The sequence below is a fragment of the Pedobacter sp. SG908 genome (assembly GCF_011759615.1).
Lineage (GTDB): Bacteria > Bacteroidota > Bacteroidia > Sphingobacteriales > Sphingobacteriaceae > Pedobacter > Pedobacter riviphilus.
In genome coordinates, this window is the sequence record NZ_JAAOYY010000001.1 from 749,729 (window position 1) to 807,399 (window position 57,671).

Consider the following 57,671-nt stretch of genomic DNA (forward strand, 5'->3'; position numbering starts at 1 on the left):
TTACTTTTCCATTCGTATAATTTCCGGTCGATAAATTTATAATACCGAGGAAAGCGAAGAAAAATTAAATCATGAATGGTAACGATCGATTTAATCCTTGTATGCTGTATGGCCAATGGAATTTCATGACTGAGCCCATGAAAAATCTGACAGTCATCCTGACTTAAATCTTTTAAGATGTTTAAGGTCCTCCATAAAAACGGTCCGTTTTTAGGAAGCTTCAGTTCAATGTTTTCATTTTCAAAAAAAGCATCAATCTGTCTGGAGGATTTTACTTTTGGGGAATACACCAAGTATTGGTGTTGAGGAAACTGATGCGCCAAATGCTCAATTAAAGAACGGCTATAATTACCCAGTCCTGTTAAATTATTGGCGGCACGCTTGCCATCGTATCCTATACGCATACTTCCCCCCAGCCCCCTAAAGGGGGAGTAGTATGTGTAAATATTTTATTCGAGCTAAGCATTTTTGGTCTGCTAAAAGCCCCTTTAGGGGTTTGGGGTTATACCGCTACATTATTTTCTCTCAACGCATCGTTAAGCGAAGTCTTCTTATCTGTACTTTCTTTACGTTTACCAATAATTAAAGCACAAGGAACCTGAAATTCGCCAGCAGGGAATTTTTTAGTATAGCTGCCTGGTATTACAACCGAACGTGCAGGAACAATTCCTTTATATTCTACCGGAGTAGGGCCGGTTACATCAATAATTTTAGTTGATGCTGTTAACACTACGTTAGCACCTAAAACAGCTTCTCTTTCTACTTTAACACCTTCAACAACAATTGCTCTAGAACCTAAGAATGCATCATCTTCGATAATAACCGGAGCAGCTTGTACAGGCTCTAAAACACCACCAATACCTACACCACCACTTAAGTGAACACGTTTACCAATTTGTGCACAAGAACCAACAGTAGCCCAAGTATCAACCATGGTACCTTCATCAACATAAGCGCCAATGTTTACGTACGAGGGCATCATGATTACACCTTTTGCTAAAAACGCACCATAACGTGCACTTGCCATAGGCACAACACGTACACCAGTTGTTTTATAGTCGGTTTTTAAATCCATTTTATCATGGTAAACAAAAGGTCCGCTTTTAATTTCTTTCATCTCGCGAATCGGGAAATATAAAATTACAGCTTTCTTTACCCATTCATTAATGCCCCAAGAGTTTAAAACTGGTTCAGCAACACGGATTTCACCCTTATCAAGCCCCATAATAACGGCTTCAATGGCTTCGCAATAGTTGCTGTATTTTAAAAGGGTTCTATCCTCCCAAGCGGCTTCAATTAATTTCTTTAAATCTGAATACATGATGTTTTTAAATTTTACGCAAAATAAATCAATTTTTGTTTATTAAATGGTTAATTGTTTAAATTGTTTTGCAGTTGGATTAACTGGTTAATCGTTTAAACCGGTTAACTGTTTGAAGTGGCATATGCAATTAACCGATTAACCAATTTAAACAGTTAACCAAAATATGTATTTTTGAACCTTTATGACAGAGACTGAAAAACTTAGGATAGATAAGTATTTGTGGGCAATCAGGTTATTTAAAACCCGAAGCCTGGCTACCGATGCCTGTAAAGCAGGTAGGGTGAAACTCAAGGGGCAGAATATTAAACCTTCAGCAATTGTGAAAGTTGGCGATGTTTACCAGGTATCAAAAGGAATTGAAAAGAAAATTATAGAAGTTGTGGCGCTCTCTTACAATAGAACAGATTCGCCAACAGCCTTAACAAAATATAAAGACTTAACGCCAGTTGAAGAAACACACGCTTTTAAATCGATGTTTCATGCGCCTAGTTTAAAACGCGATAGGGGAACAGGCCGACCTACGAAGAAAGATCGCCGTGAAACGGATGATCTGATTGGTGGAATGTTTGAAGAAGAGGATTAGTTAGTTTTCAGTTTCTAGTTTACGGTTTTCAGTTTCCTGCGAACTGTTAATTGCGTACTGCAAATTGAAATACCTCATCCGGTAGCTCATCATGGCTGTTTTACCCAGTTTTTCGATCAGTTTATAATTGGCAACTGCACCAATTGCTGCGCCTACAAAAGGAAGCATCTGCGCAAGTTTAGCTAAATCAATATAATCGCGGTACTGCTGTTGGAAGGTAAGCCAGTCAAATTCATCAATATTAGTAGGTAATTGATGTGCTTTATCATCCCAATCCTGCATTTTTATGAAAACATTCTGACTTTCTTCTTTACTTGAAAAGGCCAGTTGAAAGATGTGTAAAATAAATAAACGTTCGCGGTAATCCTTAACATCATATCCGTAAACTGCGGCTATATCAAAAAGCATTTTCATTTTTATGCCCAGTAACAACGGAAAATCTGCCAGGCTCATTAAAAAACCACCTGCGCCTGTAATTCCACCTTCAGCAGCGCCTGTTTTTTTATAATTTTCTATCTTTTGCTTAATTAATGCTTCGCGGTGCATTAAAGTTAAATTGGTAATGGGTTTTGATGTGGTGAATGTTGAACCAAAAAGAACTGCCTTAACCATTTGTTTAATCGCAGTAGTAATGGCATTGTGAACTTTGTCTGGAATATAGCTGTTTATTTTTTTCTGCACTTTATCCGTCACCTTACTCAAAAGCGAAGGTTTCTGCAAGATTTTAAACTTCCAGAAACCCAATTCACTCTTTATTTTTTGGTCGTATGTCATGTTTGATTACTACAATAACTATTCCTTAAAATTTAACAGAAAATAACTTTGAAGAATAAGGAATAAACTATATATTTAGTTTACCTAATAAGAACTTAATCCTTTCATTATGAAAACCTTAAAATTGTTGTGCTTGCTCATATTTGCTGCTGGAGTAGTGAATGCACAAGGAGTGAAATTTTCTGCTAATAAGCCTGCGGCAGGAAGTACAGTTAAATTTACTTACGAACCCAAGGGAACTAATCTCGAAAATCTGGCAGATGTAAAATGTACCGCTTATACCTTTTTCTCAAAATCCAACCCTAAAAATACCAAGATAGAACTGGTTAAGGAAGGTTCAGTTTATAAAGGAGAAATCTCTAGTCCGGATAGTGTTACGGTGGTTGGACTTGCTTTTTCGGTTGGCGATCAAAAAGATGAAGCGCCTGCCGGTTATGTTTTAGCATTCACTAAAGCCGGGAAAGTGCCAGCTGAAGCTTATCTTAACGAAGCTTTCTTGTATGGATTGGCAGGGAATTACTATTTAGGGCTTACCATCGACCCTGAAAAGGCCGCTTCGCTATATAAACAAGCATTTGCTTTAAAACCTGAATTGAAAAAGAAAAACTTACAACAATATTTGTCTGTTGAATACAAAGCAGATAAAGACAATGGAACCAAGCTGATCAATGAAAATATTTCTGCGCTATCAACATTAAAAGAACCAAAAGAAGAAGATTTGAGCACTGAAATAAGTCTTTACTCTCTATTAAAGAAAAAAACTCAGGCAGATTCTGTTAAAGCCATCATAATTAAAAAATATCCTACAGGAAATTACGCCTGGAATGATGGGATGAATTCACTTTATAGCACAAAAGATTTCGCTGTACAAACGCAAAAGGCCGATGAAATGATTGCCAAGTTTAAACTTGATCCAGATAAAAAAGTAGATGTAAGTAGATTGAATTCAATTTATAGCATGCTGGCTAACAGCGCTGTAAAAGCTAAGGATCTGGGGAAATTTCAGGATTACGCTAAAAAGGTCACCGATAAAATGACCAGGGCAAGTTTGTATAACAATAGTTTTGCCTGGCCTTCTGCTGAGAAAAAAGAGAATATCGAACTTGCTGCTCAGCTTTCAAAACAGTCGCTCGAATTGATAGAAGCATCAAGAAATGATGAGATACCAAAATATTACAGCACTAAAGAAGAATACCTCAAATATTTAGACGGTGCTTATGGTATGTATGCTGACACTTATGGACTGTTGTTATATCATCAAGGAAAATTTAAAGAAGCTTTGGCTATGCAAGAGAAGGCCATTTCTTTATATGCAACAGTTCCGCCCGATGTATCATCTCGTTATGTAACTTATTTAATTAAGGATGGTCAAGATGATAAAGCTTATAACGAGGCCGAAAAATTGATTAAAGAGGGTAAAGGCAATGATTCCTTAAAAAACGAATTTAAAATGCTTTATACCAAACTAAAGAAAGATGGAACTTATGAAACGTACTTGGCCAATTTAGAAAAAGCAGCATTAGAAAAAGAGCGGGCAGAATGGATAAAAAAAATGATTAATATTCCAGCTCCTTCGTTTTCGTTAACCAACCTTAAAGGCGAAACTGTAAGTCTGGTCAGTTTGAAAGGAAAGATCGTAATTTTAGATTATTGGGCAACCTGGTGTGGACCTTGCGTGTCTTCTTTCCCAGGGATGCAAAAAGCCCTAAACAAATACGCTAGTAATCCAAATATAGTATTCCTATTTGTAAATACCTGGCAAACAGAAGAAAACAGAGAAAAATTGGTGACTGATTTTATTACTGCAAAGAAATACAATTTTAATGTGCTTTACGATACCAAAAACGTAAAAGACCCTTCCAAATTTGATGTGGTAAGCGCCTACAAAGTTGATGGAATTCCAACCAAATTTGTGATAGATGGGGATGGTAATATCAGGTTTAAAGCAGTAGGTTTCTCTGGCTCTGATGATGGGGTGGTGAAAGAAATAGATTCGATGATCGGCTTGCTGGCTGGAAAAGAATCGAGCAAATAAACAATGATTTTCAAATAGAAAAGGTGCTGATTATTAATCGGCACCTTTTCTATCTATTAGTATTCTATCCTCATTGGCGATGTTTCCCATAGTTTAAAGGCTGCTAAGGCTTCATCGCGCATCAGCTGGATAACTGGCAAGCTTCTGTTTTCCATGGGCTTGTCTAACTCTTCATAGATGAACTTATCACTAAAACCAATATGTTCTGCATCAGCCTTGGTATTAGCATAATAAATCGTATCAATTCTTGCCCAATAAATTGCACCTAAACACATAGGGCAAGGCTCACAGCTGGTGTAAATTACACAGCCACTTAAATCGAAAGTATTTAATTCGGTACAGGCCAGTCTAATGGCCGAAACTTCTGCATGCGCGGTTGGGTCGTTGGTAGAAGTTACTTTATTTGCTGATTTGGCAATCAACTTCCCATCTTTTACCACTACAGCCCCAAAAGGTCCGCCAATGTTCTCGCTCACATTTTGCACAGATAACTCAATTGCCATCTTCATATACTCTTTATGTTGACTTTTATTTTCCATCATTATCTAACGTTAACTTAATTTATAAGTGCTTCCAGGTTTTTAATTAAATTTAATACCTTTTATCAGTTCGTTTATTAAATTTTCAGCATTCTTTTTATCCTCATTTACACCATTTGGGTATTCCATTTCAATAGTAACAAGTTTTTTATTTGTTTTATTGCTTACTTCAATCTTATAAAAAGCTTTCGGTTTTATACTATAATTTAAAATTAAGCAATCTTTGTTATCGATATGTTTTATCTCTAATTTATCATACTTGGGCATTTTTTCCTTTATATAATCATTGGGCCATTCACTTTTTCCTGCGAAAAACCTCACAATTACATTGTCTTTTTTATAAGCAAAATCAACTACCAATAACTTATAAGGTTCTGGTAAAACGCTGCCATTGAGTATCTTGTTTATTAATTCTTTATTCTCTTTATCGTCAAATGCATTTAGTCCTTTGGGTAGGACGATCGCAATTTTATGATTTAGCTTTATTTGTTTTTGTGCTAAAAGCGTTAGGGGTAAAATAAGTGCTATTATTGTTAATCTAATTTTCATAATGCAGTTAATGATTCAATATTTTTATCGTTCTGCTCCTTTACATAAAATCACGATCAAAAAAAATGCCCCGATTTATACGGGGCATCTATATTGTAACAGCTATTTGCTTATTTTTTGCTGTATTCTGCGTTTAAGCCTTTAATTACTTCTGATGTTACATCTAAGCTTTCATCAGCAAATAAAATAGCACTATTACCTTTTGAGTAAGTTAAAACCATTTTATAACCTTTTTCTTTAGCGTAACCTTTTAAATATTCAGCTACTTTATCGTAAAGTTTTTCATTCTCAGCAGCTTGCTCATTCTGTAAAGCTCCACCAGCATTTTGTTGGTAAGTTTGTAGTTCTTGTTGTTTACGTGCTAAACGCTCTTCTGTGCTTTTACGTTGATCGGCCGATAAAGTTTGTGCCGATTGCTGGTATTGTGCAACTTCTCTTTGAAAAGCCTGACCTTTAGCCTGCATATCTGCCTGAGCATTTTTGGTCTTACCTTCAAATTTCACTTTAAGATCTTTGAAGTATTCATATTTTGTAAGTAACGAGTCGGAGTTTACATACACAATTTTCTCAGTTGGAGAAACCGCTGCAGTAGTACCCTCTGTTTTTTTAGTTTCAGTAGTTTTAGTGTCTTTGTTCTGGCATGCAGAGAAAGCAGTTATCAAAGTTGCTGTTGCAAGTAAACCAAAGGTTTTAAAGGTTCTTCTTTCCATTCTTGTTTAATAAATTTTAGCAAACTTATATAAATTAGTTTTGATATGCAATTTAAAGAAAAGCCTATCGCAATACAAGTTGCTGTAAAACAGATTTTGCCTTAGGCGGCAGTATGCTAAACGTTTAATGTAATCAGCGCTAAACCACTAACGTTAACTGCTCAATCTGGTAGCAGTGATTTTGAAAAGCTAAGTCGGTATTTTAAACATTTGTTCGTCCCGCTGTCCGCTTTATTGCATGCCCGCTGCCATCGGGTTTAGATGGCAGCGTTGGTGTTACTATTTAGGGTTGCAGGGTGGCCATGGCAAATTTCAGAACATAACTCAACCACAGATATAAAAACCGTGTTAATCAGTTGTTAAAAACCTTAACTTCATGAAATTGCTAGCGGGATGGTTTGGAAATTAAATAATCTTCTCTAGGCCCATCAATACGGCCCGTTGGTTGCCAATTGCATAATTGGCGTTTTCGTTCCATAGGAACGTTTGGTAAGTGACCAAAAAGATAGGGTTTTTATATCTCTGTTTGTAGTGCTTTGTTTGCTTTTCAAAAGCCTGTTTAAGCAGCCTTAACTAGGTTTATGCCTAATGTTTTAGTACAGAGCGTTTATCGTTTTTTAATGCCCTAAAACTTATCCACATATTGGGTTAAATGCCAAAATTTCCGTATTTTTGATACTTATTGTTTTTAATTAAAATATGAGCGAAGAACAGGATTTAAAGTCAAATTATTCGGCAGATAATATACAGGTTTTAGAAGGTTTGGAAGCGGTGCGTAAGCGCCCTTCAATGTATATAGGTGATACTGGTGTAAAAGGTTTGCACCACTTGGTTTACGAGGTTGTAGATAACTCCATTGATGAGGCTTTAGCCGGTCATGCAGATACAATCGATGTTAGAATTTTAGAAGGTAACTCCATCAGGGTTGAAGATAATGGTCGTGGTATTCCGACCGGTATTAATACAAAAGAAAATAAATCGGCGCTTGAAATCGTAATGACGGTTTTACACGCGGGTGGTAAATTCGATAAAGATACCTACAAAGTATCAGGAGGTTTGCACGGTGTGGGGGTAAGTTGCGTTAACGCCCTGTCTACACATTTAAAAGCCGAGGTTCACCGTGAGGGTAAAATCTGGATGCAGGAATATAACATCGGTAAACCTTTATACGATGTTAAAGAAGTGGGCGAAACCGATAAACGCGGTACCATTGTAACTTTTAGTCCTGATGCAACCATTTTCACCCAAACTACTGAGTATAAATATGATACTTTGGCTGGCCGTTTGCGTGAGCTGTCTTTCTTGAATAAAGGGATTAAATTAACGCTAACCGATGAGCGTGAAAAACTTGATGATGGCACTTTCTTTTCAGAAACTTTCCATTCAGAAGGTGGTTTAAAAGAGTTTGTTGCCTTTTTGGATGATACCCGTACTTCAATTTTAGCAGAGCCGATTTATATCGAGGGGATCAAAAACGGTATTCCGGTTGAGCTAGCTTTCCAGTATAATGACAGTTATGCGGAAAATGTTCACTCTTATGTAAATAACATTAATACCCACGAGGGGGGTACACATATAGCTGGTTTCCGTAGGGGATTAACCCGTACTTTAAAAAATTATGCCGATAAGGAAGGTTTATTAAAGAACGTAAAAATGGAAATCACCGGTGATGACTTCAGAGAAGGTTTAACTGCGGTTGTTTCGGTAAAAGTGCAAGAGCCACAATTTGAAGGACAAACCAAAACCAAACTTGGAAACAGTGAGGTTATGGGTTCTGTTGATGTTGCGGTTGGAGAGGCTTTGGGTAATTACCTTGAAGAAAACCCTAAAGAAGCCAAAATGATTATCAATAAGGTAATCTTAGCGGCAACTGCACGTGCTGCGGCGCGTAAAGCACGCGAAATGGTGCAGCGTAAAAGCGTGATGGGTGGTTCGGGTTTACCAGGTAAATTAGCCGATTGCTCAGATAGTGACCCAGAAAGATGTGAGATTTTCCTGGTTGAGGGTGATTCTGCGGGTGGTACCGCTAAACAGGGCCGCGATCGTAACATCCAGGCAATTTTACCACTAAAAGGTAAAATTTTGAACGTTGAGAAAGCGATGGAGCATAAGATCTATGAAAACGATGAGATCAAAAATATGTTTACCGCAATCGGAGTTAGTATTGGTACGCCAGAAGACAATAAAGCGTTAAATTTAACTAAACTCCGTTACCATAAAATTGTAATCATGACGGATGCCGATATCGACGGGTCGCACATTACCACGTTGATTTTAACATTCTTCTACCGTTATATGAGGGCTTTGATCGAAGCTGGATATGTTTACATTGCATCTCCACCACTTTATCAGGTTAAAAAAGGTAAAGAATTCGAATACTGCTGGAATGATGTACAACGCGATGCGGCTGTACAACGATTAAAAGGTGCAGGTAAAGAAGATAGCGTACACATCCAACGTTACAAAGGTTTGGGTGAGATGAACGCTGAGCAACTTTGGGATACTACATTGAATCCTGCTACACGTACCTTAATGCAGGCTACAATCGAAAGTGCAGCAGAATGTGATCATACTTTCTCGATGTTAATGGGCGATGAAGTTGCTCCACGCAGAGAATTTATTGAGCGTAACGCAAAATATGCAAAAATTGATGCTTAAGTTGAGCCGAAAGCTTAAAAATTAAAGCTAAAAGCGAAATAGGTAAACCCTCTTTAAGTTAAAATCTTGAAGAGGGTTTTTTGTTTTTAGGTTATTAACTTTAAATTTTATATACATAGTTTTCTTATGTATATTGTTTTTTATATATTTGGAGTATGGCAGTTAATAATGAATTATTTAAAGGTACTTTGCAGACCATCATTTTAAATCTTTTATCAGAAAATGAGAAGATGTATGGTTATGAGATTACTCAAAAAGTAAAATCTATTACCCAGGGCGAGCTAATGTTAAAGGAGGGGGCATTATATCCTGCCTTACATAAATTAGAAGCCGAAGGTTTATTGGAAACAACAACAGAAGTGGTAGAAAACAGGGTGAGGAAATATTATTCCTTATCAAAAGATGGAGAGAAAGAAGTCGTAAATAAATTGCAGGAAGCGAAAGATTTTATTGCCCAGCTACAGTTATTATTAAACTTAAAACCTGCAATTTAATGAGACTAACAGCCCAACAGCACCAGGAAATTAAGGGTTATATTTTTGATGCACCAAAATACATAGAAACCTATAATGAGGTTTATGATCATGTTGTAAATGCCCTCGAAGATAAAGATGAGGCTTACAGTACCGAATTGGTTGCTAAAATTATCAATGATGATTTTGGAAGTTTTAATGAGATTAAACAGCAGGAAGAACTTTACCAAAAACAGATCAATAAAAAACAGGCAAAACTTTTTCTAAACGAACTTATAAATTCGTTTAAATGGCCCGGCTTACTAAGTAGTATCGCGAATCTAATACTTTGCGTTTTTATTTATTGGGGTGGTACACGCTTAACCTTTAATACTAAACCAATAATGGGAGCGATTTTTATTTGTTTTATTCTTGTAACCCTTTTTATGTATACCAAAATATGGATCAGTAAAAGAAAAAATAAGAAATATTCGATTTTCGATAATGCTTTAGGTAGCTTATCTAGCTTTGGTTTGTTTGTTAGTGTTTTTACTTTCTATTGGTTCGTTAGCAAGGATAGTTTAATTTCCTTAGGCGAGCACAATAAAGTTATCATACTCCTCATATTATATTTTTTCTGTAGTCTTTATGTAAGGTCATTTAGGAAATTTTATAACCAAAAAATTAAAATACTTATTGCATACAGATGAATTTAACAAAAGAACAACTTGACTACATCAGGTCTTTTATTCTGCAAAAAGGCTATAATTACATTGATGTTCAATTGGAGATTTTAGATCACGTAGCATCATCGGTTGAAGAAAAAATGGAAGAAAATCCATTGCTTGGTATTGATGCTGCAATAAATGATACGCAAGAAGCTTTTGGACCTGATGGTTTTGCTGTTATTCAAAAATCTGTGGTTAATGGATTGAAGAAAAAATACAGTAAATTTTTCTGGCAAAACTTTCTGGACTATTTTGGTTATAAATACATCCTGTTGGTTTTATTTCTAGGTTTTGTTGTTTACAAACTTCAGGAGATAGTAAGCAATGATGATTTTTATATGATATACATCGTTGGGATGTTTGGTGTTATTGGGCTTTTGCTCCTCTATAATATCAAAGATTCTATTTATAAAAAATACATGTCATATAAATCATCTGTTTCCTTTTTAATGTTTTTAGGTCCATTTTTAGCTATTACGAATATAGCTATTGATAAAAGCGTTACAATAGTAAAAATTTTCTCATTAAACAGAAGTTTTCTTATTGTATCAGTACTGATAACTTTATTTGTAATTTATTTTATTGCTGCACTTAAAACGGCCAAGGTTGGAATGAGAGCGAGTAAGCATATAATGGATAAGTACAAACTTGTGTTGTAAGAATTAAGAATGGTGATGTGCCACTAGGCTTTAGCGTGCACATTAAGATAGTTTTGTACCTATCAATGACGATCATTTTATAAAAAAACAAAGCCATTCAAAAAAAATGAATGGCTTTTGTGTTATACACTATTGCAAATGGCCACTCTTTATCCAAAGAGAAAGCCACCGCCCTTAACTAACCATCTCACAAGGAGATTTATTTTTAGGCTTTGGAGGTTATTACAGGATGTAATATGATCCTACCGGAGCCAATTCTGTCTGAGGTTTGTCCTCATATATTTTATTATCGTCTAACATCTGGCAAAGATCGCGTTCAATAGTTCGGCAAATTGTGGTAGTTGGAGTATCTGTAGGTTTGTTTTCGAAGGGATCCTGAAGATGAACAGCCATTTTTTCTACCAATAAAAAGAATGCGGCAATAGCAACCACTAAAGGGACCTCCATGTAACCAAAGTATTCAATTAAACCAAAAGGCAGTAACACAATGAACAAATGGATAGACATGTTAATATATTTGCTATAAGTAACCGGAAAAACGGTGTTTTTAATTCTTTCCGATCCCCCCATGTGGTTACATAAACCTGTTATTGTTTTGTCTATTTCTATCTGCTGGTATTTATTGATCCAACCTTCCTGTAGTGCCCTTTTTAAATCCATGGCATGTAATTCCAATATAGTGGCGGTTACATTTTTGCGTTTCTTGATGAAGGCCACTTCTTCTGCAGAAAGGTATTCTTCCAAACCTTTTCTTGGATTAAAACCACGCAATGATTGACTTAAGGCATAACACCAGGCAATCTGCCTTTTAACAAACCTGGCCTTAAATTCCTCAATTTCGTCTAAACCATAAGGATTCTCAACGAATGATAATATCTGGCGGGAGAGGGTTCTCGAATCGTTAACTATGGCACCCCAAAGAATTCTGGCTTCCCACCATCTATCGTAGGCCTGGTTAGACCGAAATGCCAATAGAAGCGAAATGATTGTTCCTAGTAAAGCTGGTACAGCAACAGGAATGGAAATGCGTGTAACATGAAAGTTTTCATACAGTACCACAATGCCTATGGAGTAACCAATCACAAACAGGAGTTCTTTTTTGATCTTTCCGAATATATAAGTGAGCGGAATATTATTTCGTAACAGCATGATATAAAGTTTAAAATGTGATAATTAAGCGTTAGTTTCTTGTAACTGTGTTTCGTGTATTTTGGTGTCAATTAAATTTTCGCTGGTATGAAGGGTCAAAGTGTTTAATTGAATTACTTCACAACCTGCACGTTCTGTCAATATCTTAGGGTCGATGCTATATTTATTGATTGGCGTAAAATTGTACTCTTTTAAGTAGGCAATGCGTTCTATATCAAAAGCTTCGATAAAATTTTTGAAAGCCGCTACTGTACTTCCATAAAAATATTCGATCCCAATAGTGTTGATCTGTGTAGGGTACTTTGCCTTGGCTTGATTTATTTGCTGATAAAATTCATCGCTAACATTTTCGTAATCGCGGCTGCGGCGACTCAACATTAACATATCGGTTATCGAATCTGATAATTTAAAGGCATGTACAAAAATGATGTTTAAGCTTTCATTTTTTTGATGTTGAACAAGCGCATCAATAATTTTAATGCTTTCTAATTTAAAATCGGTTGGTACTAATACTGTTTTCATCGCTATATCTTGTTTAAATGAATTGAAAAATTATTTATACAAGTTTAGCGCGATGTTATTACAGCAAAATAAGAGCAAGATTAGAATAAGATTAGAACGTACTCTTTTTTGGAGTGACCGATTTACTGGTTCATTCGTTATTAGTTCATTTGTGCGATAACCAATGAACTAATGCACTAACTTTTCGTAGGCAATAAAACCTTTATCTCTGAACCAATTCCTTCTTGCGATTTAATGGCAATACTACCTCGGTGCAAACGGATGATATTTAGTGAAAGTGGTAAGCCAACACCATAACCTTTAAAATCATTGGTGTTAGATGCACGATAAAAGGGCTCAAATATATGCTGTATATCTGTTTGCGGTATTCCAATTCCTTTATCCGTTACCGCAATCGAAAGCATATTGGCATTGCTTTCGATACTAATGTTTACCAAATTCTCATTTGAGTATTTACAGGCATTATTTACAATATTACTGATGGCAAGTTTCATTAAGTTTTTGTTTGCCCTCAGTGTTAGTAATTCTTCATCATCAGGAAGTTTGGTAAAGTCGATTTCTATTTTACTGTTAGGGTGTACCTGGTTAACTGATTCTTTAATTTCCCATAACAGTTCGTCCATCCGTACCTCTTCCCAGGGTTGGTTTTTTCCATTAAAGCCAGATTGTGCCAGGCCCAGTAAACTGGTTAAGATATGTTCTAATCTTTCTGCCTCATCTTTAATTTTCGCTAAAGCTTTTTCCTGTTTTGCTGTATCCTCGATGCTTTTCATCGCCAGTTCAACCTCAGCACTAATAATGGTTAATGGTGTTCTCAATTCGTGGGAAGCATTACTGATGAAGTTATTCTGTGTTTCGAAAGCTGTTTCTAAGCGGTTAAGCATGTTATTAAAGGTTTGGGCCAATTGCGACATCTCATCGTTACCTTTTTTTACATCCAACCTTAAATGTAAATTTTCTGCTTTTATTTTTTTTACGCTTTTAATTATATTTCTTAATGGCATTAACATGTAATTGGAGAATTTCCAGCCAACAACAAAAGATAAAATAACTGAAAGGAAAAAACCGATTATCAAGATTCTTTGAAGATCTTTTAACTCCCGAAAACCAAATGGATCATTTGCAGAAACAATTACGATATATCCATTATCGTTATACTTAAAGTATTTTCCGGCGTAGAAATGGTTTTCTACTCTGTAACGGGCCATATAGCCTGCCTTAATCCGGTCATAAAAAGTAGACGGTAATTCGCGGTCAACCTTACCCGGTGTTTTGCCAGCTTCGATAATATATTCCTTCTCAGAAGGCAACCGCTCCAGGTATTGATTTCGCATTTTTGCGTAAACCTTATTGTTACCGTCTTCGTAGAGTTTAATCTGGGCAGCAATATTAACCCTGGCCTCTAGGCGTTTATAAAAATCTTCAAAGGCGAAGTCGTTAGAAAAATACCAAACAAAACCACTTAATAAGGAGATAATAATTGCCGATAAAATTGCAAAAAGTAAAGTGATTTTCTTTGCTATCTCCATTTATTTTTCCTTTAATATATAACCTAAACCTACTGCGGTATGGATGAGCTTTTGATCGGCATTTTTATCTATTTTTTTGCGGAGATAATTAACATAAACATCAACCACGTTGGTGCCAAGGTTAAAATCGATATCCCAAACATTTTCTAAAATATCTATCCGGGATAAAATTTTAGATTTGTTTTTGGCCATGTATTCGATTAGCCGATATTCTGTTGCCGTAAGTATAATTTCCTGTTGATTTCGTTTTACCGTTTTTGCGCTTAAATTAATCTGAAGGTCTGCCACGGAAATAATCTGATCTTGCGAAGCCACTCCACGGTATCGCCTCAATAGCATTCTGATCCTTGCAAAAAGCTCAGCAAATTTGAATGGCTTTATTAAATAATCATCAGCACCATTATCCAGTCCGTTTACCACATTTTCGGTAGTACCCAAAGCCGTAAGCATAATAATGGGGGTATTTGGTTTTTGTTCTTTAATGATTTTGCAAAGCTCCAATCCGTTTATTCCAGGTAGCATGATATCGAGAATAATCAGGTCGAATTGATTTTCTAAAGCCATCTGTTTTCCGATTAAACCATCTGGAGAAATACTCACGGTAAATCCCTCGTCGGTTAAACCCCTCGAAATTACAGATACAACGCTCGGTTCATCTTCTACAAGTAATAAATTCATTTGCTGGCAAGTAATCTAAAAAATAGGGAATTACAAAATATTAATTGATTGTTAGCTGGTTTTAATGCTTTTTTAACGCAAAACCGACACAATTGTTTGGGCTTATTAAAATTGAAGCATAAAAAAACCTCTCCTTTGAGAGGTCTTTATGCCATCGTCAACTTTAAAAGGTTCTGAGCGCAGCGAAGAATGACAATGGTACTCCGTGCTTCAGTATCTTTTGGCAAATCTTTCGACAATGCTCAAACTGACACCGTATTCTAGATCCCTTTTTCTGATTTTTCTTTCAAGAATTTTAGTCCGTCTTCAAAGTCTTTACCGATCATTTTATCCATGCTTACAAATACACACATCCATTTACTGATCAGGTTATTTTCTCCACTCATTGTCCAGGTTACCTTATTGCTACTTCCTTCTGGTTGGATATCGAATTTGGTATCTGCCAAACTTTCAAAAGGTTCGATAAATTTTAATTCAATATCTACCTGTTTGTTCGGTGTTACACTTTTTATTTTCATATAACCACTTCCTGTCTCCTTACCTTTCCATTCGTATATATGACCTGGCTCACCTGCTACGCCACCATAAGTACTTTTTGCTGAAGGTTCCATTTTTGCCCAAGGATTCCATTTGTAGAATTCTTTAAAGTCTACAACGTTTTTGTAAATGGTGCTGTCTGAAGCATTGATTACAGTAGACCTGCTTACGGTATAACTTTTTGGCAAGAAGAAGCCGCCTACAACAATGATTATTGCCAATACGACAATAATGCCAAGTAAGATTTTGAGGAATTTCATGTTTGATTTTAGTTTGGTTAATTAAATTTATAAAGAAAGCAGTTTAAATCAAAGTAAAAAAACTTAAACAATTTTAATCTTCGATTGCGGCAAATTTATTTTAAAGTGCATCAAATCTGCAATAGATTGTGCTTTTTGTTTAATCAAATCTGCATTAGGTCCCACAAAGAAATCGTCTACAGTTTGGAAAAATAGTTTTTTCCAAGTTTCGAAGGCTTCAGTTTGCAGGGCTATCTGTTCGTTCAAGGCAAAATGGCTAAGCATAGGATTTCCTTTATAAATTGCTTTTCCGAAAAGAATACTTTCCCAGAAATCGTACATTTTTGGAAGGTGATGCGACCAGTCTACTTTGGCAACATCGGTAAATATTGGACCTATCTGTTTGTTAAGCACAACATTTTTGTAAAATGAATCCACTAAAAGCATAATATCTTCTCTATTATGAATATCTTTTTTCATGGTACAGCGATTTTAAACTTAAAAAACCCAGTGCAATTAATGACAGGAATTTTATAGTGTCGATAATGATGTATAAAATATGGTGATAACTTTTGATTGGAGCATTGCCTGCCAAAACCTGTTTTGCCCTTTCATCGAGTACTGGCAGTAACCAAAAAGTGTCTACCATTAAAAGGATTGTAACTGAGAAAAGTAAAATACTGCGGCTGTTTTTTAAAGGTGCTGGCAAGGAGCAGGCTAAAATGATGATAACCAATACAATCTCTATTTTATTGAGTGCCTGAAAAACTAGTTGCCCAATGCCTAAGCCAAGTGGGATGGTAATTCCTGGAGCCTGGAATTTTAATGGAGCTTCTAAAAAACTAATTCCACCAATTAAACCCGCCCAGAAAATAACACAAAAGATTGTGATTAACTTTTTCATCAGGTTCAAATATCATTTAAAATACCTTAATAAAAATGATCAAAGTCATAAAACTAAATTACGACTATCTATAAAGCCTAAGGACCATTTTCTTGTAATCAATAACGGCTTTATACTGCATTAAAATATCTCCACCAATAATACTCATAATAGGTGGGTGGCCAAATTGTTGGTAAGTGTCACTCACCGATTGTAGATCGAAAGCCACGGTTTCGTAGTTCTTGATTTTTAACGATCCGATTTTTAGTTCAGGAATAGTTGCTTGGATGGTTGTGGTGGTGGTAAAAAGGGTGGCTGCATTAATTTCGTCAGATACCTGTAAGGTTTCTGAGAGGTGTTGCTCAATCAACGATTTATCGAACACACTTCGCGAGGCACCAGTATCTAAAACAGCAAAATGTTTTTCCTTAAAAACAACAACTTCTACCAAAAGGTGGAAACCGTCATCCTGTAAGTTTATCAGTTTTAGTGGAATTGAAATTGATTTCATTGTGTTTATTGATGTTGTACTGAGGAAGAAAGCAGCTTGTAGTTGTCAATTACTGAATAGTCCTATTAAAATTGCCAACAGGTGGTTAAAAATAGACGGATGTAAAAGAACGGTCGTCATTCTCGCGCAGGCGGGAATCTTAAAGCCAATTGCATTAAGATTCCCAATCGAATTGGGAATGACGAACCGAGGAAACCTATCTTGGTAATTAAATGCTTTCGTTAAAAATTAATCTTCAGAATGGTATTAAACCAATTTCATTTCTGCCAGTACACTATTCATATTTCTTACCGCATCGGCGCTTTTGTTAAATGCGGCCTGTTCATCTTCAGTTAATTTAAAATCGATGATTTTTTCCCAGCCATTTCGGCCAATAATTACGGGTACACCTAAACATATATCTTCTTGTCCGTATTCACCTTCGAGCGAAACACAGCAGGTAAACAGTTTTTTCTCATCACGCAAAATGGCTTCAACCAATGCCGCGCCTGCGGCACCTGGTGCATACCAGGCCGAAGTACCGATTAAGCCTGTTAAAGTAGCGCCACCAACCATAGTATCGGCTGCAACTTTATCTAGCGTAGCTTTATCCAATAAATTAGTAACCGGTAAACTTTGGTATGTAGCTAAACGGGTTAAAGGAATCATGGTGGTATCGCCATGGCCGCCAATTACAAAGCCCTGCAAATCGTTAGGATTGCAATTTAAAGCTTGCGATAAATAAAATTTGAAACGGGAGCTATCTAACGTTCCGCCCATGCCGATAATACGGTTTTTAGGCAGGCCTAACGATTTTAAGGCTAAATAAGTCATCGTATCCATTGGGTTACTGATCACGATGAAGATAGCTTCTGGAGAATATTTTAAAATATTTTCGGCAACACCTTTAACAATACCAGCATTAATACCGATTAGTTCTTCGCGGGTCATCCCCGGTTTGCGGGGCAAGCCTGAAGTAATTACTACTACGTCAGAACCAGCCGTTTTGCTGTAATCGCCCGTAACCCCGGTAATTTTGGTGTCGAAACCTAAAAGGGTTGCGGTTTGCATCATGTCAATCGCTTTACCTTCGGCAAAACCTTCTTTAATATCTAATAATACAAGTTCGTTCGCTAATTCTTTGCGGGCAATATTATCTGCACAAGTGGCACCAACTGCGCCTGCGCCAACAACCGTTACTTTCATATATTTTATTTTAATGGTTTGCGTATCGTTAAATCCTAATCGAAGGTAGAAATAAATATAAGGTTTAAAAATCCTTTTCAAAACTTTATAATTTAATCCGCATTTATTTAGCAAGTACTAAACAATGATTTTTTGCTCTAACAAATTATGGAAAACAAAGCCATTTCTAATATCGGTATTTATTATGGCCGCGAACCTAAAATGGAAGCAGATTTATTGGTACATATTATCGAAAGCTGCAGCGTAGCGAAGAATCTTTTTGTTGCTTTAAGCCTCGCAGTTTTTCAAAGTTGCGAGGTTTAGCCCCCAGATCATGCTACTACTCGTGGTAACTAAACCCGATTACAATGGTAGCTGCCGGCTGGGCCTTGGTATTACAAAATGGAAAGCGGGACTGAAGGCCTGATGAAAGACCAAACTACTTATTTCCGAAAATAATAAACTTTATAATGATTTCGGGATTAATGCTTTAAAAAAGCCTATCAGTTTTAAAACCCGATAGGTTTGACAGCCATATTTTGTTGATAAAATCCTGACAACTTCAACCTTCAAATTCCTTATTTTTGAAGAACCGTTATTATTCTAAAACGGTTAATTCTTTACCGCACAATATGTACTTAATTTTTGATACTGAAACCACTGGTTTGCCACGTAATTATAATGCACCTATTACCGATACGGATAATTGGCCGCGTTGTATACAAATTGCCTGGCAATTGCATGATGAGATGGGGAGATTGGTCGAACATCAGGATTATTTAGTTAAACCAGAGGGTTTTAATATTCCATATGATGCAGAAAGAATCCACGGTATCTCTACCGAACTCGCTACCGAACAAGGTGTCAGTTTCGACGAAATGCTGGCCAAATTTAACGAGGTTTTAAATAAGGCAAAGTTTATCGTAGGGCAAAATGTTGGTTTCGATGTGAACATCATGGGCTGTGAGTTTCACCGTTTTGGGGTGGCCAATCGTTTAGCAGAAATGCCTGTTTTGGATACCTGTACCGAAGTTACCGCCCAGCTTTTACAATTGCCTGGAGGTAGGGGTGGAAGATTTAAACTGCCAACCTTAACCGAGTTACACGCTTATTTGTTTGGTGTTCCTTTTAACGAAGCCCACAACGCAACTGCCGATGTGGAAGCAACTACACGTTGTTTCTTAGAGTTGGTAAAAAGAGAGGTTTTCAAAAAAGAAGAATTACAGGTTGATGTAGAATATTTTCCTCGTTTTAGAGAAGTAAATCCAGCAACGATTGAAGGTGTTGGTTTAAAACACATTAATTTAAAAGCTGCTTCTGATGAAATCCGCAAGCGCCAGCAAAAAACGGAAAGCGGCGGAATTTCTAAACAAACACTTGCAGATAATAAACAAGAGCTTGCAGCAGCCACTTTTGTGCATTTGCATAACCATACCCAATTTTCCGTATTGCAGAGTACCATCAGTATCCCCGATCTGGTAAAAGCTGCGGCGGCGCAAAAAATGCCAGCGGTAGCCATGACCGATCATGCAAACATGATGGGAGCTTTTCACTTTGTAAATCATGTTTTAAACCATAATAAAGCTGCTGAAGCAAAAAATGCTGCAGCAATTGAATCGGGCGAGCGCCCAACCGAGGTGGTAATGACACCTATTGTTGGAGTTGAGTTTTTTGTTTGTGGCAATCACTTAGACCGGACAGCAAAAGATAATGGTTACCAGATGGTACTGTTGGCGAAAAACAAAAAAGGCTATCATAACCTGGCTAAAATGTCGTCTATTGCCTATACTAAAGGTTTTTATTACGTTCCACGTATCGATAGGCAGGTAATTGAACAGTACAAAGAAGATATTATTGTCCTTTCCGGAAACCTTGCGGGAGAGATTTCGAATAAAATATTAAATCTCGGTGAAAATCAGGCAGAAGAAGCTTTACTTTGGTGGAAAGCTCAATTTGGTGATGATTTTTATGTAGAGATAATGCGCCATAACCAGGAAGATGAAGACCGTGTAAACGAAACTTTAATTGCCCTGGCCAATAAACATTCAGTTAAACTGGTGGCCACCAATAATACTTATTACATTAATAAAAAGGATGCCAACGCGCACGATATTTTACTTTGTGTAAAAGACGGTGAAAAACAAGCCACACCGATCGGTCGCGGTCGCGGTTACCGTTATGGATTGCCAAACCAGGAATACTATTTCAAATCGGGCGATGAAATGAAGGCGCTTTTTGCTGATCTGCCTGAGGCAATTTTGAATATTCAGGAAATTCTGGATAAAATTGAAATCTACAAACTTGCCCGCGAGGTACTCTTGCCAAAATTCGATATTCCTGAAGAATTTTTGGTTGCTGAAGATGAAGCCGATGGTGGAAAACGTGGTGAAAACAAGTTTTTAAGGCATTTAACCTACGAAGGTGCTAAGCGCCGATACGGAACATTAACGGATGATGTTATCGAACGTTTGGATTTTGAGCTGGCAACGATCGAAAAAACCGGTTATCCGGGTTATTTCCTGATCGTACAAGATTTTATCGCCGAAGCGAGAAACCTTGATGTATCAGTTGGTCCAGGCAGGGGGTCGGCGGCAGGTTCTGCTGTTGCTTATTGCCTCGGGATTACCAACATCGATCCGATTAAATACGATCTCCTTTTCGAGCGTTTCTTAAATCCGGATCGTGTATCTATGCCCGATATCGATATCGATTTTGATGATGAGGGTCGTGGCAGGGTAATGGACTATGTAATTAATAAATATGGCGCCAACCAGGTAGCACAGATTATTACTTATGGCACCATGGCTGCCAAATCGTCTATCCGCGATACGGCACGTGTGTTAGACCTTCCATTGTTTGAGGCCGATAAAATTGCCAAGCTGATTCCGAATATGAAGCTGGCTAAAATTTTTAACCTTGACGAAAAAAGCTTAAAAGATGCTTTGCGGCCAGATGAATATGAAAAAGTTTTAGAACTTAAAAATCTAGGCAGTCAGAAAGATTTAAGTGCAGAAACCATTCAGCAGGCACAGATTTTAGAGGGATCGTTGCGTAATACGGGTATTCACGCCTGTGGGGTTATTATTACACCGAGTGATATTACCAATTTTGTTCCCGTATCAGTAGCCAAAGATTCTGATTTATATGTTACCCAGTTTGATAACTCCGTTGTAGAAAGCGCGGGTTTATTAAAGATGGACTTTTTGGGTTTAAAAACCCTTACCCTAATAAAGGATACCGTAAAACTGGTTAAAAAACGGTTTGGTATTGATCTCGATCCGGATAATTTCCCTATTGATGATACCTTGACTTATGAACTTTTCCAACGTGGTGAAACCATCGGGATTTTTCAGTACGAGAGTCCGGGTATGCAGAAATATATGAAGGAGCTAAAACCAACGGTTTTTGACGATTTAATTGCGATGAACGCATTATATCGCCCAGGGCCAATGGAGTACATCCCAAGTTTCGTTCGCCGTAAAAATGGCGAAGAAGAAATTAAGTACGATTTAGATGCCTGCGAAGAGTATTTGAAAGAAACTTACGGAATTACCGTTTACCAGGAGCAGGTAATGCTTTTATCGCAGAAACTAGCCGGATTTACCAAAGGTGAGGCCGACGTGCTGCGTAAGGCAATGGGTAAGAAGCAGAAAGACGTTCTAGATAAAATGAAGCCAAAATTTGTGAAACAAGCGGCCGAAAAAGGTCACGATGCTGCAACTTTGGAAAAAATATGGAAAGATTGGGAAGCATTTGCATCCTATGCCTTCAATAAATCGCACTCTACCTGTTATGCATGGATTGCCTATCAAACCGCATACTTAAAAGCACATTATCCTGCTGAATATATGGCTGCGGTACTATCCAATAACATGAGTGATATTAAACAGGTAGCTTTCTTCATGGAAGAGTGCCGGCAGATGAGTGTTACCGTATTAGGTCCCGATGTTAACGAATCCGATCTTAAATTTTCGGTAAATGCCAAAGGTGAAGTTCGTTTCGGTATGTCGGCAGTAAAAGGTGTTGGTGAAAAGGCAGTAGAAAGTATTATTGAAGAAAGATCGGCAAATGGCCCTTATATTAATGTGTACGATTTCGCCAAGCGATCCAACACACGCATTGTAAATAAAAAAGCTTACGAAAGTTTTGTGTATAGTGGTGCTTTCGATGCATTTGGAGGTCATAGGGCACAGTATTTTTATATCGGCCCGAACGATAAAATGAACGGCATCGAAAAGATTATTAAATATGCCAACGATTTTCAAAACAACGAAAGTACCTCACAGGCTTCTTTGTTTGGCGGCTCTAAAGCTGACCTCATTTTAGAACCAAGTTTGCCAGTTTCGCCAGAATGGGCATTAATGGATAGGTTAAAATACGAAAAAGATGCTATTGGGATTTTCCTATCTGGCCACCCCTTAGATAATTATAAACTGGAGCTCGATAAATTCTGTACACATGGTGTTAAACAGCTGAGTATCATTAATAAGGTGCGTATGGGCGATAGTAACGAAGATATATTAGCCGAATTCGAAAAACTAAAAAACCGGGAACTTTGTGTAGGCGGACTCGTAGTTACGGCATCGCAAAGGATTACCAAAACAGGTAAGCCATTTGGTACTTTTGTTTTCGAAGATTATGAAGATGCAAGTGAAATGGCCTTGTTTGGTGAAGATTTTCTAAAATTTAAATCGTTTTTAACCGAAGGATATTTCTTACAGATTAGAGGCAGGGTTGGTGAGCGTTTCGGTAAAGCTGGCGATTGGGAATTTAAAATCACCGCCATTAATTTAATGTCTGAACTGAGGGATAAATTAGCGAAAAGTTTAACTATCCAAGTGCCAATTGAACGGGTTAACGATCAACTCATGCGGGAGATTGAAGCTATATTAGCAGACAATAAGGCAAACTCTGAACAGCAGAACTGCCAACTTAACTTCGCTGTTTTTGATCGGGAAAAAGAGATTATGTTGGATATGCCATCCAAAAATCTTAAAATAAATCCAAGTAATAAGTTTTTGGAACAATTACTAGGGCTTAATGTTGTTAATTACAAGTTAAACTAGTGTTTGGCGTTCCTGATGCATCATGCTGAATTTATTTCAGCATCTTAATCGTGATAGATCCTGAAACAGGATCAGGTTGATGTGGGTATAAAAGAGTTTACGTAATGTCAAATTGACATTACAGATGGGTTGGCATTACAATTGAATACATATATTTGAACATAAAAAAAATAATTATGGCATTAGAAATCACAGATGCAAACTTCGAGGAGCTTGTATTAAAATCAGATAAACCCGTATTAGTAGATTTTTGGGCAGAATGGTGTGGCCCTTGTCGCATGGTTGGTCCGGTAGTAGAAGAAATCGCAAAAGAATATGATGGCAAAGCGGTAGTTGGAAAAGTAAACGTTGATAACAACCCTCAAATTTCAATGCAGTTTGGTATCCGTAACATCCCTGCTTTATTATACTTTAAAGGCGGTGAGGTTGTTGACAAACAAGTTGGTGCTGTTCCAAAATCAGTATTGGCAGAAAAATTAAACAAGCAATTGGCTTAGTTTAAGCTTAAAACAAAAATAACAAAGCCCAAGGGCTTGTAACATATTTAAAACCCAAGTTCATTTGATGGATTTGGGTTTTTTATTGCAAACATAATTTTGTTTCTTTAATAAAAAACTCACAATCATGTCTATTAACTTATTTAACAATAAAACTTTAGGTATTTTATTGGCAGGTATAACACTAAACTGTGCAAATATTGCATGTGTATCGGCGCAGAACCCTGTTGAAACCAATGAACCATCAGCGGATTATAAGCCAGCATTTGCAGGTCAGACCCGAATTGCAGGTGTAAAGACGAAAACCCCTCTGGATATCAAGATTATTAATGAAAAGTTAGAAAATCCGTGGGCCATTTCAGTTCTTCCGAATGGTGGCTTCTTAATTACTCAAAAGCAGGGTACCATGGTAATCCTTACGCAAGATGGTAAATTAAGCAAAAAAATAACCGGTTTGCCAAAGGTAGATCCATCTGGCCAGGGCGGTTTATTAGATGTAACCTTAGACCCGAACTTTGCAAAAAATAGGATGATTTATTGGGCTTATTCAGAACCACAGGATAAAGGTGTTTTATTGGCTATTGCCAAAGGTAAATTGGCGGCAAACGAAACCTCAATCGAAAACCAGACCATTATTTACCGTGCTACACCAGCTTATACCGGTAAACTGCAGTACGGATCGAGAATTGTTTTCGATAAAAATGGAAATTTATTTGTAAGTACTGGCGAGCGTTCAGGTAACGATATCAGGATACAGGCACAATATTTAAACTCTTCGTTAGGGAAAATTTTGCACCTTACTCCTGAGGGAAAAGCAGTTGCAAATGGTCCATTTGCAGGTAAAGCCGACGCCCGACCTGAAATTTATGCTTATGGACTCCGTAATCCGGATGGTTTAGCCATTAATCCCTCAACCGGAGATTTATGGGAAGCCGAATTTGGACCGAAAGGTGGCGATGAGGTAAACATCATTAAACCAGGCAAAAATTATGGCTGGCCGATTATTACCTATGGAACAGAATATAGTGGAAAAAAAGTTGGCGATGGCATTACACAGAAAGAAGGCATGGAACAACCGGTTTATTACTGGAACCCGAGCATCTCGCCCGGTTGTATTGCTTTTTATAACAGTAACAGCATAGCCGAGTGGAAAGGTAATTTATTTGTAGGTGGTTTAAGTGGTTCGCATATTATCCGATTGGTGATAAAAGATGACAAAATTGTTGGCGAAGAGCGTTTGCTGGAAGGTAAAGGCGAACGTTTCCGCGATATGGTGGAAGGTAAAGATGGTGCACTTTATTCGGTAACCGATAACGGACATTTATATAGAATAGCAAAGAAATAATTAGGTTTTTTAAAATATTAATCCCGAATTCTTTATTGGAGTTCGGGATTTTTTTTGAAATGAAGGCTCTGTTTTTCATGGTATTTTCAGTCCAGCTGTCCGTTTTACCCTGATGAAAGATCAGGATGCTCACTACCATTAGGTTTATTTACTATGGATAGCAGCATAGTTGGTGCCACCTGAACCCGACCGTGGCGGGATGCCGAGTTAATCACTTATTTTTATTATTGGATGATGTACTTGCTTGTTTCACAGGTTTCATCAGCATAAGCAGGGTCGGGAGTGTTGTAGCTCATCAAGTAAGAAACCAGATACTATTTAAAAACCGCATTTGTGTTGGCGCTGTTTTTAAACGTAACCCCGATGTAACTATGGCATTCTAATTGCTATGAATTTATTATTCCCTATTATTTTATTGTGATTTAATAATTAGTTGTCAAAACATTAATAACATAATGATGGAATATTCTTTAAAAGAAAAAAGGAATGCAGGTATCTTATTTACATTTTATGATCCTTTTAAATCATTTCAGGGCTTTAATTCATGCTCATATCCCAGCTCCTCAATAACTTTAATTATTGATACTATTCATAGAAATTATATTGTGGAAAAAAAATCCACTAAAGGTGGAGCAGATATAGATTATTATTTTCTTGATTCGGGAATATTTTGTAGTAGAAGAAAGAGTATAAAATTTAATAAAAAAACAAAGTCTCTACTATTAATTGTTGAGAATGGGCTACCTATATATTTAAGGCCAACTTGGGATGATACGACAAATAAAAGGATTTTAACTTTGGATAGAAGGTTACAAAATCCTGCGAGAGAATTTATTAATACAGTTGAAGAAGAACTTGGGATACAATTGAGGATTGTACAAGCGTTAAGAACTATTGATGAGCAAAACGCACTTTACAATCAGGGAAGAACAACTCCAGGTAACATTGTAACTAAAGCAAAGGGAGGCTCAAGCTATCATAATTATGCATTAGCAATGGATGTGGTAATTGTTAAAGAAGGTCAGGCTGTTTGGAGCATTTTGCCTAGGGAAGTGGTTAAAATTGGAGAACAACTCGGATTTGAATGGGGAGGGAATTGGAAAGGTTTTAAAGACTATCCGCACTTCCAGATGACTTTTGGGAAAAGCATTAAAGATTTAAAAAATGAAAAATAGCATGAAGAGATTTCTAATATTGTTAATTGCGGTTATTTGTAGCAGCTATAATACTTTTGCAGTTGATAAAAATCCAATGAGAAATGCGGTAGATAGTACGGCATTAATCAAGAAAATCCAGTCAGATTTTGCATTAATCAATAAACAACTGAAATTTTTTAAAAAGAAAACCAAAGATGCTTTCGGAATGTCTGCAGAAGGTGGTGAAGTGACTGGCTATTATAAAAAAGGCGTACTTAAAAAGATACATTGTATCTTTTATGGCGAAACCGGAAAGGCTGAAACAGATTATTACTTTAACAACAAAAAATTATTTTTTCTATACAAGAAAGAATTTTTTTATGATAAACCTATGTATCTGAAAGATTTTAAGATAAAAAAAACAATAGAAACACGTTATTATTTGGCTGAAGATAAAGTGATTAAAGCTATAGCAAAGCCTAATGTCACCTTAGCATTATCTCACACTGAAATAAAAGAAGCACTTAAACAGGTTATGGATATTTTAAACGAAAAATAGGTTTCGAATTTTGCTAATGAGTTCGGTTTTGTGGATCGAATAGGGGCCATTTTTATTATATTTCCAAATTTGATGGGTTTTAAACTATGGGTTTTGCATTGGGGATTGTAAGGGTTCAGTACCGATTTTTCATCTGTACCGGAGCGAGGTGCAGCCCTGCAAAGCCACACCCTTGCGTAGCTTTGAGAACACCCAAATCAGTTTGCAGGTTGTTATTTATAGTTTGCAGTTCACTATTTAATTAAGTTTAAAAAGCTGATGGGTTTTTACAGGTTTTTTAATAAATCTTTTATTAGCTTTACCATATGCAGGCTGTAAACTACGAGAACGAAACAAGCTATGGTAATTTAGAATTGCTCGCCCAACAAGTGGTAGAAGGTTTTATTACGGGGCTGCATAAAAGCCCTTTTCATGGCTTTTCGGTCGAATTTGCTGAGCACCGACAGTATAATAATGGTGATAATGTTAAAAATATCGACTGGAAATTATACGCCAAAACGGATAAACTTTATAGTAAACGTTTTGAAGAAGAAACAAATTTGCGTTGTCAGTTTGTGATTGATGTTTCCTCATCAATGTATTTTCCAGAACCTAAAAACAACAAACTGATTTTCTCCATACAGGCTACTGCTTCATTAATGTACCTGCTGAAGAAACAGCGCGATGCCTTCGGTTTAAGCTTATTTACAGATGAAATACTGTTAAATTCGCCAGCAAAGTCGACTACTGTACACCAAAAATATTTGTTTACACAATTAGAAGACCTGTTGCACAAGCCTAAGGTAAATGCACAGACTAATTTGAGCGAAGCTTTACATCAGGTTGCCGAATTAATTCATAAACGCTCTTTGGTTATTATTTTCAGTGATTTATTTAATACGCAGACTAGTGCCAATAAAACAGACGAATTTTTTGATGCCCTGCAGCATTTAAAATTCAACAAACATGAAGTGGTGGTTTTTAATGTAGTAGATAAATCAAAAGAAGTGGAGTTTAATTTTGAGAACCGTCCATACCAGTTTATTGATATGGAAACTGGAGAAACGATTAAAGTGCACACTAATCAGGTAAAGGAAAATTATACAGCGGCAATTTCCTCTTATCGTCAGCAAATTGCGCTAAAATGTGCCCAATATAAAATCGACTTAATTGATGCCGATATGATGGAGGGCTTTTACCCAATCCTTCAGTCTTACCTAATCAAACGGCAAAAATTAGGTTGAAATTTTGTTACAAACAACAGCACGCCAATGCTGTTTAATAAAAGGTTTAAATTTAAACTCCACAATATGTTAGAAAAAGGCGCTATAGCACCAGATTTCGAATTGAATGCTACTCCCGATCAGAAAATAAAACTTAAAGATTTTAAAGGTAAAAATGTAATCCTGGCTTTTTATCCTGCCGATTGGAGCCCGGTATGTAGCGACCAAATGGCACTTTATAACGAAATGCTAAAATATTTTAACAAGTATGATGCACAGATTTTCGGTGTTTCCGTTGATAGTGTTTGGTGTCACCTCGCTTTCGAAGAAAATAGAAAACTGCATTTTCCCTTGTTGGCAGATTTTGAACCAAAAGGTGCAGTGTCAAAAGCTTATGGTGTGTACGATGAAGAACTTGGCGAAAGCAAAAGGGCACTTTTTGTTATTGATAGAGAAGGAAAAATTGCCTGGAGTTATTTGTCGCCAATAGCCGTTAATCCTGGTGCCGACGGAATTTTAGAGGCATTAGAGGAATTAGATAAGAAATAAGTTATGAGCACTTTAAAACCAGAAATAAATAGTCGAGATCATATTCAAGGTGATGATTCGGTGAGTGTAACCATTGTGGAGTTTGGCGATTATCAATGCCCCTATTGTGGCAATGCCTATCCGATTATGAAGGAAATTGAAGAAACATTTGGCCATCAGATCAGATTTATCTTCCGCCATTTTCCTTTGGCAAATGCTCATGAGTTTGCTTTTCCAGCAGCTATTGCTGCAGAAGCCGCAGGTTTACAAGATAAGTTTTGGGAAATGCACGATGCACTCTTCGAAAATCAATACCGTTTAAATGGTGAGCTGTTCGACGAATTGGCTGAAACGATTGGTTTAGACCTGGAGCAGTTTCAGCAAGATTGCACTTCGGAAGAAATCAAAAGCAAAATAGAAAATGATTTTGATAGCGGTGTACGGAGTGGTGTAAATGGAACGCCTTCATTTTATGTAAACGGAACCAAGTTTGACGGAGGTGCAACCGATTTGTACCAGATGCTTAAAGAAAGTGCCGAATAAGTTAAAATATGCAAGGCGGCGTCAACCTATAAGCTTAGTAATTTATAGGATAAGCCTCTTTAGTCGAGCGAAAAGTTAACTTTTATGCTGTATTTGAAGCGAAGGCTTTTGATTACATGAACCTCACAATCATCCTTAACTAAGCGCTGGGAAATGACGAATGATTGATTAGGCTTAAGGTTAATCTTCTGATTTATATTATATGCTTTATTGCAGCCCTTAGCCACATAACCATCCAAACAAAAAGAAATGTCAGTTATTACTTGTTTGGTTGTGTTTTTAATCGTGATTTTGGCAAATGTACCTAAATTGCTATTGTGTATATATTTGACTTCTTTCACGTAAACAGTGTTTAGCCTGTTGGTGGTATCATTTAACATCGATTTTGATGATTCAGATTTTTGAAAAGCCGTGATTTTACCCTGCCCCACCTGTTTGCTTATTTCCTGAAAAGGCATTTTTAAAGCTCCACAACAGATAATCATTAATATTCCTAATTCTTTAGTAAGCATAGTTTGAGTTGTTGTGGTTCAATAACCGTAAGTTATTGCTTTTTTTTAAATAAACCTATTGCATCATTTATACCCTCATGGTACAGAATTTTAAATAAAAAACCTCATGTATTTTGCAATACATGAGGTATCAGATAAGGGTAACCGGAAAACTAAAAAACTAATTATGAGTTTTTAGAATTTAACAAAATTGAAATCGCTTCGTGTTTTGTTATATCAAAGGTGCACTTCAATTATGAAGTTTTAGTGAAGAAACTTCATCCATTCCATATTGCGATACTTCTGTTACAACCGCTCTGACGAAAGTCTTCAGTAAGTCAGATTGGCTTATTTTCTAGCTGTTATTCAAAACAATATAAGTACTTCATCTATTTATAAGGTAACAATGAACAATCCCTGATTAAAAAATACTTTCATGAGTAAAAATGTGGCAGAACAACTGGTTGAAATGCTGGTTGAAGTTGGTGTAAAAAGAGTTTACGCCGTTACTGGAGACAGTTTAAATTATTTTAACGATGCGGTAAGACGAAATGGCAAAATCAAGTGGATCCACGTTCGCAATGAAGAAGCTGGAGCTTTTGCAGCAGCAGCAGAAGCTGAGCTTGATGGAATAGCCTGTTGTGCCGGGAGTTGTGGCCCGGGCCATGTGCATTTGATTAATGGACTTTATGATGCGCATCGCTCGCATGTTCCCGTAATTGCCATTGCATCAACCATTCCAACCAACGAATTTGGTATGGATTTTTTTCAGGAAACCAATACCATTAAGTTATTCGATGATTGCAGTTATTACAATCAAGTAGCCACCACCGCGGCACAAGTCCCAAGAATGTTTCAAACCGCCCTTCAACATGCCATTCATAAAAAAGGAGTTGCAGTTTTTGGCCTGCCGGGTGATGTGGCTGAGCTGGAAGCCGTTGAAAGTGTAACTTCCATGCAACTGTTTAATAATAAGCCGGTCATCCGCCCTTCCGACCTGGAACTAAATGATTTATCTGCTTTGCTGAATAGCGAAAAGAAAATAATGCTTTATTGTGGAATAGGAGCAGCCGAAGCGCATGATGAAGTAGTTGCACTTGCGGCTAAATTAAAAGCACCTGTTGGGTTTTCGTTCCGTGGTAAAATGGGTATCCAATATGATAATCCTTACGAAGTTGGCATGACAGGTCTTTTAGGCCAGCCATCGGGTTACCATGCCATGCACGAAGCTGATGTAGTACTGTTGTTGGGAACGGATTTTCCATATGTAAACTTCATGCCCGAAAAGAACAAGATTGTGCAGATTGACGAAAAACCTGAACGGTTAGGTAGAAGAGCAAAACTAACAATGGGTTTATGCGGAAATATAACTGATTCGATTAAGGCATTATTACCGCTTTTAGAAGAGAAGAAAGATGAAAATTTTCTGAAAAGCCAACTCGAATTCTATCAAAAGGTTAAAGAAAGACAACAGGTTTACGTAAACGATCAGGGCGAAGAAAATAAAATCCAGCCTGAATTTGTTGCCGAAACCCTTAACCGCTTAGCTGCAAACGATGCCATTTTTACGGTAGATACTGGCATGTGCTGCGTTTGGGGAGCACGTTTTATTGATGGAACGGGCAAACGTAAAATGCTCGGTTCTTTTAATCATGGCTCGATGGCAAACGCTATGCCAATGGCCATAGGGGCTGCCTTGGCACATCCCGAAAAACAGGTAATTGCCCTTTGTGGCGATGGTGGTTTATCAATGCTCTTAGGCGATCTGGCCACCATTAAACAATATAATCTGCCAGTAAAGCTAATCGTTTTTAACAACAGGGCTTTGGGCATGGTTAAGTTGGAAATGGAAGTTGATGGCTTGCCAGATAATGAAACAGATATGATTAACCCTGATTTTGCATTGGTTGCACAGGCCATGGGCTTTAAGGGAATAACCGTAGCCAAGCCTGAAGAAGTGGAAACAGCAATCAGTTATGCACTAAATGAAGATGGGCCTGTTTTGCTAAATGTGATGACGAATCCGAATGCTTTGGCGATGCCACCAAAAATAGAATGGGCGCAAATAAAAGGCATGACAGAATCGATGGCAAAATTAATGCTGGGTGGAAAAATGAGCGAGGTTATGGATACCATAAAATCGAATTACAAACATTTGGGAGAAGTGCTGTAGCTTAGAAAAGCTTCGTCATTCCCAACTTGATTGGCGCGGGAATGATGAGCTATTTTAAAAATTATCTAACTATTTTTTCTTATAAAGTCCCTGCAACTGTGTTAACGCTGCTATCAATTTCTCTTCATCACCTGCTAAACAATAATATTTGATTCCATTTTTATCATTGTCAGGTTCATCTTCACGCTTTTCGAAAACAGGATAAATTGATTTAAGGGTTGTACTATTCTGTTCAGGGCTAACTTTAAATCCTTTCCAATGCTGTATCTGCGATTTATTGGAGGTTTCTATCCTGGCATGATCTAAGCTGGAAAAGGTTTTTCCGATGGTGAAAATCCCGAAATTCATTTCTTCATCAATAGAGAATGAATTTGCTGTAATTTTAAATTTAGTTTCCTCGCCATTATGTAAGGCAATATCGGTTCCACCAATTGCTTTCGCCAGCAATTGATTGATGGTTTTTACAATTTCGGCTTTTGGTTGGGCGAAGCCGCCGAATGATCCAGCCAGTAATAAGACCAGCATTAGTTGTGTTTTCATAATTCTTTAAGGTTAAATATTTGTGTGTATCTAAATTTAAAGAATTATTTGATTTAACACATACCTAAAAATAAGTAAATAAAAAAGGCAACCAGATTTACTGATTGCCCTTAATTTATGTTGTTGGTAATACTATAAATTTCCCCTCAATTCCTGTTCGCGTTCCAACGATTCAAATAAGGCTTTAAAGTTACCTGCGCCAAAACTTTGTGCGCCTTTACGCTGAATAATTTCGAAGAAAAGGGTAGGGCGGTCTTCAACTGGTTTAGTGAAAATCTGCAATAAATATCCTTCCTCATCGCAATCGACCAAAATACCTAGGCTTTCCAGTAGTGAGATTTCCTCGTCAATTTTACCTACACGCTGTGGCATCATATCATAATAAGCTTCTGGTGGGGCACTTAAAAACTCCACACCGCGCGCTTTCAATTCTTTAACTGTTTTAACAATATCTTTAGTGGCAACAGCAATATGTTGAACGCCTTCACCTTCATAATATTCCAGGTATTCTTCAATCTGCGATTTCTTTTTGCCTTCGGCAGGTTCGTTAATCGGGAATTTCGAATAGCCATTTCCGTTGCTCATTACCTTACTCATCAAAGCCGAATATTCTGTGTTGATCTGCTTATCGTCAAAAGATAAAATGTTCACAAAGCCCATTACATCCTCGTACCATTGTACAGCCTCGTTCATGCGGTTCCAGCCTACATTACCCACACAATGATCGATGTATAAAAGGCCTGTATCGGTAGGTTGATAATCGCTTTCCCATACCCGGTAACCTGGCATAAAGGTTCCATTATAGTTTTTACGCTCGATAAACATGTGTACAGTTTCGCCATAAGTATAAATGCCACTCATCTTAACCTCTCCATTTTCATCAGTCAAAGTTTGTGGTGCTAGGTAGGGTTTCGCACCACGTTTTGTGGTTTCTTCAAAAGCGCTGTAAGCATCGTCTACCCAAAGCGCTAATACTTTTACACCATCGCCATGTTTTTTGACGTGCTCCGATATCGGGTGATCTGATTTTAACGCTGTAGTTAAGATCAATCTGATTTTTCCCTGTTGCAATACATACGATGAACGATCGCGTACACCAGTTTCCGGGCCGGCATAAGCCAGGCTTTGAAACCCAAATGCGGTTTTATAGTAGTGGGCAGCTTGTTTAGCGTTGCCTACATAAAATTCGATATAATCCGTTCCGTTAATAGGCAGAAAATCTGGTGCTTTTGATATTTTTTCTGCGAATGTTTGTGTTTCCATTGTTGTTATTATTTTTAAATGGCTAACCGCTTAATTGTTTAAATCGGTTAACTGTGTGTGTTATTTTAAAGATTTTAAATCCTATAATCTCGAAATCTTAATCATCCTAACTTTACTCTACATTAATCTGCCAGCTTTTGTGATAATTCTCGTCCTCAATATCCAAAGCATCCTGTGTAAGCATTAAAGGTTTAAAAGGATCAATCATTACCGCCAGCTCATCTGTTTTTTCTTTTCCGATTGATTTTTCAACTGTACCGGGGTGCGGTCCATGCGGAATACCTCCAGGGTGTAAAGTAATCTGCCCCTTAACTACGCTTTTACGGCTCATAAAATCACCATCTACATAATAAAGCACTTCATCGCTATCTACATTGCTATGGTTATATGGTGCCGGAATAGAATCTGGGTGGTAATCATATTTACGGGGAACAAAAGAGCAAACCACAAAATTGTGTCCTTCGAAAGTTTGGTGAACTGGGGGTGGTTGGTGTAAGCGACCTGTTATTGGCTCAAAATCGTGGATAGAGAAGGCATATGGATAATGATAACCATCCCAACCTATATAATCAAAAGGATGTGTGCCATAGGTATAGGGATAAATTAGCCCCTGCTTTTTAATCAGCACCTTAAAATCGCCGTATTCATCATTGGTTTGCAGGTTTTGGGGTAGTCTTAAATCACGCTCACAGTAAGGTGCATGTTCCATTAGCTGTCCAAACTGATTTAAATATCTTTTTGGTGATCTTAGCGGACTAAAACTTTCTACAATGAACAACCTATTTTGTTCGGTATCAAACTCCATCTGATAAATGGTCCCCCTTGGGATAATCAGGTAATCGCCGTAAGCAAACTTAATTTCTCCGAATCCTGTTTTTAGCCTTCCAGAACCTTCGTGTACGAAGATCATTTCATCGGCCTGGCTGTTTTTGTAGAAATAATCAGTCATCGATTTTCTTGGCGCTGCCAAAACGATATGCAGATCGCTATTCACCAGAACTGCTTTTCTGCTTTTTAGAAAATCATCTTCAGGTTTAATATTAAAACCAATTAAACTCGTATGTTTCAAGTGTTTTTCCCGGGCAATTTTTGGCTCAACACTGTACGCCTCACCTAAATGTTTTACTATGGTTGGCGGATGGCAATGATAAACCAATGAATATAAACTCGAAAAACCTTCGGTTGATACCAACTCTTCGGCATAAAGATTTCCATCAGGTTTACGAAAAACCGTGTGGCGTTTAGCTGGAATCTGCCCCAATTTATGATAAATAGGCATAATTAAATGATGTTATGGTTAGAAAAGAAAAAAATCCTAATGAATTAACAATTAAAACGGCTACGCGTTTTAACTAAAAAGAAAGATGAATGAAATTACAGTGAATACTGAGCCATGATCAGCTTGGATAGCATCTTATAGCGACGGGCCGCAATAGCGTCGTTTACTAAATTAATATGTAATGCTTTTAAGATCATAGTTTTAATGGTACTAAGGTAAGTATTTTATTTAAAAGTTGAAATTTTAATTACCTTTAATTACTTACTATACAATCATCCCAATGAAGTTTATTTTTACATGTTTAATTTTTTTAGCCTTGAGCTATAGCGCTTTTGCGCAACAAAAGGCCAAGTACACGATTAGGGTTATAGACCGCAGTGGAAAAGCAATAAGAGGTTCTTTTTACGCTGCAGCCGATGATGGTTTAACAATTATCAGAAACAGGAAGGACACCCTAAAATTAAGTGCCGATAGTATCAGCGCATTATACATACATCGAAAGGGGATAGCTGTACCGCTGGCCATTGCCGGAGGTTTAACATTTTTTGTGTTGGCCGCTAAAAGCGATAAATTGGTAGAATCGGTAGTACTTATTGCTGCTGGCGTACCAGTAGGGGTATCTGGTGGATTATTGCTCGGCGGATTACTCTCCAACAAAAAACACTATAAAGCACTTCAGGCAAAAGATTTTCCTTTAATTAAATCAAACCTTCAGAAATATACCGTATTAAAATAATAACGCTTAAGTTTTATTTTGAATGTCCTAATTTCTTAGCTTTACCGCGTATTTAACCAAATCATATATGAAACTAGTATCTTATAAAACCGAAGACAGGGAGCATCTTGGTATATTTATCAATGGACATATTTATAACTTAAATAGTTGCGATAAATTGCTTCCAGATAATATGAGTACGTTTTTGCAAGGAGGCGAAGTGTTAATGGAAAGGGCAAAAAGGATAGACGATCAGATAAAAGATGGTAGTTTAGCTGCTAAAGAAGAAATTTTTTATGAGATTTTAGCGCCTGTTCCACATCCTACCAGTTGTCGTGATGGATACGCTTTCAGGCAGCATGTTGCTGCGGCACGTAGAAACAGAAAGGTTGATATGATCCCTCAATTTGATGAATACCCAATCTTTTATTTTACCAACCACAACGCTATTCAGGGTACTGGAGAAATTGAATGTATGCCAGATCATTTTGATAAACTGGATTTCGAATTGGAGCTTGCCATTGTTATCGGTAAAAAAGGAAGAAATATTAAAGCTGCTGAGGCTGATGAATACATTGCTGGTTACATGGTAATGAACGATATGAGTGCCCGTACCTTGCAGATGGAAGAGATGTTACTGAATTTAGGTCCTGCAAAAGGAAAAGATTTTTCTACCGTAATTGGCCCATGGCTGGTAACGCCTGATGAATTATTGCAATATAAAGTTGCGCCTAAAGAAGGGCATGTTGGTAATGCTTACGATCTTAAAATGACCTGCAGAGTAAATGGCATCGAAGTTTCGAAAGGAAATGCTGCTGATATGGACTGGACTTTTGCCGAAATTATAGAACGTTGTGCTTACGGTGTAGATATTCTTCCGGGTGATGTAATTGGTTCAGGAACAGTGGGTACGGGTTGTTTCTTAGAGTTAAATGGTACTGGTTTGCTTAACGATCCAAATTATAAAGTACAGTGGTTACAACCAGGTGATGTTGTAGAAATGGAAATTACAGGCCTTGGGGCTTTAACTAATACGATTACTAAAGCAGATACCGATTTTTCGATCCTGGCGTTGAAGAAACATTAATTTTTGATCTTTTAAATCATTAGGAAAGGCGGTCGTCATTCTGAATTCAGTTTAGGATCTATGTGATTAGATGCTGAGACAAGTTCAGCATGACGATCGTTACAGAAAACTTTCGAATATTTTTAACCTATCAATTTTGCTAACTTTAAACACCTCCGATTTAACACCTGTAGATCTGCAAAATTATTTGCAATACGCTATCGCTCCGCGGCCGATCTGTTTTGCCTCAACTATCGATGCCGAAGGGAATATTAATTTAAGCCCCTTCAGTTTCTTTAATATGTTTAGTACAAATCCGCCGATCTGTATTTTTTCCCCGTCGAGGAGGGTGCGCGATAATACCACCAAACATAGCTTGGAAAATGTACTGCAGGTTAAAGAATGCGTCATCAATATTGTAAATTACGATATGGTGCAGCAAATGAGCCTGGCCAGTACCGAATATGCCAAAGGCATAAACGAATTCGAAAAGGCGGGATTTACCATGTTGAAATCTGATCTGGTTCGGCCACCAAGAGTTGCCGAGGCGCCAGTACAGTTTGAATGTGTGGTAAATGAGGTAATTTCATTAGGTGATCATCATGGCGCAGGGAACCTGGTTTTGGCCGAAATAAAGGTGATTCATATTGATGAGGCAATTTTAGATGAGAATGGTCGGATTGATCAGCACAAAATCGATCTTGTAGCCCGCTTAGGAGGCGATTGGTATTGTAGGGTTACGGGCGATAATTTGTTTAAAGTAGCAAAACCCCTGGCTAAATTGGGCATAGGAATAGATCGTTTACCACATTCGGTCCGTTTTTCTAAAGTATTATCTGGCAATGACCTTGGAATGTTAGGAAACGTTGAACATTTACCAAGTGACGAAGAAATCGACTTGATCAGTACCCATGCTGAAGTAAAAGAAGTGCTCGATGCTACCATAGGTGATACAACTAACCGCGAAAGAGAGCTGCACGAACTGGCGAAAAAGTTTCTTCAAAATGGAGCGGTAGAGCTTGCTTTAAAAGTTGTTTTACTTTAAATTTATTAAGATAATTTTTTAAGCTATGCATACAATTGTCCAGGTAGATCAGTACATCATCAATTCGGCAGAATTTGCGATTCCCATTTTAGATCATTTGAGAAATCTGGTACATAAGGCTGATGCCCGTATTGAAGAAAAAATTAAATGGGGAATGCCTTTCTTCGATTATAAAGGTACGGTTTGCCATATGGCTTCTTTCAAGCATCATTGTGCATTTGGCTTTTGGAAAGGATCTTTAATGAACGATGAATACGGTATTTTTAAAGAACGTTCTGAAGCAATGGGCTTATTGGGTAAAATAAAATCTTTTGACGACCTGCCTTCAGATGAAATTTTGATTGCCTACATTCAACAGGCTATTCAATTAAACGAAAACAATGTAAAATTACCACCAAAACCAAAAACCACAGAGAAGAAAGAACTGGTTATACCTGAATATTTTATTGAAGCTTTACAAGAAGATCCTGAAGCATTGTCGGTTTTTCAGAATTTTAGTTTATCCAATAAAAAGGAATATGTATTGTGGCTTGAGGAAGCTAAAACGGAAGCAACCAGAATAAAAAGATTGGAAACCACTTTGGCGTGGCTTGCAGAAGGCAAAAAGAGAATGTGGAAATATAAAAAATAATTAAAGGATACTTACAATTTTCATGAAACGGGCTTTATAATGACCGTCAAGATCGGTAATAGTTACCTGGTGCACTTTCCCTGAAGAGGCATGAATAAATTTGATCCCGTTTTCGTCAATGGAATAAACAATCCCAACATGACCGATCCTTCTTATTCTTGAATTACTGCCTGTAAAAATCAATACATCGCCTACTTTTGCATTTTCCAGACTGGTTTCTTTCCCCGCATAGCTAAATTCTCTCGAAGAGCGTGGAACTTTAAAACCAAAATTACTGAAAACATAACTTACAAAGCCAGAACAGTCAAAACCAACTTTAGGATTACTTGTAGCATAACGATAGGGGATACCTAACATACTTTTGGCAAAATCGATTAAACTTTCGGATTGCTTGGCTGAGGAATTGTTTGAAGGCTTATCCTCCTTAGGTAGACTGGCAACGAGCTTTTTAACTAACTCCTGGTACTGAGCCGGAATGATGGTTTGGGCTTTTCCTGTTGTGGCAGACAAAATGAAAAACGCAATCGGGACTATTATTTTCTTCATATGTTAGAACCAAAGATATAAAAAATATCCAAAGTCGATTAAAATGTTGAAAATGAGTGCAAATTAAAAAGTCCAAACAATTTGCCTGGACTTCTGATTAAAATATTTGTTTTCGATTAAATACTTGGGAACATGGTTTGCGCTTTGTCGCCTATTAATGGAAGAGGCTTTTGCTCACCATTATTTGCACTTATTGCACCTAGAATAATCAAAATAATGTAGGCAATGTATATTACATAACTTAAGTATCCAAAAATTGCTGTTGGCACAATTATGATTAATACTGTTACCGCTACATTAAGCACAATCATACCCAAATGGAGCAATAAAGATTGCCTTAAGTGATAGCTGGATAGCGCTGTTTTATTGTCTTTGTACATTGCAAAGTACGATATTAGCCAGCCAATAAGAAAGATGTAGCTCACAACAGCAGCATTTTTTCCACTGTCGGCTGTTTTAAAAGGAGAATTTGTTTCCATAGATTTTTTTAGTTTTTCAATTACTGCAAATTACTAAAAATTATCATATTATGGTGTGGTAACAGCAACAGGTAAAATTTTGCCATTAAAAAATTTATGTCCGGTTTTAGAAAAATCACTAATATATTTCCCCATTTCGAAAGCCATAACCGGGCTTTGGTATCCTGGGAAAGCAGCTTCAAGCATTTCCGTCTGTGCCGATCCTAATGCAAGGCAATTGATCTTGATTCCTGTTTCAGCCAGTTCAAATGCTAAACATTCAGTTAAGGTATGCAGTGCTGCTTTACTTGCCGAATAAGCCGAAAGTCCTGGAAATTTAACGCTTCCTTGAAAACCACCCATACTACCAATGTTCACAATGTGGCTTCCGCTTTGCATTAAGGGTAAAATATGCTGTATCATTCTGAAATGTGAGATCACGTTGCTCTGTAACATTTCACCAAGATCAATTTCTGTGGTTTCTAAAAAAGGTTTATTAATTAATGCGCCTGCATTGTTAATTAAGATATCAACAGATCCTAACCTTTCCTTTAAAAATGGAACTAATGCGGCATAATCATCATTTACAATGTCAAATTCTACCGGTAAAAGTGTACATTCTGGATTAATGCCTTTAGCAATTTCCAAGAGTTTACGCAGTTTATCTGCCGACCGGGCAATGGCTACAATCTTGTTCTCTTTCTGTAAGCTAAATTCTAAAGCAGTTTCGAAACCGATTCCGCTACTTGCACCTGTAATTATAATGTTCATTAAAAAAAGTTAAAAATTGTTGTAAAGTTAAAAGGTTGAACTTTCCGAGCCTGGTGAAATCAAAGTTAGGAAAAAAAGAGTAAGTCAACTAAAACCTAGTTTGCGATAAGGATTAAAGAATAGCGATTACATCACTTAATTTACGCAATATGTTGCAAACGTGGTTGTCAGTTGTTCTCGTTATAAATGAGGATGATTGGAATTGATAAGAAATTTAAGGTATTTGAACGATAAGTTCGTCATGCTGAATTTATTTCAGCATCTATTTTGCATTAAGACCCTGAAATAAATTCAGGGTGACGACCGACTTATTAAAGCGATAAATCAATCCTCTACAATCAGCTGGCTCACCGGGTTTTTAATTACATGCAAACCATCATTAATCAATTTAGTATGGTCTAACTCTTTGCTTGCTTTAATTTCGAGATAAACCTGAATTTCTTTTTCCAATTGATGATAGATCTTTTTGTGATAAATAATCTCCAGAATTTCTAGTGCACAAAGCCAATCCTGCCTATGGTTTGTTTTAAGTTGCGCAAAGATTTCGGCAAGTTTATCCAAACCTTCCCCACTTTCCCTAATCGCTCTAACCGTTTGGTATAAACCGTGCAGTTTTAAAGTTTTATCATCATAAGTAATGTGATGCGTTTTCTCGTTACTAATTAATGTAATCTCTTCGTAAGCGTCTTTATCGGCAGCGCCATTAAAAACTGAAACAATGGTTTCGCCTATGGCCATATCATAAATGCCCCAATCGGGTTTAAACAGCGTATTTCCATTACGCTCTGTAACCGTACAATCTTTAAAGGCAATTAAAATGAGCTTATCGTTTTTTGTAATAATATCTTTAACTGAACCAGCTACTTTAATGCCACTATCAAATATAAGTGTGGCTTTTTCGCCTGTAATTATCCCTATAGTCTGTAATTCAGCTAAGCTATAATCTTCCAGTGCTTTTGCAGCATCTTTTAACCGACCAACAGGCGACGAAAAACCATCAGCATGGTAATCTTTCCCATGGCCTTTTAATTGTTTTCCATTAAATGCCAATGCCGAAGGGCCAGTGGTTTTAATAAAGGTTACTTCATCTTTTGTGCCCACACCAATGTCGGTAAATACACCGCTTACCTGCAGGCCCGAACTATAAACTGCTGTGGCTACATTTTTACAGGCAATTGCTTTCATAATACCCTCTGTTCCACCTTTTCTAAAGGCCATGGTATTGGCAAAGGTTTCCAAAACATCAATAAGATTTTGGAATGTTTCGGTTACAAAAAGCTGTGGTTGTGGTTTGGTAATATCGTAAGCGTAATTAATCGTATCGATGTTGTACCAAAGTTTCTCTACATCATTTTGCATACAGGTTGCACTTTCACCGATAGAAGAAAGCAAACCAGCACCATAAATTTTTGGATTTTCTAAAGTGCCAATTAATCCATACTCCACTGTCCACCAGTGTAAGCGACCAAGTAAAGCCATTTCAGAAGGCTCACCCATGTTTTCGCTGATGTAACGAAGCTCTTTTTCTGCCTTGGCAATCTGAATCTCGTCTACATCTACAGCTTCTTTCAAAATCGATAGTTTCCTAATGGCCTCGTAAAGTTCAAAATCTTTCGCCGAGAACATGGCTTTTGCGCCAATCGAACCAAAATAGCTTAAATAATTGTTGTAATCCGTATCTGCGATGATAGGGGCGTGGCCAGCACTCTCGTGTATAATATCTGGTGCTGGTGTATATTCAATGTGATTAATCTGGCGGATATCAGCAGCAATTACTAGTACACGGTAGGCCTGATACTCCATAAATGCAGCTGGCGGAATAAAGCCATCAACAGTTACTGCACCCCAACCAATCTTACCGAGGTTGTCGTTCATGGTTTGCAGGTCGGGAATGTGCTCGATACTTAAACCCGCTCGCTGTAAGCCTTTTATGTAAGGGTAATAAGCAACATTTTTAAGATAACTATAATTCTGGCGCATTACGTAACGCCACACTGCTTGATCGATCGGTGTGTATTTTTCGTAATTCTGGTCGACAATAAATTGCTTTAAATGATTGGGCAATTTTGCTACCTGCGCATTATTAAAATCATTAAAATGGCTCATGGTTAATCTGAAAATAAGTTGGTCGGCAGCTAAGTTAGGGTGTTGTTTTTATCTTATCAAGAAAGCAGCAGCATAAATTAACAGGTGAAAGTAATAAAGGTATAAAGAGGAGAAAGAGATGGGGTGAGGATTTGGAAAGATGTTGTAGCATTTCATCGGGAGGCTCTGGCCGGGCTGTCCGCTAAATCTTTTGCTGCCCTTTTGCTCCGCTCTGGCTGGTAGCAAAAGGATACCGCTTCCATCCCGTTTATTCACAAAGGTTTGTGCTGATAAACCTATTTTTTCTGCGTTTTGCCAAAAAACGAAAATAGGAGCTATATTGTGGCCCTTTAAACCCGACTGGCGCGTAAAGCCCGGAGCGAGGTACGATTGAGGACTTGAAGCAAAGGCGGGACTGAAGAAAGCGAATGCCAGTAAAACTGCTTTCAAAAAAAAATAAATAAAATTAAAAAGGATTATAATTTGGAAAGATGCTGTAGCATTTCATCGGGAGGCTCTAGCCGGGCTGTCCGCTAAATCTTTTGCTACCCTTTTACTTCGCTCAGGCTGGCAGCAAAAGGATACCGCTTCCATCCCGTTTAAGTACGTTGGCTTGCTGATGAAACCTTGGTTGGGTATCGCATCTTGAGCCATAAACAATTACTGGTAATTATTAATGCTTCTTACCTGCTTTTTTATTCCCGATTTTTTTAACGCTAAATGTAAAGTAGTGCTGATATAGGTAACTAAATGAGGCAACTAGCACTGCTACAATAACTTTTGAAATAGTTGGGTAAACCATCAATATTTCTACAAAGAATTTAAATAGAAAAACATTAAGCAATACATTGATAAACTGCAGGTTTAAAAATCTAAATAACTGCGTGCGACCTTTTACTTCACTATGTGTAAAAACTACATAACGATTGATCAGAAAACTAAATGGTATTACAACAGCAAAATCTACAGCAAGTGCTGCTGTATCCTTTTTGAGCGTAAAGAAAAATATCTTAACCTCATCATCATGAAAAAGAAAGTTGAATGATAAAAAATAAATGATGATACCCAGCACGAATGTAGTGCCTCCAGTTACCAAATACCTGAAATTATGTGCAGAAATATATTTTTTAAAAGGGGGATAAAAAAAATCTATTACGGCTAAAATTGCTGTACGCATTGAAAAAAATATTAAAAGTTTCTTGGCCGAAATATTAACAATCGGTTTACCTCATATAAGTTTAAGGCGCAAAGGTAATTTTTTATATAGAATTTTGTAGAAACAAAAAATCGAGAAATCACGCATTTTATTCGTTATTGGTGTAATATGTAGGTTGTGCTACAAAATCGATTACTGCACACCAGGTATAAGAGGGGTGGGGCTGTATACTTACGCCAACGGTATTGAGCTTGTATTTTTGATCGAGTAAATTAAAACGATGGCCGAGCGAAGGTACGCCACAATCTAACAACAAATGGCAAACAATATCTAAACTGTTAGAGTAGCCAAAATCGATATTTTCGCTCATGGCTTTATTTGGGAAATATCTGGATAATCGTTTGGAAAATTTATCTCCGTTACTGCTCTCATGCGTGTCGAGATTATTTCTGTTCAAATCCTGTGCATGGCTCCGGCTTAACGAAGTTAATTTATCATCAGGATAAAACATCTGCAGGTTTTTTATGCCTCGTAAATGTTTAAGTAAAGAAGTGTAATACGAATTATTTCTGGTAATCCTGAGTTCATTGTAATTTCTGTACTTCCGCACTTTAGCATTGTAGTTATTGATGTAGTCTTCTAAAAACGTATAATAAAACTTTTCGCCATCAATGCGGATTAGGTTCATATACATCACAATGTTTTTTTCTTCGTTGCTTAAATAAGAAGCATTTGCTGCGGTATTAGCTTTGCGGAATTCGGCATCAGTCCATTTTTGAGCATTAACCTGGCCAGAAAAAATTATAAGTAAAAGAGTGGGTAGAAGTATTTTAAACATAGAGTGATTTTCATGGATAACGTCTTTTAATTTTTTTTATTTCTCGTCTGTTAAAAATAATATCGCGTAAGCAATTAGTTACAGCCTTTACCTGATAAGGCAATGTGAATATTCGTAATTTTAGTTTTAGAAAATAATGATGAAAAGAATATTAATACTGGGCTGTTTATTAAATTTTGCAGTTTCTTTAAAGGCGCAGATTGATACAGCAGCATATAAAACGATTTCAAATCAAGTAAAGAAAGAATTTGCTCCAGATAAAAGATCTGTTTACTTTAATATTCAGTTTAAGGGAGATACTGTTCTTGCAGAAAGTACATCGGCGCAAGTGCTCGAGGCACTAAATAATCAAACCAAAGATTTCAAGGGTTTCGTTAAAATAAATACGCATCTCCCGTCGAGCAATTTAGCTGGGATGGAATATGGATTAGCCAATCTTTCGGTCTGTAACAATAGAGCTGCCCCTCAAAATGCAGCAGAAATGATGACGCAGATGATTTTGGGCACACCTGTACAAGTATTAAAGAAACAGGGCGGCTATTATCTGGTACGCACACCCGATGGTTATTTGTCGTGGACTGATGCTACCGCCGTAAGTGTGATGGATAAGACAGCTTTTGAAGCATGGAAAAAATCAAAACGGATTATCTTCACTTCCGATTTTGGTCATGCTTTTAGCAAAGCAGATATCAACTCCTCCCGCGTTTCTGACTTAGTAAATGGCAATATCTTAGTATTAACTGGCGAAGAAAAAGATTATTATCAAGTTATTTTCCCTGATAAACGGGTCGGCTATATTAAAAAAACTGATGCTCAAGTATTTTCTAACTGGTTGAAAAAACCCAATCCAAATGCGGAAGCTATTTTGGCAACGGCAAAAACATTAATTGGGGTTCCCTATCTTTGGGGTGGTACATCTATCAAAGGGGTAGATTGTAGTGGTTTTACCAAAACAAGCTATTTCCTGAATGGAATTATCATTCCGAGAGATGCCTCGCAACAAGCTTTGGTTGGAGAAGATGTCGCTGTTTTAGAAGGAGATTCAATTAGTCTTACTAAATGCCTTAAAAATCTAAAAGCTGGCGATCTATTGTTTTTCGCCGCAGCAAAATTGAAAGGAACATCTGGAGGAAGGATAACGCATACCGCTATTTACATGGGCGATGGCGAATTTATTCAATCGGCCGGAATGGTTAGAATTAATAGCTTAAAACCTAATGCAGCCAACTTTGATGAACGTGAAAGCAAAACCTTGGTGAGTGCCAGGCGCTTCCTAAACCAGATTGGTACATCTGAAATCACAAGGGTTGACCGACATACCTGGTATGGAGCCTCAGCTTATTAGATGCTAGGTTTAAAGCAGATGTTCAATAAGTTCTCGCGTTATCCTAAGTTTCTCTCAGGGTCTTAATAACCTAACAGCTACTGGAACAAGTTCAGTATGACGCAAGGGTTTTAATTTATTTTGTTTCCCTTGCGTCTTAATGGTTAACTAAATTTTACAAAAACATACCGCCTGATGCTTCAATTCGTTGTGCATTAATCCATCTGGCATCTTCAGTACATAAAAAAGCAACTACACCACCAATATCATCAGGTAGACCTACACGACCTAAGGCTGTATTCGAGGCGATTCCTGCATTAAGCTGATCGTTATCGCGCACTACACCACCACCAAAATCAGTCTCTATTGCACCAGGAGCAACAATGTTTGATCTGATTCCTCTTGTACCTAATTCTTTGGCCTGGTATTTTGTTAAGGTTTCCATTGCACCTTTCATCGATGCATAAGCGGCATAGCCAGGGGTAGCAAAACGCGCCAAACCAGTAGAAAGATTAATAATCCCACCGCCATCATTTAATAGTGTTAAAGCCTTTTGGGTTAAAAAGAAAGCACCTTTATAGTGGATGTTTACCAAAGTATCAAATTGCTCTTCAGTAGTTTCGGCAAATGAAGCATGAATGCCAATGCCTGCATTGTTGATGAGAAAATCGAATTTTTCAGCATTAAAAACAGATTTCAATATGGCTTTAACTTCTACAAAAAAGGCATCGAAAGTTTTGGTGTCGGCAACGTTTAACTGTAATGCCACAGCCTGTACCCCTAGCTGTTTTATTTCATTAACCGTATCCTCTGCTTCTTCTTTTTTAGATTGATAAGTAATAATTACTCCAATTCCTTTTGTCGCAATTTTTAAAGCCGCATTTTTTCCTAATCCACGGCTACCACCGGTTACCAGGGCAATTTTATTTTGTGTTTCCATTTTCTTTTAATTTGTTAAACAAAGTTAGATGGAAATACGCTGCAAAAATGGTGACAGCTTAAGTAAAAATGGTGATTGTTTAAGTTTTATGTGGTGATAATTTCCTTTTTTGCAGCCAAAGACTGGAAATAAGCTTCTCTGTACTGTTTGGGTGTTTGGCCAGAGAAGTGTTTAAAAAACTTGGTAAAGTTAGATGGATCGTATGTTAAAATTCTGGCTATTTCGGCAATAGGCATGCTAACATTCTGTAACATCGATTTCGAAATTTCCATTAAACGTTCTTCAAAGAAATAACAGGGTGAGTGGCCCGTAGCCGATTTAATGGTATTGCTTAAATGCGTGGGATGCACGTGGATAAGTTCAGCAAAATCTCTTACCTCGAACATCTCAGTTGCCCTGCCCGATACTACATCGTCTAAATGCTTATCCAGTTCCTTCAAAAAATCGGCTGCGATTTCGTGTTGACGGGCAAAAAACTTCTGTGGGATTTTCATATTAAAGCAATTGCTGTTTAAACAAATATAATATTCGGATAAATAAATATTAAATCTTAAACCTATTTGTGACTAAAGGATTATTAATGCAAAAGCCGCTGATTTTTAGACCAACGGCTTATATTTTAAAAAGTTTATTCTTATTTCTTGCTAAAGGGTAAGTCAAAAATACCATCTGTTACCGTTACTGATGTATTAATGGTCGTATCTTCATTGGGTGCTTTAAATGAAAATGTTCCTTTTAATTTACCACCAGCTTCGCTTGTAATCGCCAATGTACCGCTTGTAGCAGTAAATGAGCCTGTAGGTGTTTGGTCTTTCATATAAGATCCAACTCCATCAGTTACAAGATCGTAGGTGCCCACACCTTTATAGTCTATAACTGAAAGAATCATGCGTTTATCACCATTTATAGTTACAATCGTAAGTAAATTGCCAATAATTGGTGTGTTGATTGATGTTGCTTCACCGGTAAAACCAATTGTGGTGCCATCTACCTTTGCACTTAAATTATTAGTGCTGTTATTGGTTTCTGGCAGTTTAACCGGAACCAAACTGATCATAAACTGCCCATCGCTGATGGTTTTGCTTGTTGCAGTAGATTGATTTTCGCCTTTAAACTCAAAAGTGCCCTTAATGTATTTGTCTGCTAAGTAACTGGTTATCTTTATTTTTCCTGATGTATTGCCTATGTAAGCATCTTGTAATCCGGATGTACTCAAAAGGTAAATCGCCATATTGTTATCCGATAAATTATAGGTGCCAACACCTTTAAAACCGCTGATCAGTAAACTAAAGCCAGTATTAATTCCTTTGTTACCCGAGATTTGGACACTTATTTCTCCACCTACATCATAAACCTGAGCAGTAGCTAACGTACATTGTACTAAAGCACCATCAACTTTTGCGCTCATTGTAGATAAAGTCCATTCCTGATGGTAATCGATTTCCTTTTTACAAGATGAGGTAATTAAAAGGCATACCAGTGCCAATAGCGATAATTTGAAAGGTACTTTCACGAGCATTAATTTGTTTGGGTTAATTAATATGCTAAGATAAAGAAAACTGATACAATTTTTTAACAAATTTCTCCCGTTGATACCAGTCGTTATAAACCAATTCTACATGCTTTACTTCAAAAGTGCCAAAATCGAAATCTCGGTATTTTTCGATAAGACTGAGCAAAGCATCTATGTTGGCTAACTCCGATCTGAAACGGATTACTGTAGCGTGGGCGGTTTGGATGGCATAACGTTTATCTATACTCTGTTGCAGGTCCGAATTTTTAAATGCAGCTCTTAAATCATCTCTGATTTTGTTTAAAGTATCTGTTAAAAAACCTTGAATTAAAATGCAGGATGGTGATGCAGTAAGTCCTTTAAACTGAATCTTGAAATGCTTATGTCTGGCTAAAACCTGTTTGATAAGTTGAATGTAATCCCCAATATGGATATCCTTTAAGTCGAAGCCCTCATAACAGGAAATGATAGACATTAGAGTAATGTGGATATCAGCATTCTGATAGTAATATTGATCAGGTTCAATTGCTTTCGCTTCAGTTAAAAACTGTTGAATTTTATCCTTTGTTGCTGCATCTGGTCTGATTACCAGTGTGATTCCAAAACGCTGATCGGCCTCATCATCAATTAGATGGTCTGTTTCGTAATCACCTGATGATATTTTAGCAATTGATTCGATATAAAGTTTATGATAGTGTTCTGCTAAATTCATCTTTTCTTACACAAAAAAGTCGCAGGCTTAAAACCTGCGACTAAATATGATCTAGTTGGATGCTGAAATAAACTCAGCATGAGGTTTCTCGTTTTAAGCCAACAAAGTTTTCCAACTTACTGCCGAGCCGATAATGTTTCCTAAATCGGCAATGGCTACACGTTCCTGCTCCATGCTATCGCGGTGGCGGATCGTAACAGTATTATCTTCCAAACTCTGGTGATCAACCGTGATACAGAAAGGCGTACCAACGGCATCCTGACGGCGGTAACGTTTACCAATAGCATCTTTCTCCTCATAAATGCAATTGAAATCGAATTTCAAAGTATCCATAATCTCCCGGGCTTTCTCAGGTAAACCATCTTTTTTGGTTAATGGGAAAATAGCTACTTTGTAAGGTGCCAAAGCCGGGTGTAAACGTAATAAAGTACGGCTATCCTGTTTATCATCAGTACTTAAATCCTGTTCTTCAAAAGCATTAATCATGGTTAACAGGAACATACGATCTAAACCGATAGAAGTTTCGATTACATAAGGAACATAGTTGCCATAAGGTTTACCTTCTTCGTTTAAATCATTGTCGAAATACTGCATTTTCTTGCCAGAATATTCCTGGTGTTGTGTTAAGTCGAAATCGGTACGGCTGTGGATTCCTTCAACCTCTTTAAACCCAAACGGAAATTCGAACTCAATATCAGTAGCCGCATTTGCATAGTGTGCTAATTTTACGTGATCGTGGTAACGGTATTTTTCAGGATTGGTACCTAAAGCTTTATGCCATTTTAAACGTGCTTCTTTCCAGTATTCGAACCATTTTGTGTCTTCACCCGGGCGAACAAAAAATTGCATTTCCATTTGCTCAAACTCGCGCATACGCATAATAAACTGGCGGGCAATTACCTCATTTCTGAAAGCCTTACCAATCTGTGCAATACCGAAGGGAATTTTCATCCTTCCCGATTTTTGAACATTTAAAAAGTTTACAAAAATACCCTGCGCTGTTTCTGGGCGAAGGTAAACCTCATCACTGCCTTCAGCCATTGCACCAAATTGTGTGCTAAACATCAGGTTAAACTGGCGTACATCAGTCCAGTTAGAAGTTTTAGATATCGGGCAGATTACCTTGTAATCAACAATTAAATCTTTCAGTTGTGCTAAGTTCTCAGATTTAAGCGCAAGGTTCATTTCTACCTCAAGCGTTAAACCCTTTTTAACAAATCTCCAACTTGCCTCTTCAACAAAAGGATATTTGGTATGATCTAAAATCGTTTCCTCATCTTTAAATGTTGGCACCCAGCTTGCCTGGCCCTCATCACTTAAACCCAATATTTCTTGTTGAAACGCCTCGAATTTAGCTTTGTTATCAGCACTGAAGTTGGCCAATTCTGAATATAATTCATCAATTTTATTCTCTAATAACTGGTCAGCACGGTAACGTTTTTTAGAATCTTTGTTGTCGATCATTGGATCGTTAAAACCATCTACGTGTCCGCTGGCTTTCCAAACTTTAGGGTGCATAAAAATTGCAGAATCGATCCCTACGATGTTTTCGTGCATTTGCACCATGGCTTTCCACCAATAAGTTTTAATGTTGTTTTTTAATTCGGCACCCAATTGGCCATAATCGTAAACAGCACTTAAGCCATCATATATTTCGCTGCTCTGAAATACGAAACCGTATTCTTTAGCGTGTGATATTACATTTTTAAATTGTTCGTCGTTATTCTTTTGAGCCATAATGCAGCAAAGATAATAAAAAGGTGGAGGGTTTAAAGGTATAAGACTGAAGGTTTTTGATCAATGGCAAAGGAACTGTAGATTTTAGAATTTCTGCACTTCTTAGGTGTTCTAAGGTGTCATAGAAGGTCGGAAACAGACGAAAGGTATCTTGCCAGTCGGCTTATATAGCCTTAAATCTCTTATATGGTTCAAAGTAATTAGGAAAGCAATAGTCGTGCTTGTCGGTTTCGGAGCTCCTGCTTTCCGCTTTAATCGTTACACTCGTGCTCGCTGCAATCAGGTTTAGGTGGCAGGAAATGTGAAACTATTAATGTTTAAATATAGGGCGCAAAAAAAAATCGGCGCAACTAAACGTCACACCGATTTTTAAAATTAAGAGAGTGATTAGGTTTTTGTTGGCTTAAATGCTGACGTCCCTTTCCTCTTCAACACTTAATACGCCTTCAATTTTTTTGATATCTGCAATTTTATGATTGCCCGGAACAATTACGATTACACCAATTGAATCTAAAGCTTCTACATCTTTAACCCCAATTTCCTTCAGCTCTTTTGCCACTGAATCCATTGCGTCGTTTTTTACAGATATTAACCATTTTGTTTTCATCTTATAATTTTTTCAATTGGGCCAATTGGATCGATAGGGAATTTCGGATTAATCAAAATAGGGGTTCTATCAATTGGGAATTTTATCAATCTTGTTTTTGTAGGCGCCTGTACCAATCCTGCACCTACATCTCTACCAGGTAAAGGTAACGTTTTCGCAGTTGAGGTTAATTTTCTCCACAAATTAATTCCTCTCAAGCCCGATGCTTGTGCCCATAGTGCGGCAATACCGGCAACATGTGGGGTAGCCATACTGGTTCCGTTCCAGCTCGCATACTTGGTAGGCAGTTTTGTAGAAGAATACACGTTAACGCCCGGAGCAGCAATATCTACAGCACCGTAAGTTGGGTAAAGGCCTCCGTTAGAAAAAGCAGCTACGTTCATGTTTACATCTACAGCACCTACAGCCATTATTGATGGGCAGTTTGCAGGGTGCATTACTTGTCTAACTGTACCTGGCCTTGCCGAATCGTTTCCAGCTGCAGCAATAATTAAAGTACCCTGAGCTAAAGCACGGGCAGCAGCGGTTTCAAAAACAGCAGAATAACCCGCTCCGGTTACAAAACCCCTTAACGACATGCTTACCACATCACAACGGTTGGCAATGGCCCAGTTAATGCCGGCAAGAATGCCTCCATCACCACCAGATCCACCATTGCTTAACACTTTTCCGATATAAATGCTTGCGGCATAAGCAATTCCATATCTTTCAACTGCCGATGGTGAGCTAACAGGACCACAGGAAGTACCGGTACAGTGTGTGCCGTGGCCATGTCCATCCTGTGTAGTTTCGCCAGTGATGAAACTTTGGTGAACAATAGGACGGCCAGCAAAATCAGGATGAGTAAAATCGAAGCCAGTATCCAATATGGCAACTTTAATGCCTGCACCATTGTATGGGTTGTATCTTAAAAAGCTGGTTGGCACAACATTGGTTGCTTTTAATCCCCAGGTAGCGCCAACCGATTCTACTTCAGATTGTTGCTCTTCGTAGTTGTAATCTTCTGTTTCGGTTCCAACCAATACATTGGTCATTTGGTTTACTGCGTCTCTGTAGCCCTCTACATAATTTTGGGTACTTTCATCCAGCATTCCAATCGCATAAACTACTCTTTCCTTTTCTACAATCATTTCATTTTCGCCTAAACTGCTGATTGAATTTTCAATTTTTGGTTTTTCGTTTACGATAGCGATACCCAATTTGTCCAATACAATACCATCGGTTTTAGCCAGATCTTTATCGGTAAAAAATTCATTTTCGAACTCCAGGGAGCTTTTTAGGTTCAGTCCGCTAATGGCACTGATTGAGTTGATCGAATCTGAAGTGTTAGATCCCTCTGGTAGTAGTACCAGGTATCTTCCTGTGTACTCTACTTTTTCTTCTTTTTTCAAGGTTTTTGACATGGTTTAAGTTTTTTAAGTTTTGCCTACTCTGTTCAGGATTTTCGGCTTATTCCCATTGGTGTTTTTTGTTGATAAACACTAATCCAAAATTGAAACACTTGGAGCAGAAAAACCTTAGGTAAACCACTAGAAATCAACGGTGAAAGCAACGAAATAAAAAGCAGTAAAAACAACAATAAAATATGGGGAAAACCCCATCTGTTATCTATAAAAGTTTTATCACATTTGGGAATAAAAGTTAACTTTAATTAAAACTCAAAAATTATGGAAATGCAACATTTACCAACCTATGCTATCGTATTTTTATGTGGAGCATTAGTATATTATCTGTTACAGAAATTAATCGATCTTATGAAAACAAATGAAAGGCGCGGACGTCCAAATACGATGGATCCGGCAATAATCCAACAAATGGTAGATAACTACCGTAACAATCATTTAGCTGCAATTAATAAAGTATTGGGAATAAACGATGCACATTCAGTTTCATTCGGTTTAAAAACCCTTAAAAAGTTTATTGCTGATATTGAGTTTTTTACCAAAAAAGTAAATCCACGCATTGCTGATGGTGCACTAGGTATCCGTTTCTACTACGCTGCTTATCCAAAAGAGAACGAATGGAATAGTTTTGAGGATGAAAAGGCGATCGGAAAAAATTATGCTCAAAAACATACACTTGTTATGATCCCTACTTTAAAGAAGAAGAGCAGCGATGGAAGCTACCAGGATTATGATTTTAATCCTTTAGACCGCTCTACTTTCCCAATAAAAGAAAGAGAAAAAGAACAGCCGATTACCTTAATGGCTATGAGTTCGGATAGTAGCGACACTCAATCGCGTGAGGTAATGGCTCAAAACCATGGGCAAACCATTCCGCCAGCCGATTCAGCAATAGAAACTTATTAATATCTTAATGAAATGAGCGACTTCCAGAAATTTCTGAGCGACATTTTTCTCTGGATTGAAGGAGGGGCTGCATTGATTGCGCTATGCTACTTTAAACGATTAAAGGGACAACATTGGAGGTATTTTATCTATTATCTAATCATTATTTTTATCAGTGAAGTAATTGGGAAATGGGGAGGGGAATATATCAGTTTTTCAAAAACTAAATATTATAACTATATCGTTATCCCTTTCCAGTTTATCTTTTTTTATTGGCTTTATGCCGTAAAATCATTTAAGGATAAAAGATTATTTTGGATACTCTCTTTGTTGTACATCATCTCATTTATACTCAGTAGATTGTTCTTTAGAGAAAGTAAAGTATATTTTTCTTTTAGCTATACTTTTGGATGTTTACTCCTGATGTTTTTGGTTATCAAAGAATATTATAATCAGGTAAACTCAGTAAACATTCTCAATTTTCAAGAAAATAGAATGTTTTACATTAATTTGGGCGTAACCTTATTTTATATCGGTACATTACCTTTTCTTACGTTTTATTCGTTGTTGAGGGCTTATATCCAAATCTGGAATATTTATTTCGATTATTTCCTGATTTCGGGAATTGTAATGTACGTATTATTCTCAATTTCGTTTATATGGGGAAAACAGAACTCTTAATTACTATCATCCTTTTTAACCTGTTTTTTGTGCTGTTTGTAGTGGCCATTATGGTTTACATCAAAAAATATAAGGAACGGAAAAGAGAATACCTGAATGAAATTAAAATCACCAACGAAATACACCAGAAGGAACTTTTAACCACCCAGTTAGAGATACAGCAGGCCACCATGCAGCAGATTGGCCGCGAATTACACGATAATATCGGGCAGAAATTAACTTTGGTTAGCCTTTATACTCAACAGCTTGTGCACGAGAATAAGGTGCCTCAGGCAAGTAAAAGAATTGAGCAGATTTATCAGATCATTAATTCATCTTTGCAAGACTTGAGGAGTTTGTCGAAAAACTTAACGAACGATAATATAAGTGAAAATGAAATTGTAACTTTAATACAGGAAGAAGTGAACAACCTCAATGCTTTGAAAAAATGTAAGGTAACTTTTCAATACAATTTCGAAAGTATAGATCTGGAGTTTGTGAAAAAGAACGTATTACTAAGGATAACACAAGAATTTCTTCAAAACAGCTTAAAGCATGCATATTGCAGCAATATCAAAATCCAGTTAAACTCTTCTCCTGAAATTTTTTTAACGTTAAAAATACAGGATGATGGAGTAGGATTTGATTATGCTAAAGTCACTTCTGATGGTATAGGATTAAAAAACATGAAAAAAAGAGCCGAAATTATCGGTGGACAATTTAATTTAGAAAGCAAACCCGATTTAGGCACTACACTTACTATTATTTTAAATGGCCCGGCATGAAACCATCATGATTTTACCAAAACCCGCAGGGGAATGAATATTTAAAATCATGATAGCTTCATTACCTTTGAAAACAAACTCTATACTGATGAAAAAAACTATAGTTATTGTTGATGATCATATCCTGATAGCAAAAGCACTTCAGGGCATTATTGATAATTTTGCAGCTTTTGAGGTGATGTATGTTTGCGAAAACGGAAAAGAGCTGATTAAAAACTTCGAAAACAGCAATAAAATCCCTGATATTTTACTTTTGGATATTAGTATGCCCATTATGGACGGTTTTGAAACCGTAACCTGGGTAACTGAAAATCACCCGGAAGTAAAAGTAATGGCACTCAGTATGCAGGGTGAAGAAAAGAGTGTGATTAAAATGGTAAGCAACGGTGCTAAAGGCTACCTCTTAAAAAATGCACATCCTGTAGAGTTGGAAAATGCGCTTACAAAATTGAGTATCAACGGATTTTTTTACCCAGACTGGGCATCGAAAATTATTTTCTCCAGCCTGAATAAGACAAAAGATGCAGAAATCAAAATTTCTGACCGGGAGAAAGAGTTTTTAAAATACACCGTTACCGAACTTAATTATAAAGAAATAGCCGATAAAATGTTCTGTAGCCCAAGGACCGTTGAAAGCTATCGAGATCAGCTATGCGAAAAACTGGAACTCAAAACCCGGGTAGGGCTGGCAGTTTTTGCCATTAAAAATGGATTTGCTTAGCAAGCTGGCTAACTGTTTAAATTGTAAAACTGGTTAATTAGGGTTTAGGAACTGCATTACAGTTAACCGATTTCAACAATTAACCAATTAACCTTACTTTTGAAGCATGAAATTCCATCATTTGCTATTTTTGGTTATTGTTGCAGTTTTTACCTCATGTAAACCAGAAGAAAAAAGCCATCAATATATTAAATTTAATACACCAACGGAGTTATATCAATTCTTAAAATGGTCGCCAGAAAACCGTTTTCCATTAATTAGTGCCCATCGAGGAGGACCAATGCCTGGTTTTCCTGAAAACTGCATCGAAACATTTGATAATGCCACTACCTATAATCCTGTAATTATCGAATTCGACATTGCTTACAGTAAAGATTCGGTAATGGTGATTATGCACGATGATAAGCTCGATCGCACTTCGACCGGAAAAGGACCGATTGGCAATTATACTTATGAGGAACTGAAGGCTTTTAATCTTAAAGATGATGAGGGAAAAGAAACAAAATTTAAAATCCCGACTTTAGATAGCGTATTAAGCTGGAGCAAAGGAAAGGTTTTATTAACCATTGATTTAAAAAAAGGTGTTTCTTATGCAAAAGTGATTGAAAAGGTAAGGCAATACAAAGTAGAAAGTAATTCGATAATCATTACCTATACTGCCAATCAGGCCAAGGAAGTGCATCAATTGGCACCCGAACTCATGATTTCTGCCTCTGTTCAGAAGAAAGCAGAACTGAAACGTTTAAATAATTTGGGTATTCCTAATAACCGCATCGTAGCTTTTGTTGGTGTTTCAGCTCCAGGTAAAGAATTGTACCAATACTTACACAGCAAGGGTATTACTACTATTTTAGGTACCATGGGAAATATCGATAAAAGTGCCATTGCCAGTCCGGTAAAAAATGTTTATTATCATTTGGTTAATAATGGTGCAGATATTTTGTCGGGCGATAATTTACCACAGGCATCAGAAGAACTGGATAAGTTTAGGTATAATAAAAAATTAAGTTCATCGCATATTAATTAACCAGGGATGGAAAGAACGAACACAGATTGGTTTAACTAATTATGAAATCTGTGTTTATCTATACAAATCTGTGGTAAAAAACGCAAAATGAGTATTTCGGTTAAAAATCTTTCTAAACACTACAATAAGCAAAAGGCGGTGGACTCCATTAGCTTTGAAGCCAGGCCAGGCCGTATTTTGGGTTTTCTTGGCCCTAATGGAGCTGGTAAATCTACCACCATGCGCATGCTTACCGGTTATTTAACACCAACATCTGGCGAGGCTGAAATTTCTGGTAAAAACATTCTTTCTGAGGCCATTGAAGCTAAAAAGCATATTGGCTACCTGCCAGAAAATACACCGTTATATGCCGATATGTATGTGAAAGAATTTTTAAATTTTGTTGGTCAAACCTATAAACTTACCAATTTGGCTGCAAGGATTGATGAAGTGATCAAAATGGTAGGCTTAACACCAGAGCAGCATAAAAAAATCGGTATGTTATCTAAGGGATACCGTCAAAGGGTAGGTTTAGCCCAGGCCATTATCCATAATCCAGAAGTTTTAATTTTGGATGAGCCCACTTCTGGTTTAGACCCAAACCAATTGGTTGACATTAGGCAGCTGATCAAAACATTAGGTGCGGCTAAAACAGTTGTTATTTCTACCCACATTATGCAAGAGGTTGAAGCCATTTGCGATGATATCATCATTATTAATAAAGGTAAAATTGTAGCGAAAGATTCGCTCGAAGGCCTAAAAAAAATGCACCAACAACAATCATTAGAAGATATTTTTAGAAAACTTACTGCCTAATTCATGCTTTACCAAATAATAAAAAACGCCTTAATAATTCTTCTGTTTTTAACACCCGTTATATTGAAAGCCCAAAATACCGCTAATATTGGTATTGGTGCCGAAATAGGTTTACCATCAGGGAACTTCGTTAATTTATCCGGTATAGGTTTAGGCGCGTCAATAAAAGCTGATTTCCCAATAGCTGCTGATTTTGCTATATCCTTAAATGGAGGTTTTATGAATTTTTTTGGTAAACGAAATCAGCTTTTTAAAGTTCAGGATTTTACCTATATACCCGCTAAAGCTGGCTTGAAATATCATTTGAGCGAAAGTTTTTACGCCGAGGGGCAATTAGGCGCAGCATTGCCATTAACTAATGGGCAAAAAACTTTATTTGTTTGGTCGCCTGGCATTGGAAATCAGT

The 57,671-nt window shown here is 37.2% G+C and carries 61 protein-coding genes (2 of these 61 running past the window's edge); 28 read left to right on the forward strand and 33 right to left on the reverse strand.

The features are described from left to right. On the reverse strand, nt 1-404 hold the 5' end (the start) of the coding sequence (locus FHT21_RS03000; protein WP_167293288.1) for a glycosyltransferase family 1 protein. The gene continues 706 nt to the left of window position 1, outside the view; only the first 404 of its 1,110 coding nucleotides appear in the window; its start codon is at nt 402-404; the stop codon falls past the left edge of the window. Nucleotides 405-502: 98 nt separating this feature from the next. After that, the gene (locus tag FHT21_RS03005; RefSeq protein WP_184469604.1) at nt 503-1,321 is read right to left on the reverse strand and encodes a 2,3,4,5-tetrahydropyridine-2,6-dicarboxylate N-succinyltransferase; all 819 of its coding nucleotides are present in this window, start codon (nt 1,319-1,321) and stop codon (nt 503-505) included. Nucleotides 1,322-1,505: 184 nt separating this feature from the next. Here FHT21_RS03005 and FHT21_RS03010 point away from each other — a divergent pair, with 184 nt between their 5' ends. Continuing rightward, nucleotides 1,506-1,907 carry an RNA-binding S4 domain-containing protein gene (locus FHT21_RS03010; RefSeq protein WP_167293289.1) on the forward strand — a complete coding sequence of 134 codons (402 nt, stop codon included), beginning with the start codon at nt 1,506-1,508 and terminating at the stop codon, nt 1,905-1,907. On the opposite strand, the gene FHT21_RS03015 is transcribed toward FHT21_RS03010, so the two are convergent. Further along, nucleotides 1,908-2,681: an EcsC family protein gene (locus FHT21_RS03015; RefSeq protein WP_167293290.1), complete on the reverse strand. Its 774-nt coding sequence runs from the start codon at nt 2,679-2,681 to the stop codon at nt 1,908-1,910. It lies immediately after the preceding gene. Between the two features lie 109 nt (nt 2,682-2,790). On the opposite strand from FHT21_RS03015, the gene FHT21_RS03020 reads away from it, so the two are divergent. After that, the gene (locus tag FHT21_RS03020) at nt 2,791-4,716 is read left to right on the forward strand and encodes a redoxin domain-containing protein (protein ID WP_167293291.1); all 1,926 of its coding nucleotides are present in this window, start codon (nt 2,791-2,793) and stop codon (nt 4,714-4,716) included. Nucleotides 4,717-4,772: 56 nt separating this feature from the next. Here FHT21_RS03020 and FHT21_RS03025 read toward each other — a convergent pair whose 3' ends face one another. From FHT21_RS03025 to FHT21_RS03035, 3 genes are all read right to left on the reverse strand, one after another. Continuing rightward, complete coding sequence (locus FHT21_RS03025) at nt 4,773-5,255, reverse strand: nucleoside deaminase (RefSeq protein WP_167295455.1); 483 nt, start codon at nt 5,253-5,255, stop codon at nt 4,773-4,775. Nucleotides 5,256-5,297: 42 nt separating this feature from the next. Further along, entirely contained in the window at nt 5,298-5,804 is a 507-nt protein-coding gene (locus FHT21_RS03030) for a hypothetical protein (protein WP_167293292.1), read from the reverse strand. A gap of 110 nt (nt 5,805-5,914) precedes the next feature. After that, nucleotides 5,915-6,514 (reverse strand): OmpH family outer membrane protein, encoded by a 600-nt coding sequence (locus FHT21_RS03035; RefSeq protein WP_167293293.1) that lies wholly within the window; start codon nt 6,512-6,514, stop codon nt 5,915-5,917. A gap of 699 nt (nt 6,515-7,213) precedes the next feature. Here FHT21_RS03035 and gyrB point away from each other — a divergent pair. The 4 genes from gyrB to FHT21_RS03055 all read left to right on the forward strand — a co-directional run bounded on the left by gyrB (nt 7,214) and on the right by FHT21_RS03055 (nt 11,011). Continuing rightward, a complete protein-coding gene (gene gyrB, locus FHT21_RS03040; protein WP_167293294.1) occupies nt 7,214-9,172 on the forward strand; it encodes a DNA topoisomerase (ATP-hydrolyzing) subunit B in 1,959 nt (652 codons plus the stop codon). A 155-nt stretch (nt 9,173-9,327) separates the two neighbouring features. Further along, a complete protein-coding gene (locus FHT21_RS03045; protein WP_167293295.1) occupies nt 9,328-9,666 on the forward strand; it encodes a PadR family transcriptional regulator in 339 nt (112 codons plus the stop codon). Beyond that, nucleotides 9,666-10,334: a hypothetical protein gene (locus FHT21_RS03050; protein ID WP_167293296.1), complete on the forward strand. Its 669-nt coding sequence runs from the start codon at nt 9,666-9,668 to the stop codon at nt 10,332-10,334. Before FHT21_RS03045 ends, FHT21_RS03050 begins: the two co-directional genes overlap by 1 nt. Then, nucleotides 10,331-11,011 carry a hypothetical protein gene (locus FHT21_RS03055; RefSeq protein ID WP_167293297.1) on the forward strand — a complete coding sequence of 227 codons (681 nt, stop codon included), beginning with the start codon at nt 10,331-10,333 and terminating at the stop codon, nt 11,009-11,011. The genes FHT21_RS03050 and FHT21_RS03055 overlap by 4 nt, the downstream gene beginning before the upstream one ends. A 222-nt stretch (nt 11,012-11,233) precedes the next feature. Here the strand turns inward: FHT21_RS03055 and FHT21_RS03060 are convergent, their stop codons facing one another. The 9 genes from FHT21_RS03060 to mdh all read right to left on the reverse strand — a co-directional run bounded on the left by FHT21_RS03060 (nt 11,234) and on the right by mdh (nt 18,244). Then, nucleotides 11,234-12,160 (reverse strand): bestrophin family ion channel, encoded by a 927-nt coding sequence (locus tag FHT21_RS03060; protein ID WP_167293298.1) that lies wholly within the window; start codon nt 12,158-12,160, stop codon nt 11,234-11,236. A 24-nt stretch (nt 12,161-12,184) separates the two neighbouring features. Then, nucleotides 12,185-12,682: a hypothetical protein gene (locus tag FHT21_RS03065; RefSeq protein ID WP_167293299.1), complete on the reverse strand. Its 498-nt coding sequence runs from the start codon at nt 12,680-12,682 to the stop codon at nt 12,185-12,187. A gap of 176 nt (nt 12,683-12,858) precedes the next feature. Beyond that, the gene (locus FHT21_RS03070; RefSeq protein WP_167293300.1) at nt 12,859-14,211 is read right to left on the reverse strand and encodes a HAMP domain-containing sensor histidine kinase; all 1,353 of its coding nucleotides are present in this window, start codon (nt 14,209-14,211) and stop codon (nt 12,859-12,861) included. Beyond that, complete coding sequence (locus FHT21_RS03075; protein ID WP_167293301.1) at nt 14,212-14,889, reverse strand: response regulator transcription factor; 678 nt, start codon at nt 14,887-14,889, stop codon at nt 14,212-14,214. A gap of 260 nt (nt 14,890-15,149) precedes the next feature. Further along, a complete protein-coding gene (locus FHT21_RS03080; RefSeq protein ID WP_167293302.1) occupies nt 15,150-15,686 on the reverse strand; it encodes an SRPBCC family protein in 537 nt (178 codons plus the stop codon). 63 nt (nt 15,687-15,749) lie between these two features. Beyond that, complete coding sequence (locus FHT21_RS03085) at nt 15,750-16,145, reverse strand: group III truncated hemoglobin (RefSeq protein WP_167293303.1); 396 nt, start codon at nt 16,143-16,145, stop codon at nt 15,750-15,752. Beyond that, nucleotides 16,126-16,569 (reverse strand): hypothetical protein, encoded by a 444-nt coding sequence (locus FHT21_RS03090; protein WP_167293304.1) that lies wholly within the window; start codon nt 16,567-16,569, stop codon nt 16,126-16,128. Before FHT21_RS03090 ends, FHT21_RS03085 begins: the two co-directional genes overlap by 20 nt. 64 nt (nt 16,570-16,633) lie before the next feature. After that, the gene (locus FHT21_RS03095) at nt 16,634-17,059 is read right to left on the reverse strand and encodes an aspartyl protease family protein (RefSeq protein WP_167293305.1); all 426 of its coding nucleotides are present in this window, start codon (nt 17,057-17,059) and stop codon (nt 16,634-16,636) included. 246 nt (nt 17,060-17,305) lie between these two features. Further along, nucleotides 17,306-18,244: a malate dehydrogenase gene (gene mdh, locus FHT21_RS03100; protein WP_167293306.1), complete on the reverse strand. Its 939-nt coding sequence runs from the start codon at nt 18,242-18,244 to the stop codon at nt 17,306-17,308. 147 nt (nt 18,245-18,391) lie between these two features. On the opposite strand from mdh, the gene FHT21_RS03105 reads away from it, so the two are divergent. The 9 genes from FHT21_RS03105 (at nt 18,392) to FHT21_RS03145 (ending at nt 29,099) form a co-directional block, all read left to right on the forward strand. Further along, nucleotides 18,392-18,547 (forward strand): hypothetical protein, encoded by a 156-nt coding sequence (locus tag FHT21_RS03105; protein ID WP_167293307.1) that lies wholly within the window; start codon nt 18,392-18,394, stop codon nt 18,545-18,547. Between the two features lie 308 nt (nt 18,548-18,855). Further along, entirely contained in the window at nt 18,856-23,289 is a 4,434-nt protein-coding gene (gene dnaE, locus FHT21_RS03110) for a DNA polymerase III subunit alpha (protein WP_167293308.1), read from the forward strand. Between the two features lie 176 nt (nt 23,290-23,465). Beyond that, nucleotides 23,466-23,786: a thioredoxin gene (gene trxA / locus FHT21_RS03115; protein WP_039482143.1), complete on the forward strand. Its 321-nt coding sequence runs from the start codon at nt 23,466-23,468 to the stop codon at nt 23,784-23,786. 127 nt (nt 23,787-23,913) lie between these two features. After that, entirely contained in the window at nt 23,914-25,131 is a 1,218-nt protein-coding gene (locus FHT21_RS03120) for a PQQ-dependent sugar dehydrogenase (RefSeq protein ID WP_167293309.1), read from the forward strand. 455 nt (nt 25,132-25,586) lie between these two features. Continuing rightward, complete coding sequence (locus FHT21_RS03125) at nt 25,587-26,306, forward strand: M15 family metallopeptidase (RefSeq protein WP_167293310.1); 720 nt, start codon at nt 25,587-25,589, stop codon at nt 26,304-26,306. Continuing rightward, nucleotides 26,296-26,826, forward strand: coding sequence for a hypothetical protein (locus tag FHT21_RS03130; protein WP_167293311.1), 531 nt, complete (start codon nt 26,296-26,298; stop codon nt 26,824-26,826). The genes FHT21_RS03125 and FHT21_RS03130 overlap by 11 nt, the downstream gene beginning before the upstream one ends. A 305-nt stretch (nt 26,827-27,131) precedes the next feature. Then, the gene (locus FHT21_RS03135; RefSeq protein WP_167293312.1) at nt 27,132-28,049 is read left to right on the forward strand and encodes a DUF58 domain-containing protein; all 918 of its coding nucleotides are present in this window, start codon (nt 27,132-27,134) and stop codon (nt 28,047-28,049) included. A gap of 66 nt (nt 28,050-28,115) precedes the next feature. After that, complete coding sequence (locus FHT21_RS03140) at nt 28,116-28,577, forward strand: redoxin domain-containing protein (RefSeq protein ID WP_167293313.1); 462 nt, start codon at nt 28,116-28,118, stop codon at nt 28,575-28,577. Between the two features lie 3 nt (nt 28,578-28,580). Next, nucleotides 28,581-29,099 carry a thioredoxin domain-containing protein gene (locus tag FHT21_RS03145; protein ID WP_167293314.1) on the forward strand — a complete coding sequence of 173 codons (519 nt, stop codon included), beginning with the start codon at nt 28,581-28,583 and terminating at the stop codon, nt 29,097-29,099. Between the two features lie 59 nt (nt 29,100-29,158). On the opposite strand, the gene FHT21_RS03150 is transcribed toward FHT21_RS03145, so the two are convergent. After that, nucleotides 29,159-29,611, reverse strand: a complete 453-nt coding sequence (locus FHT21_RS03150) for a hypothetical protein (protein ID WP_167293315.1) — start codon at nt 29,609-29,611, stop codon at nt 29,159-29,161. Nucleotides 29,612-30,026: 415 nt separating this feature from the next. Between FHT21_RS03150 and FHT21_RS03155 the strand changes: the two genes are divergently transcribed. Continuing rightward, the gene (locus FHT21_RS03155) at nt 30,027-31,763 is read left to right on the forward strand and encodes a thiamine pyrophosphate-dependent enzyme (RefSeq protein WP_167293316.1); all 1,737 of its coding nucleotides are present in this window, start codon (nt 30,027-30,029) and stop codon (nt 31,761-31,763) included. A 69-nt stretch (nt 31,764-31,832) separates the two neighbouring features. Here FHT21_RS03155 and FHT21_RS03160 read toward each other — a convergent pair whose 3' ends face one another. The 3 genes from FHT21_RS03160 to FHT21_RS03170 all read right to left on the reverse strand — a co-directional run bounded on the left by FHT21_RS03160 (nt 31,833) and on the right by FHT21_RS03170 (nt 34,845). Further along, nucleotides 31,833-32,303, reverse strand: a complete 471-nt coding sequence (locus tag FHT21_RS03160) for a hypothetical protein (protein WP_167293317.1) — start codon at nt 32,301-32,303, stop codon at nt 31,833-31,835. A gap of 132 nt (nt 32,304-32,435) precedes the next feature. Beyond that, on the reverse strand, nt 32,436-33,566 hold the full coding sequence (hppD, locus tag FHT21_RS03165) for a 4-hydroxyphenylpyruvate dioxygenase (protein WP_167293318.1): 1,131 nt from the start codon (nt 33,564-33,566) through the stop codon (nt 32,436-32,438). Nucleotides 33,567-33,678: 112 nt separating this feature from the next. Continuing rightward, a complete protein-coding gene (locus FHT21_RS03170) occupies nt 33,679-34,845 on the reverse strand; it encodes a homogentisate 1,2-dioxygenase (RefSeq protein WP_167293319.1) in 1,167 nt (388 codons plus the stop codon). 280 nt (nt 34,846-35,125) lie between these two features. On the opposite strand from FHT21_RS03170, the gene FHT21_RS03175 reads away from it, so the two are divergent. The 4 genes from FHT21_RS03175 (at nt 35,126) to FHT21_RS03190 (ending at nt 38,302) form a co-directional block, all read left to right on the forward strand. Next, entirely contained in the window at nt 35,126-35,581 is a 456-nt protein-coding gene (locus FHT21_RS03175; RefSeq protein ID WP_167293320.1) for a hypothetical protein, read from the forward strand. Between the two features lie 67 nt (nt 35,582-35,648). Next, nucleotides 35,649-36,647: a fumarylacetoacetate hydrolase family protein gene (locus FHT21_RS03180; protein ID WP_167293321.1), complete on the forward strand. Its 999-nt coding sequence runs from the start codon at nt 35,649-35,651 to the stop codon at nt 36,645-36,647. A gap of 136 nt (nt 36,648-36,783) precedes the next feature. After that, nucleotides 36,784-37,671, forward strand: a complete 888-nt coding sequence (locus FHT21_RS03185) for a flavin reductase family protein (protein WP_208398932.1) — start codon at nt 36,784-36,786, stop codon at nt 37,669-37,671. Nucleotides 37,672-37,696: 25 nt separating this feature from the next. Continuing rightward, nucleotides 37,697-38,302, forward strand: a complete 606-nt coding sequence (locus FHT21_RS03190; RefSeq protein ID WP_167293323.1) for a YdeI/OmpD-associated family protein — start codon at nt 37,697-37,699, stop codon at nt 38,300-38,302. Here FHT21_RS03190 and FHT21_RS03195 read toward each other — a convergent pair whose 3' ends face one another. The 7 genes from FHT21_RS03195 to FHT21_RS03225 all read right to left on the reverse strand — a co-directional run bounded on the left by FHT21_RS03195 (nt 38,303) and on the right by FHT21_RS03225 (nt 44,156). Continuing rightward, nucleotides 38,303-38,848 (reverse strand): C40 family peptidase, encoded by a 546-nt coding sequence (locus FHT21_RS03195; RefSeq protein WP_167293324.1) that lies wholly within the window; start codon nt 38,846-38,848, stop codon nt 38,303-38,305. A gap of 116 nt (nt 38,849-38,964) precedes the next feature. Beyond that, nucleotides 38,965-39,327 (reverse strand): hypothetical protein, encoded by a 363-nt coding sequence (locus FHT21_RS03200; protein WP_167293325.1) that lies wholly within the window; start codon nt 39,325-39,327, stop codon nt 38,965-38,967. Nucleotides 39,328-39,375: 48 nt separating this feature from the next. Beyond that, nucleotides 39,376-40,077, reverse strand: coding sequence for an SDR family oxidoreductase (locus FHT21_RS03205; RefSeq protein WP_167293326.1), 702 nt, complete (start codon nt 40,075-40,077; stop codon nt 39,376-39,378). Between the two features lie 324 nt (nt 40,078-40,401). Continuing rightward, nucleotides 40,402-42,183, reverse strand: coding sequence for an aromatic amino acid hydroxylase (locus FHT21_RS03210; protein WP_167293327.1), 1,782 nt, complete (start codon nt 42,181-42,183; stop codon nt 40,402-40,404). A 48-nt stretch (nt 42,184-42,231) separates the two neighbouring features. Beyond that, complete coding sequence (locus FHT21_RS03215) at nt 42,232-42,612, reverse strand: hypothetical protein (RefSeq protein WP_167293328.1); 381 nt, start codon at nt 42,610-42,612, stop codon at nt 42,232-42,234. Nucleotides 42,613-42,835: 223 nt separating this feature from the next. Then, on the reverse strand, nt 42,836-43,339 hold the full coding sequence (locus FHT21_RS03220; RefSeq protein ID WP_167293329.1) for a GtrA family protein: 504 nt from the start codon (nt 43,337-43,339) through the stop codon (nt 42,836-42,838). A 127-nt stretch (nt 43,340-43,466) separates the two neighbouring features. Next, nucleotides 43,467-44,156 carry a CAP domain-containing protein gene (locus FHT21_RS03225; RefSeq protein ID WP_167293330.1) on the reverse strand — a complete coding sequence of 230 codons (690 nt, stop codon included), beginning with the start codon at nt 44,154-44,156 and terminating at the stop codon, nt 43,467-43,469. Between the two features lie 136 nt (nt 44,157-44,292). On the opposite strand from FHT21_RS03225, the gene FHT21_RS03230 reads away from it, so the two are divergent. Then, entirely contained in the window at nt 44,293-45,501 is a 1,209-nt protein-coding gene (locus FHT21_RS03230; protein ID WP_167293331.1) for an SH3 domain-containing C40 family peptidase, read from the forward strand. Between the two features lie 154 nt (nt 45,502-45,655). Here FHT21_RS03230 and FHT21_RS03235 read toward each other — a convergent pair whose 3' ends face one another. From FHT21_RS03235 to FHT21_RS03265, 7 genes are all read right to left on the reverse strand, one after another. After that, entirely contained in the window at nt 45,656-46,420 is a 765-nt protein-coding gene (locus FHT21_RS03235) for an SDR family oxidoreductase (protein WP_167293332.1), read from the reverse strand. Between the two features lie 86 nt (nt 46,421-46,506). Further along, a complete protein-coding gene (locus FHT21_RS03240; protein ID WP_167293333.1) occupies nt 46,507-46,914 on the reverse strand; it encodes an AraC family transcriptional regulator in 408 nt (135 codons plus the stop codon). 140 nt (nt 46,915-47,054) lie between these two features. Continuing rightward, nucleotides 47,055-47,939, reverse strand: coding sequence for a DUF6252 family protein (locus FHT21_RS03245; protein ID WP_167293334.1), 885 nt, complete (start codon nt 47,937-47,939; stop codon nt 47,055-47,057). Between the two features lie 25 nt (nt 47,940-47,964). Beyond that, nucleotides 47,965-48,645: a 2'-5' RNA ligase family protein gene (locus FHT21_RS03250; RefSeq protein WP_167293335.1), complete on the reverse strand. Its 681-nt coding sequence runs from the start codon at nt 48,643-48,645 to the stop codon at nt 47,965-47,967. Between the two features lie 93 nt (nt 48,646-48,738). Further along, nucleotides 48,739-50,382: a glycine--tRNA ligase gene (locus tag FHT21_RS03255; protein ID WP_167293336.1), complete on the reverse strand. Its 1,644-nt coding sequence runs from the start codon at nt 50,380-50,382 to the stop codon at nt 48,739-48,741. A 403-nt stretch (nt 50,383-50,785) separates the two neighbouring features. After that, on the reverse strand, nt 50,786-50,989 hold the full coding sequence (locus tag FHT21_RS03260; protein ID WP_167293337.1) for a hypothetical protein: 204 nt from the start codon (nt 50,987-50,989) through the stop codon (nt 50,786-50,788). Beyond that, on the reverse strand, nt 50,986-52,392 hold the full coding sequence (locus FHT21_RS03265; RefSeq protein WP_167293338.1) for a S8 family serine peptidase: 1,407 nt from the start codon (nt 52,390-52,392) through the stop codon (nt 50,986-50,988). The genes FHT21_RS03260 and FHT21_RS03265 overlap by 4 nt, the downstream gene beginning before the upstream one ends. Nucleotides 52,393-52,656: 264 nt before the next feature. On the opposite strand from FHT21_RS03265, the gene FHT21_RS03270 reads away from it, so the two are divergent. The 7 genes from FHT21_RS03270 to FHT21_RS03300 all read left to right on the forward strand — a co-directional run. Continuing rightward, complete coding sequence (locus FHT21_RS03270) at nt 52,657-53,298, forward strand: hypothetical protein (protein WP_167293339.1); 642 nt, start codon at nt 52,657-52,659, stop codon at nt 53,296-53,298. 12 nt (nt 53,299-53,310) lie between these two features. Next, entirely contained in the window at nt 53,311-53,958 is a 648-nt protein-coding gene (locus FHT21_RS03275) for a hypothetical protein (RefSeq protein ID WP_167293340.1), read from the forward strand. Then, a complete protein-coding gene (locus tag FHT21_RS03280; RefSeq protein ID WP_167293341.1) occupies nt 53,937-54,722 on the forward strand; it encodes an ATP-binding protein in 786 nt (261 codons plus the stop codon). Before FHT21_RS03275 ends, FHT21_RS03280 begins: the two co-directional genes overlap by 22 nt. A gap of 88 nt (nt 54,723-54,810) precedes the next feature. Beyond that, on the forward strand, nt 54,811-55,443 hold the full coding sequence (locus FHT21_RS03285) for a response regulator transcription factor (protein WP_167293342.1): 633 nt from the start codon (nt 54,811-54,813) through the stop codon (nt 55,441-55,443). 106 nt (nt 55,444-55,549) lie between these two features. Continuing rightward, a complete protein-coding gene (locus FHT21_RS03290; RefSeq protein ID WP_167293343.1) occupies nt 55,550-56,470 on the forward strand; it encodes a glycerophosphodiester phosphodiesterase family protein in 921 nt (306 codons plus the stop codon). Between the two features lie 87 nt (nt 56,471-56,557). Continuing rightward, on the forward strand, nt 56,558-57,265 hold the full coding sequence (locus FHT21_RS03295; RefSeq protein WP_167293344.1) for an ATP-binding cassette domain-containing protein: 708 nt from the start codon (nt 56,558-56,560) through the stop codon (nt 57,263-57,265). Nucleotides 57,266-57,328: 63 nt separating this feature from the next. Next, nucleotides 57,329-57,671, forward strand: the 5' portion of a protein-coding gene (locus FHT21_RS03300) for a hypothetical protein (protein WP_167293345.1). 140 nt of this gene lie beyond the right edge of the window; only the first 343 of its 483 coding nucleotides appear in the window; its start codon is at nt 57,329-57,331; its stop codon lies off the right edge, out of view.

Coding starts and splice junctions, on each gene's coding strand:
- FHT21_RS03005 (WP_184469604.1), bottom strand. CDS start 1,321: ATGTATTCAGATTTAAAGAAATTAATTGAAGCCGCTTGGGAGGATAGA.
- FHT21_RS03010 (WP_167293289.1), top strand. CDS start 1,506: ATGACAGAGACTGAAAAACTTAGGATAGATAAGTATTTGTGGGCAATC.
- FHT21_RS03015 (WP_167293290.1), bottom strand. CDS start 2,681: ATGACATACGACCAAAAAATAAAGAGTGAATTGGGTTTCTGGAAGTTT.
- FHT21_RS03020 (WP_167293291.1), top strand. CDS start 2,791: ATGAAAACCTTAAAATTGTTGTGCTTGCTCATATTTGCTGCTGGAGTA.
- FHT21_RS03025 (WP_167295455.1), bottom strand. CDS start 5,255: ATGGAAAATAAAAGTCAACATAAAGAGTATATGAAGATGGCAATTGAG.
- FHT21_RS03030 (WP_167293292.1), bottom strand. CDS start 5,804: ATGAAAATTAGATTAACAATAATAGCACTTATTTTACCCCTAACGCTT.
- FHT21_RS03035 (WP_167293293.1), bottom strand. CDS start 6,514: ATGGAAAGAAGAACCTTTAAAACCTTTGGTTTACTTGCAACAGCAACT.
- gyrB (WP_167293294.1), top strand. CDS start 7,214: ATGAGCGAAGAACAGGATTTAAAGTCAAATTATTCGGCAGATAATATA.
- FHT21_RS03045 (WP_167293295.1), top strand. CDS start 9,328: ATGGCAGTTAATAATGAATTATTTAAAGGTACTTTGCAGACCATCATT.
- FHT21_RS03050 (WP_167293296.1), top strand. CDS start 9,666: ATGAGACTAACAGCCCAACAGCACCAGGAAATTAAGGGTTATATTTTT.
- FHT21_RS03055 (WP_167293297.1), top strand. CDS start 10,331: ATGAATTTAACAAAAGAACAACTTGACTACATCAGGTCTTTTATTCTG.
- FHT21_RS03060 (WP_167293298.1), bottom strand. CDS start 12,160: ATGCTGTTACGAAATAATATTCCGCTCACTTATATATTCGGAAAGATC.
- FHT21_RS03065 (WP_167293299.1), bottom strand. CDS start 12,682: ATGAAAACAGTATTAGTACCAACCGATTTTAAATTAGAAAGCATTAAA.
- FHT21_RS03070 (WP_167293300.1), bottom strand. CDS start 14,211: ATGGAGATAGCAAAGAAAATCACTTTACTTTTTGCAATTTTATCGGCA.
- FHT21_RS03075 (WP_167293301.1), bottom strand. CDS start 14,889: ATGAATTTATTACTTGTAGAAGATGAACCGAGCGTTGTATCTGTAATT.
- FHT21_RS03080 (WP_167293302.1), bottom strand. CDS start 15,686: ATGAAATTCCTCAAAATCTTACTTGGCATTATTGTCGTATTGGCAATA.
- FHT21_RS03085 (WP_167293303.1), bottom strand. CDS start 16,145: ATGAAAAAAGATATTCATAATAGAGAAGATATTATGCTTTTAGTGGAT.
- FHT21_RS03090 (WP_167293304.1), bottom strand. CDS start 16,569: ATGAAAAAGTTAATCACAATCTTTTGTGTTATTTTCTGGGCGGGTTTA.
- FHT21_RS03095 (WP_167293305.1), bottom strand. CDS start 17,059: ATGAAATCAATTTCAATTCCACTAAAACTGATAAACTTACAGGATGAC.
- mdh (WP_167293306.1), bottom strand. CDS start 18,244: ATGAAAGTAACGGTTGTTGGCGCAGGCGCAGTTGGTGCCACTTGTGCA.
- FHT21_RS03105 (WP_167293307.1), top strand. CDS start 18,392: ATGGAAAACAAAGCCATTTCTAATATCGGTATTTATTATGGCCGCGAA.
- dnaE (WP_167293308.1), top strand. CDS start 18,856: ATGTACTTAATTTTTGATACTGAAACCACTGGTTTGCCACGTAATTAT.
- trxA (WP_039482143.1), top strand. CDS start 23,466: ATGGCATTAGAAATCACAGATGCAAACTTCGAGGAGCTTGTATTAAAA.
- FHT21_RS03120 (WP_167293309.1), top strand. CDS start 23,914: ATGTCTATTAACTTATTTAACAATAAAACTTTAGGTATTTTATTGGCA.
- FHT21_RS03125 (WP_167293310.1), top strand. CDS start 25,587: ATGATGGAATATTCTTTAAAAGAAAAAAGGAATGCAGGTATCTTATTT.
- FHT21_RS03130 (WP_167293311.1), top strand. CDS start 26,296: ATGAAAAATAGCATGAAGAGATTTCTAATATTGTTAATTGCGGTTATT.
- FHT21_RS03135 (WP_167293312.1), top strand. CDS start 27,132: ATGCAGGCTGTAAACTACGAGAACGAAACAAGCTATGGTAATTTAGAA.
- FHT21_RS03140 (WP_167293313.1), top strand. CDS start 28,116: ATGTTAGAAAAAGGCGCTATAGCACCAGATTTCGAATTGAATGCTACT.
- FHT21_RS03145 (WP_167293314.1), top strand. CDS start 28,581: ATGAGCACTTTAAAACCAGAAATAAATAGTCGAGATCATATTCAAGGT.
- FHT21_RS03150 (WP_167293315.1), bottom strand. CDS start 29,611: ATGCTTACTAAAGAATTAGGAATATTAATGATTATCTGTTGTGGAGCT.
- FHT21_RS03155 (WP_167293316.1), top strand. CDS start 30,027: ATGAGTAAAAATGTGGCAGAACAACTGGTTGAAATGCTGGTTGAAGTT.
- FHT21_RS03160 (WP_167293317.1), bottom strand. CDS start 32,303: ATGAAAACACAACTAATGCTGGTCTTATTACTGGCTGGATCATTCGGC.
- hppD (WP_167293318.1), bottom strand. CDS start 33,566: ATGGAAACACAAACATTCGCAGAAAAAATATCAAAAGCACCAGATTTT.
- FHT21_RS03170 (WP_167293319.1), bottom strand. CDS start 34,845: ATGCCTATTTATCATAAATTGGGGCAGATTCCAGCTAAACGCCACACG.
- FHT21_RS03175 (WP_167293320.1), top strand. CDS start 35,126: ATGAAGTTTATTTTTACATGTTTAATTTTTTTAGCCTTGAGCTATAGC.
- FHT21_RS03180 (WP_167293321.1), top strand. CDS start 35,649: ATGAAACTAGTATCTTATAAAACCGAAGACAGGGAGCATCTTGGTATA.
- FHT21_RS03190 (WP_167293323.1), top strand. CDS start 37,697: ATGCATACAATTGTCCAGGTAGATCAGTACATCATCAATTCGGCAGAA.
- FHT21_RS03195 (WP_167293324.1), bottom strand. CDS start 38,848: ATGAAGAAAATAATAGTCCCGATTGCGTTTTTCATTTTGTCTGCCACA.
- FHT21_RS03200 (WP_167293325.1), bottom strand. CDS start 39,327: ATGGAAACAAATTCTCCTTTTAAAACAGCCGACAGTGGAAAAAATGCT.
- FHT21_RS03205 (WP_167293326.1), bottom strand. CDS start 40,077: ATGAACATTATAATTACAGGTGCAAGTAGCGGAATCGGTTTCGAAACT.
- FHT21_RS03210 (WP_167293327.1), bottom strand. CDS start 42,183: ATGAGCCATTTTAATGATTTTAATAATGCGCAGGTAGCAAAATTGCCC.
- FHT21_RS03220 (WP_167293329.1), bottom strand. CDS start 43,339: ATGCGTACAGCAATTTTAGCCGTAATAGATTTTTTTTATCCCCCTTTT.
- FHT21_RS03225 (WP_167293330.1), bottom strand. CDS start 44,156: ATGTTTAAAATACTTCTACCCACTCTTTTACTTATAATTTTTTCTGGC.
- FHT21_RS03230 (WP_167293331.1), top strand. CDS start 44,293: ATGATGAAAAGAATATTAATACTGGGCTGTTTATTAAATTTTGCAGTT.
- FHT21_RS03235 (WP_167293332.1), bottom strand. CDS start 46,420: ATGGAAACACAAAATAAAATTGCCCTGGTAACCGGTGGTAGCCGTGGA.
- FHT21_RS03240 (WP_167293333.1), bottom strand. CDS start 46,914: ATGAAAATCCCACAGAAGTTTTTTGCCCGTCAACACGAAATCGCAGCC.
- FHT21_RS03245 (WP_167293334.1), bottom strand. CDS start 47,939: ATGCTCGTGAAAGTACCTTTCAAATTATCGCTATTGGCACTGGTATGC.
- FHT21_RS03250 (WP_167293335.1), bottom strand. CDS start 48,645: ATGAATTTAGCAGAACACTATCATAAACTTTATATCGAATCAATTGCT.
- FHT21_RS03255 (WP_167293336.1), bottom strand. CDS start 50,382: ATGGCTCAAAAGAATAACGACGAACAATTTAAAAATGTAATATCACAC.
- FHT21_RS03260 (WP_167293337.1), bottom strand. CDS start 50,989: ATGAAAACAAAATGGTTAATATCTGTAAAAAACGACGCAATGGATTCA.
- FHT21_RS03265 (WP_167293338.1), bottom strand. CDS start 52,392: ATGTCAAAAACCTTGAAAAAAGAAGAAAAAGTAGAGTACACAGGAAGA.
- FHT21_RS03270 (WP_167293339.1), top strand. CDS start 52,657: ATGGAAATGCAACATTTACCAACCTATGCTATCGTATTTTTATGTGGA.
- FHT21_RS03275 (WP_167293340.1), top strand. CDS start 53,311: ATGAGCGACTTCCAGAAATTTCTGAGCGACATTTTTCTCTGGATTGAA.
- FHT21_RS03280 (WP_167293341.1), top strand. CDS start 53,937: ATGGGGAAAACAGAACTCTTAATTACTATCATCCTTTTTAACCTGTTT.
- FHT21_RS03285 (WP_167293342.1), top strand. CDS start 54,811: ATGAAAAAAACTATAGTTATTGTTGATGATCATATCCTGATAGCAAAA.
- FHT21_RS03290 (WP_167293343.1), top strand. CDS start 55,550: ATGAAATTCCATCATTTGCTATTTTTGGTTATTGTTGCAGTTTTTACC.
- FHT21_RS03295 (WP_167293344.1), top strand. CDS start 56,558: ATGAGTATTTCGGTTAAAAATCTTTCTAAACACTACAATAAGCAAAAG.